Annotated in this window: 43 protein-coding genes and 1 pseudogene (1 of these 44 running past the window's edge); 5 read left to right on the plus strand and 39 right to left on the minus strand. The window is 48.1% G+C overall.

Annotation, left to right across the window (positions count from 1 at the left end):
- Window positions 1–69 precede the first annotated feature (69 nt).
- From ABE504_RS05825 to ABE504_RS05860, 8 genes are all read right to left on the minus strand, one after another.
- Window positions 70–702, minus strand: a complete 633-nt coding sequence (locus tag ABE504_RS05825) for an EcsC family protein (protein WP_430085760.1) — start codon at window positions 700–702, stop codon at window positions 70–72.
- A 258-nt stretch (window positions 703–960) separates the two neighbouring features.
- Window positions 961–1,551, minus strand: coding sequence for a recombinase family protein (locus ABE504_RS05830; protein WP_430085763.1), 591 nt, complete (start codon window positions 1,549–1,551; stop codon window positions 961–963).
- Between the two features lie 163 nt (window positions 1,552–1,714).
- Window positions 1,715–2,428, minus strand: a complete 714-nt coding sequence (locus tag ABE504_RS05835) for a hypothetical protein (protein WP_430085766.1) — start codon at window positions 2,426–2,428, stop codon at window positions 1,715–1,717.
- 170 nt (window positions 2,429–2,598) lie between these two features.
- Window positions 2,599–3,015: a Rha family transcriptional regulator gene (locus ABE504_RS05840; RefSeq protein WP_430085769.1), complete on the minus strand. Its 417-nt coding sequence runs from the start codon at window positions 3,013–3,015 to the stop codon at window positions 2,599–2,601.
- A gap of 721 nt (window positions 3,016–3,736) precedes the next feature.
- Window positions 3,737–5,632 (minus strand): hypothetical protein, encoded by a 1,896-nt coding sequence (locus ABE504_RS05845; RefSeq protein ID WP_430085771.1) that lies wholly within the window; start codon window positions 5,630–5,632, stop codon window positions 3,737–3,739.
- Window positions 5,633–5,647: 15 nt separating this feature from the next.
- Window positions 5,648–5,821 (minus strand): DUF5659 domain-containing protein, encoded by a 174-nt coding sequence (locus tag ABE504_RS05850; protein WP_430085774.1) that lies wholly within the window; start codon window positions 5,819–5,821, stop codon window positions 5,648–5,650.
- A gap of 523 nt (window positions 5,822–6,344) precedes the next feature.
- Window positions 6,345–7,496, minus strand: a complete 1,152-nt coding sequence (locus ABE504_RS05855) for a DUF262 domain-containing protein (protein ID WP_430085777.1) — start codon at window positions 7,494–7,496, stop codon at window positions 6,345–6,347.
- Between the two features lie 213 nt (window positions 7,497–7,709).
- Entirely contained in the window at window positions 7,710–8,408 is a 699-nt protein-coding gene (locus tag ABE504_RS05860) for a hypothetical protein (protein ID WP_430085780.1), read from the minus strand.
- Between the two features lie 659 nt (window positions 8,409–9,067).
- Between ABE504_RS05860 and ABE504_RS05865 the strand changes: the two genes are divergently transcribed.
- Window positions 9,068–10,897 (plus strand): recombinase family protein, encoded by a 1,830-nt coding sequence (locus ABE504_RS05865; protein WP_430085783.1) that lies wholly within the window; start codon window positions 9,068–9,070, stop codon window positions 10,895–10,897.
- Window positions 10,898–10,937: 40 nt separating this feature from the next.
- Here the strand turns inward: ABE504_RS05865 and ABE504_RS05870 are convergent.
- From ABE504_RS05870 to ABE504_RS05900, 7 genes and pseudogenes are all read right to left on the minus strand, one after another.
- A pseudogene (locus tag ABE504_RS05870) lies at window positions 10,938–11,798 on the minus strand (CpaF family protein); the annotation flags it as partial.
- Entirely contained in the window at window positions 11,798–12,892 is a 1,095-nt protein-coding gene (locus ABE504_RS05875; RefSeq protein ID WP_430085786.1) for an AAA family ATPase, read from the minus strand. The gene ABE504_RS05875 and the pseudogene ABE504_RS05870, both read right to left, overlap by 1 nt.
- Before the next feature lie 125 nt (window positions 12,893–13,017).
- Window positions 13,018–14,817 (minus strand): DUF4838 domain-containing protein, encoded by a 1,800-nt coding sequence (locus ABE504_RS05880; protein ID WP_430085789.1) that lies wholly within the window; start codon window positions 14,815–14,817, stop codon window positions 13,018–13,020.
- Between the two features lie 22 nt (window positions 14,818–14,839).
- The gene (locus ABE504_RS05885) at window positions 14,840–19,474 is read right to left on the minus strand and encodes a DUF7594 domain-containing protein (protein ID WP_430087396.1); all 4,635 of its coding nucleotides are present in this window, start codon (window positions 19,472–19,474) and stop codon (window positions 14,840–14,842) included.
- Window positions 19,475–19,602: 128 nt separating this feature from the next.
- Window positions 19,603–21,171, minus strand: a complete 1,569-nt coding sequence (locus ABE504_RS05890) for an extracellular solute-binding protein (protein ID WP_430085792.1) — start codon at window positions 21,169–21,171, stop codon at window positions 19,603–19,605.
- A 54-nt stretch (window positions 21,172–21,225) separates the two neighbouring features.
- Window positions 21,226–22,092 (minus strand): carbohydrate ABC transporter permease, encoded by an 867-nt coding sequence (locus ABE504_RS05895; RefSeq protein WP_430085794.1) that lies wholly within the window; start codon window positions 22,090–22,092, stop codon window positions 21,226–21,228.
- Window positions 22,093–22,108: 16 nt separating this feature from the next.
- Window positions 22,109–23,032 carry an ABC transporter permease gene (locus tag ABE504_RS05900; protein ID WP_430085797.1) on the minus strand — a complete coding sequence of 308 codons (924 nt, stop codon included), beginning with the start codon at window positions 23,030–23,032 and terminating at the stop codon, window positions 22,109–22,111.
- Between the two features lie 253 nt (window positions 23,033–23,285).
- Between ABE504_RS05900 and ABE504_RS05905 the strand changes: the two genes are divergently transcribed.
- Window positions 23,286–25,553: a helix-turn-helix domain-containing protein gene (locus ABE504_RS05905; protein ID WP_430085800.1), complete on the plus strand. Its 2,268-nt coding sequence runs from the start codon at window positions 23,286–23,288 to the stop codon at window positions 25,551–25,553.
- Window positions 25,554–25,587: 34 nt separating this feature from the next.
- Complete coding sequence (locus ABE504_RS05910) at window positions 25,588–26,226, plus strand: carbohydrate-binding family 9-like protein (RefSeq protein ID WP_430085802.1); 639 nt, start codon at window positions 25,588–25,590, stop codon at window positions 26,224–26,226.
- 91 nt (window positions 26,227–26,317) lie between these two features.
- On the opposite strand, the gene ABE504_RS05915 is transcribed toward ABE504_RS05910, so the two are convergent.
- The 10 genes from ABE504_RS05915 to ABE504_RS05960 form a co-directional block, all read right to left on the minus strand.
- Window positions 26,318–26,830, minus strand: a complete 513-nt coding sequence (locus ABE504_RS05915) for an acyl-CoA thioesterase (protein ID WP_430085805.1) — start codon at window positions 26,828–26,830, stop codon at window positions 26,318–26,320.
- Between the two features lie 114 nt (window positions 26,831–26,944).
- Entirely contained in the window at window positions 26,945–28,588 is a 1,644-nt protein-coding gene (locus ABE504_RS05920; protein WP_430085808.1) for a protein kinase domain-containing protein, read from the minus strand.
- A 94-nt stretch (window positions 28,589–28,682) separates the two neighbouring features.
- Complete coding sequence (locus ABE504_RS05925; RefSeq protein WP_430085810.1) at window positions 28,683–29,720, minus strand: SAM-dependent methyltransferase; 1,038 nt, start codon at window positions 29,718–29,720, stop codon at window positions 28,683–28,685.
- Between the two features lie 18 nt (window positions 29,721–29,738).
- Window positions 29,739–30,503, minus strand: a complete 765-nt coding sequence (locus ABE504_RS05930) for an ABC transporter ATP-binding protein (protein ID WP_430085813.1) — start codon at window positions 30,501–30,503, stop codon at window positions 29,739–29,741.
- Window positions 30,504–30,522: 19 nt separating this feature from the next.
- Window positions 30,523–30,873 (minus strand): cyclic-phosphate processing receiver domain-containing protein, encoded by a 351-nt coding sequence (locus ABE504_RS05935; protein WP_430085816.1) that lies wholly within the window; start codon window positions 30,871–30,873, stop codon window positions 30,523–30,525.
- Window positions 30,870–31,712, minus strand: a complete 843-nt coding sequence (locus ABE504_RS05940) for a deoxyribonuclease IV (protein ID WP_430085819.1) — start codon at window positions 31,710–31,712, stop codon at window positions 30,870–30,872. The genes ABE504_RS05935 and ABE504_RS05940 overlap by 4 nt, the downstream gene beginning before the upstream one ends.
- 15 nt (window positions 31,713–31,727) lie before the next feature.
- Window positions 31,728–32,531: an Fpg/Nei family DNA glycosylase gene (locus ABE504_RS05945; RefSeq protein ID WP_430085822.1), complete on the minus strand. Its 804-nt coding sequence runs from the start codon at window positions 32,529–32,531 to the stop codon at window positions 31,728–31,730.
- Between the two features lie 63 nt (window positions 32,532–32,594).
- Entirely contained in the window at window positions 32,595–33,989 is a 1,395-nt protein-coding gene (locus tag ABE504_RS05950; protein ID WP_430085824.1) for a ribonuclease H-like domain-containing protein, read from the minus strand.
- Entirely contained in the window at window positions 33,986–36,274 is a 2,289-nt protein-coding gene (locus ABE504_RS05955) for a DEAD/DEAH box helicase (RefSeq protein ID WP_430085827.1), read from the minus strand. The genes ABE504_RS05950 and ABE504_RS05955 overlap by 4 nt, the downstream gene beginning before the upstream one ends.
- A 62-nt stretch (window positions 36,275–36,336) precedes the next feature.
- Window positions 36,337–36,552, minus strand: coding sequence for a hypothetical protein (locus ABE504_RS05960; protein WP_430085830.1), 216 nt, complete (start codon window positions 36,550–36,552; stop codon window positions 36,337–36,339).
- 162 nt (window positions 36,553–36,714) lie between these two features.
- Between ABE504_RS05960 and ABE504_RS05965 the strand changes: the two genes are divergently transcribed.
- The gene (locus tag ABE504_RS05965) at window positions 36,715–37,308 is read left to right on the plus strand and encodes a nitroreductase family protein (protein ID WP_430085833.1); all 594 of its coding nucleotides are present in this window, start codon (window positions 36,715–36,717) and stop codon (window positions 37,306–37,308) included.
- 69 nt (window positions 37,309–37,377) lie between these two features.
- Here ABE504_RS05965 and pilO read toward each other — a convergent pair whose 3' ends face one another.
- The 7 genes from pilO to ABE504_RS06000 form a co-directional block, all read right to left on the minus strand.
- On the minus strand, window positions 37,378–37,989 hold the full coding sequence (gene pilO, locus ABE504_RS05970) for a type 4a pilus biogenesis protein PilO (protein WP_430085836.1): 612 nt from the start codon (window positions 37,987–37,989) through the stop codon (window positions 37,378–37,380).
- A complete protein-coding gene (pilM, locus tag ABE504_RS05975; protein ID WP_430085839.1) occupies window positions 37,973–39,553 on the minus strand; it encodes a pilus assembly protein PilM in 1,581 nt (526 codons plus the stop codon). The genes pilO and pilM overlap by 17 nt, the downstream gene beginning before the upstream one ends.
- 15 nt (window positions 39,554–39,568) lie before the next feature.
- The gene (locus ABE504_RS05980) at window positions 39,569–40,327 is read right to left on the minus strand and encodes a prepilin peptidase (RefSeq protein WP_430085842.1); all 759 of its coding nucleotides are present in this window, start codon (window positions 40,325–40,327) and stop codon (window positions 39,569–39,571) included.
- Window positions 40,328–40,419: 92 nt separating this feature from the next.
- Entirely contained in the window at window positions 40,420–40,884 is a 465-nt protein-coding gene (locus tag ABE504_RS05985; protein ID WP_430085845.1) for a type II secretion system protein, read from the minus strand.
- Window positions 40,885–40,906: 22 nt separating this feature from the next.
- Window positions 40,907–42,115 carry a type II secretion system F family protein gene (locus tag ABE504_RS05990; RefSeq protein ID WP_430085848.1) on the minus strand — a complete coding sequence of 403 codons (1,209 nt, stop codon included), beginning with the start codon at window positions 42,113–42,115 and terminating at the stop codon, window positions 40,907–40,909.
- Complete coding sequence (locus ABE504_RS05995) at window positions 42,115–43,146, minus strand: type IV pilus twitching motility protein PilT (protein ID WP_430087398.1); 1,032 nt, start codon at window positions 43,144–43,146, stop codon at window positions 42,115–42,117. Before ABE504_RS05995 ends, ABE504_RS05990 begins: the two co-directional genes overlap by 1 nt.
- A gap of 41 nt (window positions 43,147–43,187) precedes the next feature.
- Window positions 43,188–44,852, minus strand: coding sequence for a GspE/PulE family protein (locus ABE504_RS06000; RefSeq protein ID WP_430085850.1), 1,665 nt, complete (start codon window positions 44,850–44,852; stop codon window positions 43,188–43,190).
- A 273-nt stretch (window positions 44,853–45,125) separates the two neighbouring features.
- Between ABE504_RS06000 and ABE504_RS06005 the strand changes: the two genes are divergently transcribed.
- Window positions 45,126–49,583 (plus strand): DUF5057 domain-containing protein, encoded by a 4,458-nt coding sequence (locus ABE504_RS06005; protein ID WP_430085851.1) that lies wholly within the window; start codon window positions 45,126–45,128, stop codon window positions 49,581–49,583.
- 65 nt (window positions 49,584–49,648) lie between these two features.
- Here ABE504_RS06005 and ABE504_RS06010 read toward each other — a convergent pair whose 3' ends face one another.
- From ABE504_RS06010 to ABE504_RS06040, 7 genes are all read right to left on the minus strand, one after another.
- Window positions 49,649–51,541 carry a hypothetical protein gene (locus ABE504_RS06010; RefSeq protein WP_430085855.1) on the minus strand — a complete coding sequence of 631 codons (1,893 nt, stop codon included), beginning with the start codon at window positions 51,539–51,541 and terminating at the stop codon, window positions 49,649–49,651.
- 17 nt (window positions 51,542–51,558) lie between these two features.
- Window positions 51,559–52,113, minus strand: a complete 555-nt coding sequence (locus ABE504_RS06015; RefSeq protein WP_430085857.1) for a prepilin-type N-terminal cleavage/methylation domain-containing protein — start codon at window positions 52,111–52,113, stop codon at window positions 51,559–51,561.
- Window positions 52,097–52,639, minus strand: a complete 543-nt coding sequence (locus ABE504_RS06020) for a type IV pilus modification PilV family protein (RefSeq protein WP_430085860.1) — start codon at window positions 52,637–52,639, stop codon at window positions 52,097–52,099. The genes ABE504_RS06015 and ABE504_RS06020 overlap by 17 nt, the downstream gene beginning before the upstream one ends.
- 160 nt (window positions 52,640–52,799) lie before the next feature.
- Window positions 52,800–53,795: a metal-dependent hydrolase gene (locus ABE504_RS06025; RefSeq protein WP_430085862.1), complete on the minus strand. Its 996-nt coding sequence runs from the start codon at window positions 53,793–53,795 to the stop codon at window positions 52,800–52,802.
- A gap of 33 nt (window positions 53,796–53,828) precedes the next feature.
- Entirely contained in the window at window positions 53,829–54,791 is a 963-nt protein-coding gene (locus tag ABE504_RS06030; protein WP_430085865.1) for a lysophospholipid acyltransferase family protein, read from the minus strand.
- 21 nt (window positions 54,792–54,812) lie between these two features.
- Window positions 54,813–55,583: a GNAT family N-acetyltransferase gene (locus ABE504_RS06035; RefSeq protein WP_430085867.1), complete on the minus strand. Its 771-nt coding sequence runs from the start codon at window positions 55,581–55,583 to the stop codon at window positions 54,813–54,815.
- Window positions 55,584–55,727: 144 nt separating this feature from the next.
- Window positions 55,728–57,671, minus strand: the 3' portion of a protein-coding gene (locus ABE504_RS06040; protein ID WP_430085870.1) for an S-layer homology domain-containing protein. 1,302 nt of this gene lie beyond the right edge of the window; only the last 1,944 of its 3,246 coding nucleotides appear in the window; the start codon falls outside the window, past its right edge; the stop codon is at window positions 55,728–55,730.

A 57,671-nucleotide genomic window follows, 5' to 3' on the forward strand; every position in this document is an offset into this window, starting at 1 on the left:
GCGACTGTGAGGCGCACTGAAGAAAAGCTTCCATTTCTGGAAGCCCTGAGATTGAGTTGAAATTCATTTTCAGATGAATATTTTTTGTGCTGTTTTAGCAATTAAATGCGTACTTATGCCATCACTAGTACCACCAACAATACCACCTAAGACAGGCACAGCTTTAGTTAATATTATAGGTGCTTTAGTCCCGCCTTTAGCAATCAATCTAAATCCTACTTTTTGATTTATTTTCTTAATAATTTCATATGACAACTTATTATTAATATAATTTGTCATCATTTTTTGACCAATAAATATTCCAGAACTTTTTAGTATTTCCATTGCAGAATTACCTGTTAATGCAGCAAAAACAAAGGTCTTCACTTGATCACTCTTTAAATCGTAACCTTTCAGATGAGCAATCGCTGCAATCATTCTAAGTTGAACATAAAGAACACTTACCATATTTGCTGGCAGTGCTACTGGTAAAGTAATTAGCCCACCAAGACCAGTTATAAAACCAGAAGTTATCGCTTTAGCGTTCTGATAACGTACAAGTGATTTAATGGCATCTTCAACGGAACCATTATTTTTTGATAAGTAATCGTCAGCCATTTCCTGTGCTGAATCAAACTTTGGAATGCCATTAATAGCTTTTTCATAACAAAAATCTAAAACTTTTAACATTTTATTACTTTCTTGCTCTTGATTACTAGACATTCGTACAATCAACCCTCTCTATTTAGACATTTAGTAATTCAATTCGACAAAAGTAAAAGAATCCCTTTTTATATTGTAATATTTTCCATACATCAATGAGTAAACTTACAAAAAGCCATTCTAGCTAATTATCGTTCATTTTAAATTTAATGTCGCTGCCTGGGAGTGCAGGGGGTGTATAGCTAAAAACCCAATATCAATAAGATCATAAGTACCCCCGCCCTGTTGCCTTAAAAGAATAAGAAAAAGAGCATCCAATCATACGGATGCTCTAACTTGACCATTTTCAAATAATTGTTTTCTCTTCTCCAACTCACGATACAATGTAGGCTTCGACACACCAGTAAGATCAACGATTTCCTTTAACGTATATTCCTTGCTTTCATACAACTTCAATGCCTGTTTAACTTTCTTATCATCAAGCTTTGGTCTGCCACCTTTACGACCTCTGGCTCTCGCCGCTTGTAGCCCTGCAAGCGTTCTTTCGCTAATTATGTCTCTTTCTAACTCCGCAATGACCGCTAACATCTTGAACATTGCCCTACCAACTGCGGTGCTGGTGTCAATATTATCACGTATACTTATGAGTTCAATCTTACGCTGCTCTAACGTTTCACTTAGTTCGATTAGTTTTTTAGTTGATCTAGCCAAACGATCAAGCTTGTAGACAACAAGCTGATCTCCTTCACGTAAGTATTCAAGTGCTTTAGCCAGTTCAACACGATCATCATTCTTACCAGATGCTTTCTCTTCGAATATCTTGATACATCCTGCTTTTTGTAATGCGTCTGTTTGCATATCGAGATTTTGATCTTGGGTACTCACACGGGAATATCCTATTAATGCCATACTTTTAGCCCCTTTCAATGTACGTCCAGCCAGACTGTAGCATCAAAAACGGCGAAAAGCCAGTCATTTGTTCCTTTGATTTTGAGAAGGGTTTTGTACCGCACATTAAGCAAAATATATATGCTTTGACTTGTCGGTTTGAAAGTTCTCATAAACATTCGTTTTAGAGACAATGGGTTCGATAAATTGCGATAAACTCACTAATATTGTTGAGTAGAAATTGTATTTCATGTTTCTTTCTTATAAGCATCTTCTTCTCTTTTACATCCTTACTTTCATCTCGACCAACAAAGATACCATTATTATGCACTAAACAATTTCTAATTTTATTAATTTCTATGGCACTTGCATACCAATTCTTAAAAACGTTAATGTAATTATCCCTATAGTACGTAATTGCTCCACCAAAACCTGTATACTTAACCAAATCATTGTTATTCATACGAGCAATGTCGTACAAATACTTCTCATAAATTGATACTATGTAAACATATATCGAATAATTATGAATTGAAACCTCATCATCGACTTTACGCCCATTTAAAAATTTTGAAATTAAATCTCCAGTATTCTCAATTTCCGATTGCGACTCATTAGTTAAATTAATGAGGTGCTTCATACGCATGCTAAGAAGTTCTTCATCCTCAGAACTCAATTCTGCTTTCATTTTAGTGATTCTAACAAAATCATCTATCATTATATCCAATGCAGTTTTAATACTTATGAGACTGGGTACGTGTGCTGAAAACATTGCTTCTACTACACCAGTAACCCTATCTCTTTCTTCTAACATGCTATTTTTATACTTAAACATGTATTGCATTACCGAATCAAGATGTTCATTAAGTTTCTGGGTAATCTCTTCAAATTTGTCCATCAGGAACCCCCTTTTATAATTTGACGCAGTAACAAATTAATTGTTTCTGAAATATCATACAATTTCAGAGTCTTAATTGTTATCCAAACCATAATATAAAATCACACATTTATTGATGCAAAAAAGCCATATGGACATTCAATCCAATGTGGCTCATTTTCCTCAATTATTCATAGCTTACTTAGTCTTTGTTCCTTTTCTTCCTCAGCTTGATAAGCAGCAAATAATGCTTCCTTGTATGTTTGTGGCGTCCTTTGCTTTAATTCTTTTTCCATTTCCTCAAACTTCGTAACATAAGATGCTGTAAACCAAGTACCCTTTTCTCCAGTCATTTTATTAGCAACCATATTACAACCTAAACGTGTAAGTAGATAAAATCTTCTTACTTCTCCTTTGCTATCCTTGTACGTACTTGCAATAAAAAAATCTAACGCCCTCAAATTTGGGTTCATCCCATTTTTATTTAAAACTTCTACATATCTGTCAATATCACGCAACAAATTGTCATGGCGTTTACCAATCATTTCAGCAACCTGTCTACTGTCTACCAAACACTTGCCATCTTGTTGATTTAATAGAGATTCCATTATTTATTGACCTTCCTCATTCATATATTTTCATTTGCTTTTATATTGAAAATTTTAGCATTTCATATCACTTAAATTGCGGGTGACACATTTTAATCAAGCACGATCAAAACTTGTCAGTCGTATCGCCAAAACATAGATAACTTCTACGCTTCTACGGTTAATATTGACGCTCTGTTTGATATTTCCGCTTTATGATAATAATTGTGATTTTATTAGCACATTTCACGATAAGGCGTGAGTGTAAATTATTAAGTGGATAATAAACATGATCGTAAGTTGTAACAAGTCGAGCTGGTATGTAATGAACTTTTGACCACTAACGCTAACCAATTCGACAAGGAAAGCTTCGCTTGTCCTTGCAAATACAACAATGCTACGCATTATTGTTAATTACCACTCACTCGAACTTGTACGACTCAACTCACCATGAAACATAGTTAGGAGCATTTCAAGCCAAAAACACCTCAAACTTTTCTGATTTATACCCCATAAAAACTCTAATTTTATTTGAGAAAAAAGAGAACTCGTATGACCAGACCATTATAGATAGTACGAGTTAGTACGAGTTCTGGTTTTCTCCTTCTTTGTTCAACTTCCCTAAGTAGTTAGGGTTTTGAATTAGAGTTGCACCGTAGGTGCTACTCATCTGTTGGAAAGAGTGAGCTTAGCGAACTCTTTTCAATCAGATTGGTTAGCGTCGGGAGTAATTAGTTCAAAATCAAAGACGGAGTATCTTATGATGTTCAAATGCAATCTCACCTGTATCAATATATGATTTGACAAGCGCATTTTTTGGGCTGAAATATTTATTAAGATTGCTTCTGTCAATCCCAACGACTTCACACAATTCCCCCTTTGCGTATTCGCCTTTTGGCTTGGCAAGAATATTTTTAAGAAGTTTAAGAGTAATCTCCGCATCCTTATTTTGCGGCTTTGAAATCTCTTTCTTTTCCTTTTTCTTAATTTTTATTGATATTTTCTCACCAATTTTAATATTTTTAAGCAAGCCTACAACACCTTTAACCACAGAATCGTCATTACTTACTACAAAATACTTTGCCTTAGGTTCAGCATTTCTTTGGATGCGTTTGATTGCTTGATATATCTCACCAATCAAGTAACCCTTCCTAATTCCCTCATACACATCATTCTTAAATAAATACTTGTCTATGTCCCTTCTAATCATTTCTAACCCCAAACGCCAATCATACTTTTTTGAGTATTGAGACATATTGATTACGTGGGTCTCCATTGGAATGTTTGGAGTTCCTAGAATCCAACATTGATCAAAGTCTCTCCAGTCATTTTTGCCAATAACATTGCCAAACCAGTTAACAGCTACCTTCTTACTACCTAGAAAGTTATTTTCGTCTTCAGCGCCAATGAATATGTCATTAATACCCTGTTTTCTGAGAAAACGCACAAATGAACCTTCCTCATTCTTAGTGTCAATAATAAAACTCTTCCGCATAATAATAAGTAATCGCTGCCCTTTTTGATGTTCCTTCTTTATTAGAGAGACAATTTGTGAGTAGTATTCGTTACTCTCTTCCTTGTCTAATTCTTCAATTTTACTTTTACTAGCGTTAAAGTTGATATGTGTGAAGGTTGACTGTGAATGATCAACTATAAATGTTTGCCTGTCCACGATAAACTTAATCTTCCATTTATCTCCTGACTGATACAACTTTTCTATTGACCCATTCGCATCAAGGATAATATTATTTTCTACGCCCCATAAGTTGTGATTATGGTTACAAGCTGTAATTGTTCCATTGTTAAAGTAACCATTCGTAGAATAAAGAACCTCAAGCGAATCCGTGAACTCACGAACCTTGTTCGCAGCAGGAATACCTTTCTCAATTCGAATCATTTCCAGGTTCTCATCTATTAGTGATTGGAATTTACTCATTAATTGTATGTTCTTTGGTGATGGCTTGTTTGTTTTCATTATTTGATTATTGAACAACTTCTTTCCCTCAGAGTCCTTTAGTGACTTCACTCTTTCCATTTCATTTAAGAATGGGCGTGAAACTTCAACTACACTAACGTGAAGTCCAAATGGAAGCAAATTAAACATTTCCATATAAATTTTCATACTGAACGAATACTTTGTGAAATCAATTCGTTCGTCAATTATTAGTGTATGCCTACCTGCTGTAAATGCTTGCCTTTCTTCTTCTCTATTGCAAAGAAGGACATACCTGGCATGAGTGATTATAATTACATCAACATCAACTAATTCATCAAGCTTAAGTTGCCAGTCTCCTGACCAGTTTTCCCTTGTTATACCCAATATCTTCTTTCTGTTTTCAGAGTTAAGTCCTCTACCTATCTTATTCTCAGCATCTTCAACGTCTTTGCTAAAACGTTTAACGATTAAGAATTTCCTATGTTGTTCACCACGGTTTTTACCTGTGAACTCAAAGCTTTCTATGTATTCCCTGACAATTCTATTTGTCTCTACGCTTTTCCCAAGTCCAGCTTCGATGTTTATAACTCTGAACGTATCAATACCGCTTTCTTTTTCCGTAATTTGCTTTCTCAGGTTGTCAATCTTAACTGTGTATTTTTCTCCGTAAACTGATTCATACGATCTATCTGCTAATGTCATGTGCTTATTCCCCTTTTATTTGCGTATTGCCTTATATTCTTCAATTGCTTTTTCTAGTTCAATGCTATTAGTGAATATGAATACATGCTTACTTCCATCTTTCCTGTTTTGCTCTAATGAATGTAGCTTGAAACCCTTTGTCATAAGGAATCCTGCTAATTTTTGAGCCATAACTACATAAGTCCCCATTCGTAAAATCCTCCTAACCTGTGCGCCTTGTATTTAATCATTTGTTGAAAACGACAAATAAGCGTGATCTGAGATACCACGATTCCAGTGTTTCTATATGATTGTTATTTCACTTGCTGTCGATGTACTGCATGTAAAGTTCTACCTTCTCCTGTGACATGCTTGTACGATTATTTTCCCAGTTGCTCAATAGACCAAGTGTACAATTAAGGTGCTTTGAGATTTCCCTTAGTCTGATACGTTTAAGTAACCTCTTCAAGCGATATTCTTCATGTAACTCCATTCGACACACTCATTTCATATATTTGGACAGCAAAAACAAGAGAAGGTTACATACCTCCTCTTGGGCAGCATATTCCTCATTTAATTTCCAACTATATTATTATACCACAAAAACAGTAATTTGTAAAATGATGTAAAATACTTTGGATTCTTATGTACTTATTTGTAGTCGGAAATCAGCAAGTTATCCTCTATGCCAATCACTCGTATCACTACTTTCTTTCGATATAGGAACTTGTTATCAAGACAGGCTTTTATCTTCAACCTTTTGAATTTCTTCTTTCACTTGCTCAAGCTTTGCAATTTTGTCAATGTTACTAGAGAAGTCATTTTTCATAGAACCTATGCGTCCTTGAACATTGACCTTTCTAGCAGAACCTGCAACGCAATACGTGCCATAAGAGCCAGAGCCAGGTGTATAACGTTCAATGAGGAAGTCTTTAGCCCATTCTCCAAATGCAATTGGATGAACCTTTTTCTCTATAGCTTCAATAGCGGTCAGAAACAACATTGGGATATGAATCTTTTTAAGCACTTTGTTGAGAACTTTGTCGTCAGTTTGAGCATCATTGTCGATTTCGACGAATTGAGTAAAGGCATCGTACAAATACGTTGATGTTTCTTCGAATTTATTTTTATCATCTTTAGATATGCCGTTTCTCTTGAGCGTTTCAACGAAACCCTCAATTTCATTGGAAGAGATACCGCTATCGCTTCTTTTTTGAAGGAGCATCGCTTGAAGAATTAATTCTTGGTCAACGAAACGGTTACGTGCATTATTGCCAATGAAAGCATAGTTTGCAAAGAATGGGTAAGTCGAGACTTCGTTAAGGTACGCCCTGACATCCTCACCAATCTTGGCACGTATCAATTCCATTCGAGAGAGAGCAGATCCGCCATTCAAGCGTTGGAACAATTCTTCAATTTGAGAATCAGTTGCGTTGGATACTTTAATCATGCTAACTTCACGATTTAGATATTTTTCTTGCAAGCTTTTAGGAAGGTCTTTAAAAAATTTACCTTCAATTTCGACAAGTTCAGTCTCACCGCTGCCATCATTCTTGCGAATACGAACAGGCTTAGTGCCTTTTGCGAAAGGGAACTCATTTTCAATAAATTCAAGCCAACTACCAGTACGCTGCTTCCCATCAATCATCCAGTCTACTCCATCATTCGAATAATAAGCGAATATTGGAGGAATTGGAAAGTTGTGAACAACGGAATCTGCTAGAAGCTGCTTTTGCCTTTTCTTCCAAACGGAATTGCGTTGAATTGCATGATCAAAACGCAGACTTTTATCTTTTCGCAGATTGGATAGATAACTAATCGTATGCGTTTTAATATTTATCTCCATTTCCCCAACTTGCTTGTTTGCTTCCGCTGATGTTGACATTTGGGTTTCCACCTTTTCATTTTAATTGTCGCTTAAATAATTAGACCAGAATCACTACCAGAATTACTTTGTTTATCAACCATTATTTGAAGTGAGTGTAGAATTTTGGCGATAAGAAATACCCTTCACAAAAATTATCAAGGTTATCTCTTATTATTAAGTTGTTTCAGCCATTTAGAAATTTGAATTTTGCTAAAAATACAGAGCAGAGTCCTAGCTATTGATAATATTATGCTTCAATAGTAAATACTCTAGTTCTTTGTAAAATGCTAATAACTTCTCGTTAGGAAACGACTCTAACTTGCCCCATTTTTTTTGATCAATGTCATGATAGTGAGTTAAATATTTAATAAATACTTCAACAGCATTTATTTTTTTGACCTCAATTTCTCCTAAAAATTCAATATACGCATTCAACTTTTTTTCCAAAAAACTACCTACGTCAGCTTCATAATCATCAAATAATATTTCTAACTCTACTCTCCCTAATAAAGAAGCCTTTAAGAACATAGATTTAATGTTCTCTTGAATTGCTTCCATCTTTTCAGCACTTTTTAGTTGCTTCTTTAGTGATCTTAACTCAAGTTCTTCAGGTGGAGAAACATCATACAAAAGTTTTCCTTCATGATCGCCATCAAAAACTAAATCTTCTTCAAGATTCGTTCGATCTGAGGTTGTTGCTTCAATGTAGAAAATTTTAATTCTAAGTTCATCTAAAGGAGTTAATTCCTTCTGAAAGTATTCTGGTGAAATTCCATTAAAGATTTTAGATAACTCAGGTAACTGTTTCTTTGGAATTTCTCGTACTCCCTTTATCCAATTCGTAATATTACCTGATGTAATATTAAGCAATGATGCAAGGATTTTATATTCCATTCTATACACTTTGCAAATAAACTCCAATCCAATCATTTCATTTCCTCCTCTCTCACTTCTTTAGTCTTAATATAATCGCTAAAAAGTATATTGTCAATATTTTTTGATTTAAAATGCATCGAATATATTTAAAACACTACTTTTTCTCATGAAAGTAATAAAGAGAACACGAACCAATGATTAATCGTTTCGTGTTCTCGTTTTAATTTTACCTACATCTTTGCTTCCTTTTACTTACGTTCTAAAGTTATTTTATATTTTCAGCCACCCTTCTAAAAAATTAATTTTTAACCGCAAATGTAATAACTCCGTTTGAGCATTGGCTTCAATTGAATGTATCAGTACCAATACATCCTCTACCGTAAGTAAATGCAACGTCCTACCTTGTTGTTGAAGTGCATCCATAACGGCTTGTTGCATCGTTTGGCATATCATGATCTTGTTTAAAAGTTCTTTTTCTACCGCTAAAAGGTTGTAGTGATGTTCGATTGCTTAAGTCATTGATCATACGAAGAAACCTCTGCTTGAATCTGAGATCTGGATGCTCTGTTCAAGCCCCTCTAGTATTTCATTTGAAAGCAGCCGACTTATTTTAATTGTTAATGTGTAAAATCCAAGTTAGTACTGGAATGAATCGTAATTAATTGATATTATCCTATTATATTAATTTGGTTATACAATGAATGGAGGTAAAAATGAAGGCGACATTTTATGCACGTGTGAGTACGGATAGCGAAGAACAAAAAAGCTCCATTGAATCCCAAATCGAATTTTTTCAAGAATATATCAAGAGAAACAAACATCGAATGGCAGATTGTGGTATTTTTTGTAAGAGAGACGGAACTGCCGAAGCAACCAATGGTTATTATGTCGATGAAGGATTTTCAGGTGCAAAGTCGTTCAAGTACAGGAGAGCATTTCAACAAATGATTATTGATGCTAAAGCCAGGAAGTTTGATATGATATTTGTAAAAGACATTAAACGTTTTGGTAGAAATGCGCAAGAAACACTAAAGTATATTGGTGAATTGAAAGAAGTTGGTGTTGGTGTATACTTCGACACCATTAGTGCAAACACATTGAACAGGGATGATGATTTCCGCATTCAACTATTTGCTTCGTTAGCGGAAGAGGAATCCACTTCTAAAAGCAAAAGTGTTCAATGGGGTAAAAAGGTAAAATATAAGCAAGGAGTTTGGGGTGGACGTGAGCCATACGGATACAATTTGAAAGAAGGAAAATTGGTTAAAAACGATGATGAAGAAAAGATTGTTCGTGAAGTTTTCCGTCTGTTTCTTAATGAGAGTATGGGACAACGGAACATTGCAAATGAATTGAACGCTAAAAACGTACCTACTAAAAGCGGAAAAACAATATGGGATCAGAGTTTAATTTCAAAGATGCTAAAGAATGCGGTGTACACTGGCGAAATAAGGTTGCATCGAACTCAAAAAATTGATATAAACCGTAATATTGTTAAAGAAATACCAAAAGAAGAACAAGTGGTCACACATGATGAATCGTTAAGAATGATTGATGATGAAACGTTCAGATTAGTGCAACTTGAAAAGGAAAAACGGTTTGAGAAGTTTGGTGACTTCAAATATAATAACATTGTTGTTGAAGATGATGAAGGTAATGAAGTGATTAAAAAGCAAAGGAACATAGAAAGAGGTTTAGGCAGACATTCAAGCAAGCATCTATTCTCAAACCTTTTGAAGTGCGGTAATTGTGGTGGAAGTTTAAGGCGAAAAGTTCAAAAAAACAACAAAAACACTTTCCTCTATTGGTTTTGCAGGAATAACGATCAATTCGGAAAACATAAGTGCGGATACCGAAACCTTCAACACGAAGAAAAACTAATTGAATTTGTTAAGGAAGAAATTGTCGAGTACCGTAATAGACCAAACAAACGGAAGTATTACCTTCAAACGATCTTGAAAACTAGGTACAATGCTAAGGATATTGAGGATAGGAAACAACAACTTCAAAACGAGATTGAGGAACTGAAAATTGATAAAAAAGGTATCCTCAAACAAGTAACTAGGGAAAGTATCACCCAAGAGGAATTTGATGAATACAACAAAGAACTTAATACCCAACTATACGAAGCGGAATCAAAGTATAACCAACTCATTTATATAAATAATGAAATTGAGAAACTATTATCAAGGTTTAAGCAGTTCACTATTTTTCTTGATGAAGTTGATGTTGAAAGCCTCACAAACGGAGTCTTAAGAAAAATCATTCATAGTATTGTTGCAGAAACACATGAAGAAGTGATTTTTGATGCACCATTTGAAAAACACACATTAACAATTGAATGGAACTTCCTTGATACCACAGAAAGAGAGATTCTTCGAGAAAGCAGTAAGAAGCTAAGAAAACTTTTAATAATGAATACTGTTGATTACGAATCAACGGATGATATGATTGAAACGATTACAGAAAATTCCAATCGAAGACCAACCAAAGAAGAAATAGAATATCATTTTGAAAAGTTCGTAGAAGTGGATGAACCATGATAACTTTGTAGCTAAAAATTACCTATTTTATAGATATGTCTGACAGCATATCGAGCGCCTCCGCGCCTCTGACCTCTCCGACGATAATACGATTCGGCCGCATACGCAGTGAAGAACGGATCAGCTCGCGCATCGTAATCTCCCCTCGGCCTTCTGTATTGGCGTTGCGCGTCTCCAGTCGCACCAGATTCGGAATTGTACGAATTTGCAGCTCGGCAGAATCCTCGATCGTAATAATTCGCTCATGCGGAGGAATGCAAGCACTCAGCGCATTCAGGAACGTCGTTTTACCCGAGCCTGTGCCTCCGCCAATAAATAAATTAAAGCCCGCTTCCACCAAAATTTGCAGAAGCTCAGCCGCTTGTTCCGTCAAACTGCCGAAACGAATCAAATCCGCCATCTCCATCGGCTTCTCCGGGAACTTTCGGATCGTTAATGTGGCTCCGCCAAGCGATACCGGAGGCAGCACGATGTTGACACGCGAACCGTCTTCCAATCTCGCATCGACGACAGGAGAAGCCTGATTCACAATCCGGTTGACTTTGGCCACGATCATTTGTATCAAATCCTCCAGCTTCTCCGCGCTTTCCAACGTGTAGGGATAACGTTCCACCTGCCCCAACCGCTCGAAAAAAATGTCTTGATGCCCGTTCACCATGATCTCCGTCACAGAGGGATCGTCAATCAGCGGCTGCAAAATATCAAGCCCGCGGAAGCTGTCAAATATCCGCTTCACAACCGCCCCGATTTCGTTCGATGTCCAGCCTTCCGCAGCAGCAGCTTCAAAAACATGCTGTTCAATGCGCTCCCGCAGCTGCTCGTCGCTCATGGTCATTGAGAAATCCAAGCGATCTTTGATATGCTGCTTGAGCTGTACCACAGCGGCATTCCCTGTATGCATCAGGGCAGCGCCTCCTTTCCGGCCTTGATCTGCCTATCCGCTAGCCCATCAAGCTTCGCCGCAATCTCGTCAATCTGCTGCACATAGATGTCAGATGACCATAATTGCTCAGGCGACGCCAATGCGCGCCATTCCGGAATATATGGCAAATACGCCTCCACTTCTTGAGCTGGACCTCCCCGATGCTTGCTCATCACATAGCGGACATTGCCTGGAAGGTTCACCTCTTGAGACAACGCTTGCGTTTTGAATCGATCGTTCCAATCGTCCTGCACCAGCCAGATCACTTCATGGCTCAGTTCAAGCGCTGTAACTATCCTCGGATGCAGAGAGGAAGCCAGATCCAGAATGAGCACGTCGTATGCGTCCAGCTCGCTAATCGCTTCTACCAGCTTCTGCACGTGCTCAGGCTGCATTTGCTGCATTTCTCCCGCCTGCTCATCAGGCGTCAAATAATCGATTCGAAACCTGGCATCGTGCGATTTGAGCAGCTGGAGCTTGGGCCCTAATGACTTCGGAGCCTGCTTCAAGTAATACATCAACCTGGATAGCTGTCCGGTCTCTCCACTTAACCATCGGGATGCCGGACTCACATTCTCAAGGCTCAGATAAAAAACGCGCTTCCCCCGAAAAGCAAGCTGCTTCGCCAAATACACGGCCGCAATCGACTTGCCGCTGCCCCCGCTGCTGGCATAGACGGAAATCACCTGCGTCTTTCGCCCAAGAAAGAAGCCACTGCTCTCCTGCTTGACTGCATACAGTGCGAGCAAATGGGAAAATAACTGCTGCAGCGGCTGATACCGAAATAGAAACGGCAGTTTTTCCTCCGCCCTACTAGAATTGGCGATCGTCTGGCTCAATACCACCTTGGAGAGCCGCATGGTCCGTTGCGCCAATTCAGGGTAAAACGACTCGGAGAATAGCAAGATCCCTTCGGTCTTCGCCTCTTTGTCCAGTGCACGAAGCAGCAAGCTCAAATCGGTATACAGCTTTAATTGGATTCGGCCGGCAAATTCCGACGTGCGCAAATAAGCCGCAAGCCGGTGCGCATACACTGCATCGTCATCTACAAAAAACAAGGAAATTTTCCCCATGTTCGCCTCCTTTTTCCGGAACAACAAAAAACACCGCTGAAAGCGAAGATCTTATCTTCACAATCAGCGGTGCTTCCGCTTGTTCGTTTTCAATTACCCAAATTGTACCATATCCGCCTGATAAATCAAGTGTTATTTTCCTCCATCGTCAGCCCCATCTTGCGATATACGTGTTCCTCCAAGTAATCATGCAAGTAAAACCGCGACAGCACGAAATGGTCCGCCATTGCTTCGGGTTGAAAATGCCGCAAAATGGCGCTCATTTGTGGACGAACTTTAGTTCTTCCCCCTGTGTTTCTCCGGTAATAGCTGAGCAGGGATCGCCATTCCGCTTCATCGCCGGGGTACATCTCCCATCGGTACAAATATTTATGAATCGTCCGCATCCTGTCGGATGAATGCTCGAAAGCGTTCATAATGGCGATCAGCTCTGCTACGTCCTTGTTCATTTTGACGTCATCGAGAAGGGAGCCGATGATCAAATAATAATCTTCATTCAAATAGTTGCCCAGCTTGCTCTTGGCCGCATTCGGATCGACACCGTGAAACAGCTTCAAGAACTTGTCGATAAATCGGCTCGTTTCCGCCCCCCGGTTCCAGTGGACATCAGCAAACAGCGCCATCGTGTACCAAGTCGTTTCAAAAATGCCGTAAGGCAAGCCGAAGCTGAACGAAGTGGACCAGTTCGTCGCGACGACACAGTCGATGCCGAGCTTCCCCGACGTTCTGGACCATTGTAGTACGTTGTCGATTCGGCTGGTGACGACGGGATAATTTTGGTGCTCTTGGTCGTCGAAGCATCGGACCGCGGGAGCGCCCATGACTTCGAAGCCGGCGTTTCTGAACGTGGCCGTCAGCCGGGATACGTCTGAATCGATGTTTCTGCCGTTATAGATCCAGATCATAACCGCAGCCCGTTTGTCCAGCAGCTGCAGATCGGACTCGGCGCATTTTTTCAGCATATCGTGCCAAATGATCGGGATTTTCCCTCTGCCTGCTGCATAGTCGATTATCCGGTTGACGAAAGCAATGAAGGTTCGTTCTCTCGCTCCTGCGTACGTCCGGTTGCACGTCTCGCACTCGCAAAGGCTGTACACTTCGTCGCATCCGAGATGAATGTATCGGGAATCCGGGTGCATGGCGATCATCTCGTCCAGCAAGCCGGTGACGAGCTCAAACGACTCCGGCAGGGATGGGCAAAGCTCGCCCGTTGACGATTCTTTTTCCCGTAACCATTTGTATTCATCGTGGCGCAGCACGTAGTCCAGATGTCCGAACGATTGCTGCAGCGGAATGATGTCGATAAAGTTGTTTCTCGCTGCTTCCTTGATCATTTCCAACTGCTCACGGCTAAATGCAAACTCAGGATGGCACACCTGCTTGTAGCGCTCATACGGAAGCTTGTCTTCGTACTCAATCAGCAGCCCGTTGACCTTGAACTTGGCGAACTCGGCGATAGAGGCCAGCAGTTTCTCCGGCTTGGAGAACGTCTGCCGGAAATCAAAGTTCATGCAGCGCAAGCTCGTATCAGGCCAATCGACAATTTCCACAGCCGGAATCGTATCATGATTGTCAATGATTTGCCGCAGCGTTTGCAGACCGTAGAACAATCCGGCGGCTTGCGCAGCCGCGATTGTCACGGAGGATCCCTCCAATTCCAAAAGATATCCTTCGCTCTGCTGCTCCGGATGCAGCTTGTTCAAAGCCTCGCTCCCCAGCCGGCCATTGATACTGAACAGATAGCCTGCTACACCCTTATGCTCCTCGCAAACGACGGATTGCCCAGGAAACAGGCGGCTTACGGCAGCGACGATTCTGGGCTCCGACGCCTCCATACGCAGGTGGATCGCTGCACGATCATCGAGTTGAAAGACGGCTCCATCGAGATAACGAATTTGCTTTACTTGCGGTATCGTTTGAATCATGTCGTTCTCCTTCATCCTTGTTTTATCTTGAAGCGGCTTCGATATGACCATAGGCCCAATAGTCGGCTGGAACGTCCTTCCAGGTCGGCGTACCCGCCTCGCCTGCTGGGGCGCGGCCGGTCATCCGATTGATCATTACAACCGCTTCCGCGCGGGTAACTTCTCTATTCGGTTGAAATGTGCCGTCCGGATAACCGCTCAACCAGCCTTGCTCACTGCCTGCGGCGATCCATCCCGCCGCCCAATGCCCGGTGGCATCAACAAACGTCGCGGGTACAGACGAAACCTTAAGCCCGTTCCACCTGGCGGCGATTGCAGCCAACTCCGCACGGGTCACTTTCTCATCCGGCGCAAAGCGATCCGGGGCGCGTCCTTCAAAAATACCTGCCGCAGTTAAGCTGTTAATAGGTGCCGCCGCCCAGTACGTGTCGGGCACATCGGCGAAAGCTTGCTGCTTGCCTGAAAAAGCTTGTGGCGCGGTTTGCTTGCCATCGATCGCGTTCAGCATCGAAGCAAGCTCGGCGCGGCTAAGCTGCTGCTCGGGGCGGAAAGTACCATCGGCGTATCCGAAAACATAGCGCGGGAACGGCGCTGGCTTCACCTTAGGCAGCTGCACGATGGTAAACGTGCTGAATTTCTCCACTTCAATGTCTATCCCAACCGCCTTGCCGTTCGCGTCGGTATCGACGATCCCTTCCCGCAAAACGCGGTCGCCGTCGCTATGCTCGATATATACAGCCAGCGTATATTCGCCTAAATCGAGAGTAGCGCCTGTAAGCGAAAAATGAAGTTTCGTTTTGATTCCTGTATAATTGGCCTCGATTTGCAGTGGCTGACCAATCACTTTGGCCTCTTCCTTTGAGCTCCCGACAGCTTGCAGCACCGCTTCAGCGTGTAAGGCGCGCTCGCTTGCTCCCTGTCCGTTAACCGGTTCCATACGGAAGATGGCGTCCTTACCGGCCCCCTTCAGTCCGCGAAGTGCGTCTAAAGACAGTTCGATTCGTGTATACGCCGAAATCAATTCCAAACTGGTCTGCTTCTTCGTCAGTTCTTCCGTGAAAGAAAGATTCATCGTTATTTCAAAAGCGTCCGCCTTGTCAGCCGACTCTGTGTCCAAACGGATGCGTACGATGGGTTCTGCACCTGCTGAAGCGGCAGCCAACAATTGCTTGGCCAACGCCTGATTCAAGGTCACTGCATCCACTTTCTCACCGTTTTGTCCGGTGATGCGCTTGATTTCGACCGGAACGATCGTGTCTCCTGAGCTGGCTTGTGCGAGGCGCGCCCCCGGCGCAGGCGCCGATCCTGAAGAACCGTAGCTGCCTTCATCCGCAGGCGCTTGACGCATGACATGGATCACGTATTCCTCGTGATTAATCTCATTCTGAGCCGTGACTGCCACGGCAATCAGATTCTCCCCGACAATCAGCGGAATCGCAGACGAGCTTTCGCCACTGACAACAGGCGTGTCATTTACCTCGATTTGGGCATGCGGTTCATCGGCGACCGGACTGACTGTCACCGCATCGACGTCATAAGGAACCACAGCAGCATAGTTGCCGTCAAGCCCCGGCGATACGCCGTTCTCATTAAGCGAGAGCGAGCGCAGGCCGGCGTTAGGCGACGGGTTCACCACGATGTAAGGCTTATTAACAGCATTCTCTTTGCTGTTAATTTTCACGAGATTTTGCGAGAGAGGCAGGAAGCGGAACGTCGCCGTTTTATCCAGCAGCATCTGGCTGCTCACAAAGCCGGTCACATCGATGTTGTACCAGCCAACGTGGTTCATATTGACCGTGACAAGCTTCGCTGCTCCGGTACCGGTCAAACGATTGTTCCAGTTCATTGTGTTCTCGGCCCAATTATCGCTGTCGTACACGTAGATTTCCACATTATTCGTGCCGCTTGTCGTTTCACCTACGTAAAAATCAAGCTCGGCGGATTGGACCGGCTCTGCATACGCACCGAATTCGAATTTCATATACGAAATTCGATCCCCGCCGCCCGAAGCGCCGGGAATATCGACGACCTCCAGATGGTCGACGTCACCGTAATTCGCCGTCTTGTTATTTTCATATACATACGTATCCGCCGTTACCGTAAATACGTTATCGACATAGGCGGCACGCGATACTTTGACGAGATAGGTATCCGTCACACCGGTGCGGCCGGTCACAACGATTGTCAGCGTCGTCTCCCCTTCGTTCAAAGCGATGCTCTGCGAGGCACTGCCGCTAACGACGGCTTGCCCGTTCACCGCAATGACACTATCCCCGGTCAATGCCGTTGGCGTGACGCAAATCGAGCTTACACTGTTTGGCACCTTCACCGTATAGGAGGTTTGATTCGTCGAAAACGCCGTGGACAAGCTGCCCGAACTGAACGTCAAACCGCTTAGTCCGACTTGCGGGTAGAGCGCCGTCATATGCGGCTGGTCGTACGCCTGCGCCCAATAGTAGCCAGGCGCCGTCACCCGGCGGGGCTCAAATCCGACTTGCTGTCCATTTGGAATACTTTCCGAAGTGAAAGCGATCGTGCCGCTGCTGTCGGTAAAACCTGTTTTATACGAACCGCCTGCAAAATGGAACCGTCCTTCGATGCCGGCACCAACGATCGGCTGGAGTGTGGCTTGATCCATGACCTTCATCGTTGCCGCCGCCTTCCCCGAGCCGCTCGTTACGTTCAAGCCCGTCACGATCAACGGCCTAAGTATCGTATTGCCGGTCGTTGCAGTTGCTTCCGCGGAGGCTGGCCCGATATTGCCCTGCAGATCCATGGCTGCGACTCTATAATAGTAAGTTGTATTCGACAACAGCCCGATATCGAGGAACGATAAGCTTCTGGCCAGCCCGGCCACTGTCCCCGCGCCCGGCGTAAAGCCGCTCTCCCTGCTGCGGTATACAATGTATCGGTCAATTTCACTATTGTCTATCGCCATGCCGAAATTGATCTGGATTTGCTGGTAATCGAGCGCCTTCGCTGTAGGTATCCCGCTTATTGCACCAGGTGGCTCCATATCGGCCGGAGGCGTCCAGAATACGCCGCCTGCCCCCCAGTAAGACGGAAGCTTGCGGATGTCGTCGTAATGGTGCATCGCAATGCCGCCGAACGAGGCGTCGTCATTGAAGGCCGTATACACTTTGTCAAGCTCCGCTTCCATGACCGTGCGGCCTTCTTCCTGGAACGTAATCGTTTCCGGATCGCCGCTGTTCGCGATATCTTTCGTCTCCACGCCGATGACGACCGAGTTCGGCTTGCCAATCGCGTTCGCATAATCGATTTCTCCTTGCGCGCCCGCGATAATACCGGCCGAGCCGTCGGCTGTGTCGCGGTAGTCCATGATGGAGATATAGTCGCTGATGTCCTGAACGTGCTCGGACAACCACTTCGTGCTGCCATTCCACGTAATGTTCTTCGAATTGTCGTTCGAATCATACCATTTCGGTATAGCCGGACCAAAGGGCAGATTGATGCCCGCTGTTTGAATCCGGTTTTTCATCTTCTGCAGGCCATCCAAATATTGCAGTTGCAGCGATGGATACTTCGTTTTAAACTCTTCGGAGCTGTACGGCTCAATGTCGACGTTGACACCGTCGAACCGCTCATTGGCGCCAGCGGCCAAGTTGTAGTTGATGACGCGCTCGATTTCGCGAATCGCTCTATCATGGTAGGCCTCGTATGCACCCAAGAACGGCGGAGTCGTACCTCCCGCTATGCAAGCCTGCACGGCATAACCGCGCTGGTGCGCCCAATCGATGAAATTGTGCAGCTTGCCCGGGTCATCTTCCAGAATGTCCATCCCGGCAAAAGAGCCAACAGCCAAATAAAACGTCGTGATCGGATCGGAACCGAATGTCGCCGTGTCCCAGGCAAACGCATCAAGCAACGTGCGAGAATTCGGATTAAGCAGCAGTTTGTACGTTTCCGGCTCCCAGATCCACATTGCGCGATCCTGCTTCGGCATATAGAACGGCTCGTTCGTGTAAGCCCCAACTTTAACGTAAGTCGTCATACTGAAGCCCACATGGCCTCGCGCATCTGTCGCTTTCGCTTCGAGGCTCACCGACCGATTGCCGATGCCGTCAGCGTTCCAATTATATACATAGTCAGCCCCGTCCCGAACGGCATCCAACCATGCGCCATGACTTATCCGCACTTGAACGCTTGGGGTGGAGTCCTGGCTCGCCACAGCAATTCGGACCGGAACCGTGCCGCTTACCGTCTCTCCATCCGTTGGACTTACGATCGTCACTTCCGGGAGACGGGCCTCTGGGTTATTGACATTCACACGTATCGCAGGGCTCCACACCGCATACCGGGTAACGATATCGCTGGCTTTGGCAATGACCTGCACCTCGCCGTCGTAGGCATTCGCATCCAAATCGTAGTACCATGTACCCGAATCGTCACCCTCCGGATCGATCATGACGGTATCGACCTGGCTCTCTCCATTAATGAACAGCTTAACGTCATACGCCGCTGCATAAGTTCCGGAAAAGCGAGTAACTCCTGTGGAAATTGAAGCACCGTCGACGGGGGAATCAATCGTGACGCCCGGAGTAACGGCCGCATGGGCCGGAGATGACAAGCTTGCAGCCGATGCCAGCAAAAACAAACCTATAAATAAAAGTGTGAGGCCAAGCTTTTTCGCGAGCATAACCAATATGCATCACTTCCTTAATTAGCTTAATCGTTCATTGTAAAAAACGGATGCCGCTTCCTCGGCCTTATAGCTGAACAAAGCGGCACCCGTCCCTTCTCTTCAAACGAAGCTGCCTATTCCGATTACTTTTTCAAATCGATGGATTCGACCCGTTTGTAGGCCGTTTTATACGTATCGACCAGCTTTTGCACGCCTAATCCTTCGATTTCCTTGACATATTTATCCCACTCATTTAGGCTTCGTGTACCTGTAACAAATTTAGCGAAATTCTCGTCGCGGCCTTTCTTCACAGCTTGACCGGTCACAGCCAGCACCTCATTCTCCGATTCGGTAAAAGCCGGTTTCGGCTGCATTGCCGGCAGATCGTATTTCACTGCTTCTTGATAAGCACTGCGCAAATCTTTCGAGAACAAGGACAGGTGTGCCCCAAAATCGATCCAAGTGTAATCGCCGCTCGTTTGCAAGCCCGTTTTCTTGCGCATTTCCGTTACATCCGTAAATTCAGGCTTGAATTTCTTCTGGCCGTTCTCTACGCTGTACGTCTCGCCCTCTTTGCCCCAGCTCGCCAGTGTCCGGCCTTCTTCAGAATAGAAGAAATCCATAAACTTCATAATATCTTTCACATTTTTGGACGTGGACGCAACAGTCAGACCACCCTCCAGGTAATGGAAGAACGGATTCAACTGTTTGCCGCCTGCCATTCCCGCCGGAGGCGCCATGAATTGCATGTTGTAGTCGGGGTTTTCTTTGCGCATGGCATTGTTGAAAAAGTCGATACGGCTAATATAGTCGATGGTGATAAAGGAATTGCTGTTCGAGATCATGTCCTGCCACTGCTTCGTTTGTGTGGTCAAGAAATCGGGCGGGATGAGCCCTTCCTTGTAGAACTTGTTCCACGCGCCAAGCATTGCTTTATACGCATCTTCCGTCGGCCCGAAGCCCCAATCTTTTTTATCGAAATTGTAATAGACGTTTTCACCGGTGTTGAAGTTCGTCGCCAAATTGGCAAACATTTCGTCCGGAATTTGACCGAATCGCATGGAGAGCGGGTAGCTGTCCGGGTACAGCTCTTTCAACTTTTTCAGCACCGTGTACAGCTCGTCGTAGTTTTTCGGAGGCGTCAGGCCGTTCTTGCGGAAAATATCTTCTCGGTACAGCCAGATCATCCGGTTCGTTTCACCGAAGCCTTGGTTCGGGAACATGTACATTTTCCCATCTGTGGAGAGAACCGCTTTGCCGTCGTCCGGGTACTTCTTCAACCACGCCGCAAGGTTCGGCATCTCGTTCAAATAATCGAGAATATTGACAAGAGCGCCCTGTTGGCCGAATTTATTCGACGTCGCGTGAGTCGGAATGTACAGCAAATCCGGCATGTTATTCGAGGCGACGACCAGGTTGAGCGTATCCGCCAGTTTGCCGGACGGGGTCTGTACGTCAAGCGTCACGCCAGTTTTCTCCTCGATCCATTTCCAGATCGGCCAGTCTTTGTTGTATGGGAATGTGGGGTTGCTGTCCAGCAGTGCTTTAAATGTTTTCTTCGTTAGCACAGGCGCCGCTGAGTTCGTCGCATTACCCGACGGCGTATCGTTCGGCTGACTGCTTGCTTCCTCCGCGGATTGGCTGCCAGTGCAGCCCGCTAACATGGACAATACGAGCATTAGAATTACAAGCATCAGAGCATTTTTTTTCATATTGTTGCCCTCTCTTTTTATCGTTTTTGCTTACCCCATACAGCTTTGCTTCCATCAGCCTTTAACTGCGCCAATCATGACTCCCTTGACAAAATATTTCTGGATGAACGGATACACCAATAAAATCGGCAAAGTGGAGACCATGATCGTCGCAAATTTCAGCGAATCCTCCACGATCAGATTATCACCTCCAATTCGGGTTACATCTCCGGAAGCGACGTTCCCGGCCAGTACCAGATTGCGCAGCAGCACCTGAAGCGGAAACAGATTCGGATCCCTTAAATATAGCAACGGCAACAGGAAGTTGTTCCACAGCCCTACCGCGTAAAACAAAGAGACAGTTGCGATGACTGCTTGGGACAGCGGCAGCACAAGGCGAAAGAAAATGCCAATATCGGTCAATCCATCCATCCGTCCGGATTCTTCAACCTCCTTCGGCATATTGCTGAAGAAGGTTCTCATAATGATTAAATTCCATGTGCTAACCGCTCCCGGAAGCACCATACCCCAGACGGTATCGATCAAGCCAAGGGAACGAACGACGAGAAAGGTCGGAATCATGCCGCCGCTGAAAAACATTGTGAACACGATGAGCATCGTCAGCGAGCGATGAAATTTCATATCCTTGCGGGACAGCGCATAGCCTCCCATTGCTGTGATCATGACTGAAATAAACGTACCTAGGCAAACGTAAATCAGCGTGTTTTTATAGGAAATCCAAATTTTCGGATCCTGAAACACCAACTCATACATTTTCAGATTGATTCCTTTAGGCCAAAAGCTGATTTCGCCCTTCATCACATAGATGTCTTTGCTCAAGGAAACGGCGAGCATATAGATGAACGGGTAAAGCGTCACGACGATGACAAGCAGCATGATCAACAAATTCACGATGCCGAACAGGCTGATTTTCGATTTCATCCCGGCAGTCTCTCCTTTACCATAGACTGTTTTCTCCTACTTTTCTGGAGATATAATTGGCTGAGCAGATGAAGATTAAGCTAATGATGCCCATGAATAAGTCGATCGAAGCTCCATAACTGAAATTCCCCTGCTCCATACCAACCCTGTACACATAGGTGCTAATAATATCCGCTGTGTCATAGACAGCCGCATTGTACATGAGGAACACTTTTTCGAATCCGATTTCCAGCACTTTGCCAACATTCAAAATAAAGATAATGACGATCGTCGGCGCGATGCCTGGCAGCGTGACGTTCCAGAGCTTCCCCCAGCGTCCCGCGCCGTCAATGCTGGCCGCTTCATACAGCTGCGGGTCAACGGCCGTCAATGCCGCCAAATAAATGATCGATTCCCAGCCGATCTGCTGCCAAATGTCAGAGGCAACATAGATGGAGCGAAACCAGCCCGGTTCCATCATAAAATTGATCGGCGCAATACCGAGCTTTTGCAATAACTGATTGATCATCCCGCCGGATGGGGACAGGAACATGATGACCATGCTTGCCACAATAACATTTGAAATGAAGTGCGGCAAGTAACTGACCGTCTGGACGAACCTTTTTAACGCGATATGCTTCAGTTCATTCAGCAGAATAGCGAGAATGATCGGAGCGGGAAAACCAAATAGAAGCTTGTAAAAGCCCAGCAAAAATGTGTTGCGCATCAGGAGAAAGAAATCCGGGTTTTGAAAAAACATGAGATAATATTTGAACCCTACCCATTCGCTGGCCCAGATGCCTTTAAAGAGATTAAAATTTTTGAACGTAATCACCAGGCCAAACATCGGGATGTAGCGGAAAATGAGAAAATAAAGCAAACAAGGAAAAACGAGCAGCCATAAATATTTGTTATGATGCCAGGTCTTCCTTAATGTCGAACGTGTGCCCGTTAGAGCCATCCATCTGCCTCCTCTTCGCAAGTATGTATTGCCTCCACCCGTTGACGGCGCCTATGCCACCGGGCTTTATAAGCGTCATTATAAGCAGCCCGCTTCCGAAAAATAAATCTTCACTTTTGACAGGGGACGTGCAGTTTATTGGTTTAGCAAGTAAAGTGTGTATGAATAAGAAGAAATGAATATTGTTCCGTTATCCTGCGCTGCCGTAGTATAGTAATAAGAAATTGACATCAGAGAATGGGGAGTCTAATGAATGCGGGGATGGAAGCGATTCAGTTGGAGAACCAATTCCTTGTTCGCCAAGTTAATGATCAGTTTTCTCGTTGTCATTGCTGTGCTGGCCGTTTTCAATTTCGCATCGTTTCTTTTCTTGAAATCGAAAATCCACCAGGAGATTGTCAAGTACAACGAGTCCAATCTGAAGCATACGGTTGAACAATATGAGAATCATTTTAGGCTTGCTAGGGAATCGATTATCTCTTTGAATCAGGACGAGATGCTGATCGCAAATTTGAATCTGCTGCGGAATGTCAAAGCGTCCAACGGATACGATCGCATGAACAACGTTTTGTCCGTGCTCAAGGTGCTGATCGCCAACCCGTTTCTTTCTTTTGAGAACATCATGCTGAATTTCAAGAACGATGCTTATGTGCTCGAGAAGGAAGGGACTAGCAAATCTGGGGAAATGTTCGCCAAATATTATGCCAGCAGCGATTATTCACCGGAGTTTTGGCTGCGTCAGTTCGACGAACCGTATACGTTCCGGCTGCTCCCAGCGTCTGAATTTACGGAAGTATCGGCGAATATTCGGAAAAACAAGGGGTATCTGCTTCCGGCCGTCATCAAACTGATGCCGTATAAAGATGTGTATTTCATCATCATGCTTAATTCCAGCAAAATGTTCAGTGCCTATCATTACTCCGAGGATTCGGACTTCTACATCTTTAATGAAACGGGCAGCCTGATTTTCAGCTCAACCACCGACATGAACAAGCAGCCTAAGCATGCCTTCAATGGGGAAAGCGGGCGGTTTACCGAAAACAACCAGTATTATTTCTACCAAAAAGGCAGCCAGACCGGCTTGACCTATGTAAGCGTCGTTCCGATTACAAGCATCTCCAATCAGTTAATGCAGCTGAATATTTTGTTCATTTCCCTGCTCCTTGTCGTTATCGTACTGAGCATTATGACGTCGATCGGACTGACCATGCGTTTGGATCGGCCGATCAAAAAAATCATCGAAGCGGTGCAGCAGCGCCATTCGGTCATGCCAGCGAGCAGCCATGTGCGCGAATTCGATATGATCAGCGAGAAAATGAGCAGCATTCTCCGTACGAACGACCAGATGACGGAGGATTTGGACAAGAAGAAAGACCTGCTGCGCTATTACGCCTATACGAATAAGCTGCGAAATATCCACATGAGCTTGGCCGAGCTGCGGGAGCTGGTCGTGGCCGACACTCCTTTCGTGCTGGTGCTGTACCAATTGACCATGAAAGAAAAATTCGCCGAGCTGGATTCCGAGCTCGATAAAGCGGTCTATTTTATCCGGGAGTATATCAATATCTTTTTGTCCCAAGCTTATAGCGATACGATTACGTTCCAAATGGACAAAGATACCGTGCTTTCTCTCCTTTTCAGTCCGGATGACGCAGTGGGGTTGGAAGAAGTTCTGGAGCAACTGCTTCAGGTGCTTGACGTGGATCGGGATCTATTTTTCCTGACAGTGGCCGTTAGTCCGGTTTATCCGAATTCCGGCCATTTGATTGCAGCCTACGAATACGCGTCCTCCATGTTAATTCAGCGGAAGCTGGATGATGAGACGCAATTCATCCGTACGTATCGCTCAACCAAAGGCCCTGTCCACTTAACCGTGCTGGAGGAGGAGGAGTTCCACACCCGGTTTATGTCCGGCAGCGAACAGGCGGTGTTGGACTGGGTCAGCCGCCAACTGCATACCCTCCATAAGCGCGAAGCGTCTGTAGAGGAGTTCAAGCGGTTCGCCAAAGAAATCGCCAATCTCCTTAACAAATCGCTGATGAAGCTGAATCTGCACCGGGAACAGGGCGAGCTGCCTTTGTCCGCGTTGGAGAGGCTGAATACATTCTACAGCGTCGACCAGTACATTCAATGGTTCAAGCAGCAATTGTCCCCCGCTATGGAGCAGGTGAATCGTAAGCAATCGGATCATGATCCAATGACTCATTTTATATTGGAATATTTGGATCAGCATCTGGATCAGGACATTACGCTCGACATTATGGCCGATAAGTTGAATATTACACCCGGCTACTTATCCACCTATTTTAAGGAAAAAACGGGTCTGAACTTCAGCGATTATTTGAACGGCCTGCGCATCCAGCGTGCGAAAGAACTGCTGCACAACCTGGAGCTGAAAGTTCAGGAAATCTCCATCAAGATCGGCTACCAGAACGTCAATTCATTCATTCGCATGTTCAAACGCTACTCCGGCATTACGCCAGGAGAGTACCGCAAAAAGTATGGTGCACAGAAGTCATAATCATTTGCTAATGAAATGCCAAGGAGGAACCGTTATGTCCCGTTCTCATTATCGGGTTGCCCGTTTAGAGCCTGATTGTCCCGATCCCTGGGATCGCATCCAGGCATTATCTATCGCTCATTACCTATGGCTGGATAATGGCTGCACGCCAGAGGTGAGTGTCAAGCTTTATTACACGTCTGAGCGTCTGTATCTGCAGTATACGGTTTACGAAGATGACCCCAAGATTCAGTATCATGCAATGAACGATCCGGTCTGCAAAGACAGCTGTGTGGAATTTTTCTTCCAGCCGCTGCCTGAATCCGACCCTCGCTATTTGAACTTCGAGCTGAATGCAGCGGGCACTTTGATGTTAAAAATAGGACACGATCGACATGACCGGACGGCGCTGCCGAATGCAACGCCGGGCCTCTTTGACATCCACGCGGCCACTGGATGCTTCGATCCGACTTCTGCCTCTTCTTACTGGCAGTTGGCGTTTTCCATCCCGTTCGGTTGGCTGCAGACGATTTTTCCAGACTTTAGAATTGAATCCGGCCGCAAGTTTCGGGGCAACTTCTATAAATGCGGCGATACGACGCCCACTCCCCACTATGGAAGTTGGCATCGCGTGACCTCGCCTGTACCGGATTTTCACCGGAGCTGCGATTTCGGCGATTTGGAGCTTGGTTAGATCAGCTAGCATGCGGCTCGAAGCCGGCAACGAGAAAACGAAAACCGTCAAGGAGCGATCCCTTGACGGTTTTTTCACAGGCATTGATTATTTATTCCCACGGATATTTCATCGTAAAATGGCTCGCGAGCTTCCTACTTTCTTCCCGCCGAATGCGGCGCATTTCCGCACGGGCCGGCGCAGATTCATGCAGTTTGATCTCTTCTTCCGTTTCCGGCACAACCTCCGGCACCTCGACAGGCTTCTTGTTCTCATCCAGCGCAACGAACGTCAGGAAGGAGGTCGCCGCGATTTTTCTCGCTCCTGTTTTCAGATCCTCCGTCATAACCTTCACGAACACTTCCATTGAACTCTTGCCTGTCCACGTTACGAACGACTCCAAACTGACCGAATCAGTCGTATGAATGGGATACAGAAAGTCAACGGAGTCCGTGGAAGCGGTCACGACCGAGCGCCGGCAGTGCTTGTGCGCCGCGATCGACGCAATGTCATCGATATAAGACATCAATTTGCCGCCGAACAGCGTGTTGTGATTGTTCACATCCGTCGGAAAAACACGCGATGTTTTAAAGCATCTGGACTCGCGTGATAATCGTTTCTCCATATCTAAGCCCCCGATCTTATTTCAGATAAAAATATGGAATAGCATACCACATTTTAGGTCAAATGGGGTAATGCCGACAAGTCGAATCGGCGAGTTGTCCGTTCAAACCAGCGACTAAGCGCGCTTCCGAAACCAGGACAGCCAGCTTCTACCTTCTCGCTTATCGCCTAGATGCGCCACCTGCTCCGCAGAAAACAGCGATTGCAGCAGCGGTGATAATCGCAAATGCAGCAGCTTGCGCACCTCAGGCACATCCTGCACACAGTCACCCCGCCAAACAGCTCGACTGATCAGTTCGCGTGAAATTTGCGGCAATACGCTCACGGATGCCCAAGGGAGCGAGGCCAGCCAATCTTTTGCCCCTTGCCCCGTGACTTCGCCGTTTACCACAACATGCACTTGTTTCCCTTGCTTGGCATAGGCTTCGAATTGCGTCAACAACGTTCGCGAACTTGGCCGGTTGCACTTGCTCGGGGAGGCGTCTACCACAACAACCAGATGATCCGCGCTGTGGCACAGTTCCTGAACAGATGGATGCTGCCAAGACGTCGAAACGTCCCAGATGACGACTGGCTTTTTGATCATGTGGAGCAGTTTGTAGCTATCTGCCGCTTGCCAGTCGCCCTCCCCGCCATCGGGATGGCTTGGCACCCATGTCGTTTGCCCTTGCACCCACGGCGTATGTGCGGCTGTATTTGAGCTTTTCACCAGTCTGGCTGGAAATGCATACGGCTTCGGCGCTCGCTCATCCCCATACAACAGCATGTACAAATCGGACTCAAGCGTCGGCTGCTCCACATAGGCATTTCGCATGCCCAACGCATGGCAAAGACGAGCAAGCGAGATCGCGGTAAACGTCGAGCCGCTGCCTGCAAATAACCCACCAACGACGATCAGTTGATCAGATTGATTTTTGGTTTCTGTATAAAGAATTCGTGTAAACGAAGTCGTGTCCGGGAGCAGATGGCGAAGTCTTAGCTTCACTTCCATCGCAGATTGACAGCGAAGCTCAGGACGTTCCTGAAGCAAATCGTCAATCAAAGAGATGAGGGATTCAGGGAGGTCCGCTTGCAGCTGCCGAATTGATGTTTTGGTAAGCGCCGGATAGCAGCCGCCGGATAGCAAGTAATACATCATAGCGCCTAATGTATAAAGGTCTGTACGTACATCCGTTTGTTGGTTCATATACTGCTCCGGTGCCGCAAAACCAAGCGTGCCCATCTGGATCGTATCGGAAGATTGACCAGGTTTATATTGTCTCGCCACGCCGAAGTCAATGAGACGAACTTGGCCATGCGTGCCCAGCATCACATTGGAAGGTTTGAGATCGCGGTAAATAATGCCTTGAGGCTGGAACGTATGCAGATAGTGAAAAATGTCACAAAGTTGCAGCGCTATCTGCACAACCTGATTGAACGGGAGGCGCTGCCCCGCTTCATCAAATACGTGTTGAAGCGTCTGCCCCTGGATATAATCCATGACCAGACAGCCGTTGCCTTCTTCCGAGATAAAAAAGTCGACAAGCTGTGGGAGCTGGGCATGCTGCAGCTGCACCAGCATTGCGGCCTCTTCCATGAAAGCAGGCCCGTCCCGCTCAGACAGCGGCACTTCCTTCACCGCCCACATCTTTCCTTTCAGCTTCGTATCCTCCGCTAAAAACACCCGGCTCATTCCGCCTTGCCCCAGTAAGGAAATCAGACGGTAGCGCCCGCCAAGCACCTCGCCGAAACGCGGGTGACTTTCATTTGGCTTCGTCAAATGAACAAAACCTCCTTGCTGTATCAAGTTAAGTATCCCTTAAGCTTGATTATACGAGGAGGTTTTCTTTCTGTACATCATTTATTTCCAAAACTTATAACTTTTGCAAATATAGCGTCAGTTCTTCCCGATTGTGAAACAGCTGCTTCGCTTTGAGCAGGAACAACGAAGGCTCTAAAATGCGCAAAATATCCCGCACCGTCTGGAACGGCTTCTTGTGCATAAGTTTCACAGTAATAATCGCCGTGCCGCCGCTTTGCAGCGCATATAGCAGATCGGCCACCAAGCGCCCCATTTGGCGCGGGTCCCAACTCATGTCGCAGACAAGCAGATCGAACTCATCAGTGCGAAGCTTCACGTCGCCGGCATTTTTCTTCAAAATAGTCAGCTTCGGATGGCCTTGCAGCTTCGGACTCATGGCAGCCGGGTCAATCGCCGTTACTTTAAGCCCGCGTTCGAGCAGCAAAGATGTCCAGCCCCCGGGCGCAGCCCCAACGTCAAGCGCGGTTCTGGCGACGCTGAAATCAATGCCGAAGCGCTGCTCCGCTTCCAGCAGCTTGAATTTGGCCCGGGAAATCTGGTCTTCCTCTTTCATAAAACGGATGGCGCCGCCCGACCAGTCGGACAAATTGTCCGCAGGCCTAGATATGCCGATGTAGAGCGTTTTGGCGCCGATGTAAACCGATATGATCTTGTCGGCGTAACGCACGACGGGCTCAGCTCCAAGCTCACCGGCAATCACCTCGTCCAGCGCCGCTTTCATAGCGAAAGGGGCATACGGAAGCTGCGCGCGATCGTCCTTGCGGATCTGCACGGCAATTTTCTCGTGAGCGTGAGCTAGCCCCGCGGCATGAGCTTCGCGAAGCCAAGCCTGAACCTGTGTCAGATCCTCGACAGAGCTCGTATGCTCCCAGGACTGATGAACCGGCTGCAGATGCCTTAGAAAAATCGGCTCCTGATCAAGCAGCGTAGCAAGCGCATCTTCCGTTTCGGGCGGGACTTGGAAACAGAACACCTCTGTCGGCACGATCAGCGAAAATTTGGCCGCAGGAAACAATTTGCGAATCTCATCCTGCGCGTACTGCGCGAACCCGTGATTCGAGGTTCCGATAAACGTAGTCAATACAGTCATAAACGCATCCTTTGCAACTTAAAGTACTTTAATCCAGGGCCGATCCTGGAACCATTCGATAGAAACGGACACACCAAAAGCTTTCAGCAAGTTCTCCGGCGTGAGCACGTCTTCCTTCCGACCTGAGGCAATCAGCTCGCCTTGCTCAATAATGGCAACATGGGTGAATAAGGGCATAATTTCTTCGATATGATGGGTCACGTAGACGACCGTAATCTGCTGCTGGCTGAGCTCGTTCACATCGGTCAGGAACTTTTCTCTTTCGTACAAGTCCAGCCCTGCCGCAGGCTCGTCCAAAATCAGGATAGACGGCGTCATCATGAGCGAGCGCGCCAGCATCACTTTTTTACGCTCCCCTTGCGAAAGACTGCCCAGCGGCTGATCCGCCAAATGCGGGATACGCACGTGCTTGAGCATATCGAGCGCCTTATCCTTCACCTCTTGCGGAATATCCTGATAAAACCGCAAAAAGGCATATTCCCCCGTCGCCACCACTTCCTGCACAGGGTCGCTCAGGTTGAGCTTTTCGAACAGGGATTGGGAAATATAACCGATTTTTTTGCGGACTTCCCTCACATCGCATTGACCGAAGCGGTTGCCAAGCACCGTGACGCTTCCACGGCTCGGAAACTCGTAGCCGTTCATCAACTCGAGCAGCGTCGTTTTGCCCGAACCGTTGCGGCCGAGTATTACCCAGTGTTGACCGGATTCGATTTGTAAATTCACATCATTTAAAATATGTCGTTCACCACGAATATAATGAATGCCGGATAGTTGAATCATGGGTGCTTCCTTTCGAGTATCAGTTAGTCTTATAGCGGCCATGCGCAATTTCCAGCAGCAGCTCGTCGGGCATTTTGTGCGGGAAAATCGCCATACCTTCAGGCTTCGCCTCGTTCAGCAGGCGGAACATTTCCTTGCAGGCCCACGGACTGGACGTATGGATATAGACCGTTTGCGGAAATTTGCGCGTCTGCACGAGCCATTCCGCCACATCCATCCCGGTCTGCTTCGTCATCCAGCCCAAATCGTGATCGAGCGATAAAATATCGACCTCGCAGTCCTCCAGCAAAGCAATGCATTCAACCGCATCGCGCGCCAAAACAAAGCCCGAGGGGCAAGGCCGCGAATCATCCAGATAGACATGGATCATGGTCCGATTCTCCTTTCCGCAAGTTGGTGAACGAGCCTGATTTCCGCTTGATGCGTTCCGTCCGGATCGGGCTCCGTCTCCAGCACAATCGGAATATCGCGAACATAAGGCGAAGCCAGCAGTTCTTTAAAGTAAGACAGACCAATCTGACCTTGGCCGATTTTGGCATGACGATCCCGGCGCGAGCCCAGAGGATGCACCGAATCGTTCAAATGAATGGCTCCCAGATGCGGCCAATATTCCAGCTGCGCTCCCTTCGCCTCAAGCTCCGCCCAATCGGTCCCCGCCCACAATCGCGAAGCGAACGCATGGCACGTATCGAGGCAGAAGCCGATCATCTCCGGATGCTGGCAGTTGCGGCGAACCATCACCATTTCTTCCATCGTGAGCCCAAGCTGTGCGCCTTCGCCCGCCTGATTCTCCAGGAGGATCAGCGAAGAGCCGCTGTAATCTCGCGTCACGCTATTTAAACATTGTATTATATTTTTATACCCTTGTAACGGGTCTTTTCCGTGATATTTGCCAAAATGCACCACAAGGCCGTTGGAACCGCAGCCTGAAGCAATATCGAGAGCATTCAGCAGCAGCGCTGCCATCGCCTCCCGTTCCTGCTCATCGACGGCTGGATTCAGCCCGTAAGGGGCATGACCGATGGAAACCAACCCATGCTCGCGGGCATACGCTGCGCAGGCTTCCGTTTCTTTGGGAGAAACAGCTTTTAACGCTAGACTGCGCGGATTCATGGGAAAATATTGAAAGGCATTGGCCCCCTCGGCAAGCGCGGATTTAGCCGCATTGAGATAGCTGCCTTTCGTTCGGACGTGCGCTCCGATGTACATACGCCCCGCCTCCTCTCACGACTGGCAGTTCGCACAGTAGAAGCATTTGCGGCTGGAAAGCTCCGTGAACACGATCGGCTGGCTGCAGCGAACGCAGGGCTCGCCTTCTCTGTCATAGACGCGGCATTTCGGGTCAAATCCGCCCGTCAATCCGTCACCGACGAACAGCGGATTCGCCATATAACCGCCATATTGAATGGCTTCACGCAGCACCGAACCCATCGCTTCAAACAGACGAAGCTGTTCCTCATCCGAAAGCGAAGGCAGCGTTCGCGTTGGCAGCAGACCAGCGACAAAGCAGATTTCATCCGAATAACAATTCCCGATGCCCGACAAGAAACTTTGCTCCGTCAGCGCAACCTTCAGGTTCGATCGCTTGCTCCGCAGCACTTGCTGAAACTGGGCAAAGTCAAGTGTGAACGGCTCGGGGCCAAGCTTTTGCAGATCATCTTCGACTTCCGCCTGCGAATGCAGATGCAAATAACCCAGCCGCAGCCCGATAAAATACAAATGCTCCCCATTAAAGTGGAGCGTAACTTGAAACGTCCGATCCGGCTTCTCCGCATCCGTGCCGTAGAACATCCAACCGCCTAGCATCAGATGCAGCACCAGGATCTGCTCCGAGCTGAGGTGAAACAGCAAATGCTTCGCCCTCCGCTCCAGGCGCAGGACGCGCGTCCCCGTCACGGCGCGAATAAACGCCTCAGGCTCCACATTCAGCGTCTTCGGTCTCGTCACCTCTGCGCCAGTGATGGTCTTTCCCTGGATACACCTAGACAACTGCTGACGATACGTTTCCATTTCAGGTAGTTCAGGCATGTCAATCGATCGCTCCTGCCGTTTTTTCTACCTTGTATGTCCATTTCGCCCGGGAAGTAAACGCTAGATCAAGCCTTCACTTGCGTAAATCGGCTTAGGCGTCCGCTTCTTGCGAAGCGAATGAGTTGCGGGAGCTTCTTGCCCATACCGCGCCGCTGGCTTCGCCGACTTGGCAGGGGACGGACGCTTCATTTTCTCATTCAAGCGGTCAATACGCTTCTCCCACGCTCTCTCGCGGTCCTCCTCTTTGCGGTCCTGCCTGCGCAGCAGTTGACGGCGTCTCAGCCTGCTCCAGGCAGCTTCCGCATACTCCAGCGCAATCCCGATCTGCTTCTCGCGGTGCTCATAGTGCATAGCCAGCTCCACATACGCTTCCAGTTCTTCAGTCATACTGCCCTGCTGCAGCCGAATGGCGTGGTTCCACAACGCGACTGCGCGGGTATAGTCCCCGTGTTTCTTGAACGTCTGCGCGAGCTGCAGCAGCGTCGACATGTCACCTTCCGCCCAGCGCTCGTCCGTCCCCCTATGAAGCAATCTCTCGTGCAGCGAGTCAAAATAGTACGCCGCCCGTTCCCCTCGCTCCATCTTCTCGAGCCAGGAGCCTGTCCGGTAATGCTCCTCGAGATCCAGCCCCGCGCCTACCGCAGCACTATCCGACTCCGCTCCTTGCAGTAGTTTGCCAAAATGAATCGCCAAAGCGGCGAGCGTCACCAAATCATGCTCGTTGTGCACGAACACGCCCGACAGCACCCTCGGATCTTTCTCCGCCAAATATTGAAAATACAGCGTCGGCGCCAGCGATCCGGGCACGTCGTCTACACGGTCGAAGCCAAGGCGGCTCTCCTCTACCTTGCTCAGCCGGCAGGACGGCAGCGAATTGCGCCACAGGCTTCGCGAAGCATATAACAGATCCAGCTGCAGCAGCTGGTCATCGTTCAATTGCAACCGGTTCAGGACGTACCGGTTCTTCAAGATCGGCCAGTCAAACGTCCGGCCGTTATAAGAAACCACGTGCGTAAACCGGGGAAGCAGTTCCTGCACGTACACGAGCATCGCGTGTTCTTCCGCCGGGTTGCGGATGAGTAGCTGCTCCACCATGAGCTGCTCGCCGGTATAATAGCCGATGCCGACCATGAACGGCACGTTGCCTGCTCCGACGCCGAGTCCGGTCGTCTCCGTATCGAAGAAGAGCAGCGCTTCGTGCCGGACGACGGCGTCGCGGTCGTGAAAGGCGGACAGCTGTGGCGCCACATCGGCAAGCTCGCGCAGCCGATAATGGCCGTGCACGCTGTCCGTGCCGTACACCCGGCGCCGCATGACGAACGAGCCCGCAGGGCTCGTATGGATATGGGCGTCGAGCGGGGCCCATTCGCCGCCGGCCTCCGGCGCCGGCGGCGGTGCTGGCGGAGCCGCCGAGGTGCCCTTGAGGCGGCCCAGTCTTTCGCGGAGCCCGCTCATCGGGCGGCTCCTTCGAGCTGCGACAGCAGCTCCAGGGCGAGCTGCTTGCCCAGCAGGCCGACCTCTTCGATCGGCCCGACGCAGGCCGGGCAGCCGCTGAGGCAGCCGCAGCTCGTGATCAGGCTGCGCGCCTGGTCCATCAGCTTGCCGTGCACATCGTACAGCCGATCGCTCAGCCCTACGCCGCCCGGATAGCGGTCGTAGAAAAACACGGTCGGCAGCTTGTTATGCACGGCGCGCACTTGCGGCACGACCCGAATGTCCATCGGGTCGCACATCAAATAAAGCGGCGCGAGATGCGCCAGCACGTTCGCGATGCCGAGCAGCGCGTGCTGCACGTCGTTCGCGCTTTTGCCCTCGGTCATGGCTTCGTCGAACGTAAACCAATACGAGCTCGTATGCAGCTCCTCCTCTGGTAGTCGGATGGGCCCGGAGCCGATGTTCTCGTGCGTGCGCAAACGGATTTTCTTAAAAATCGTCGGCTGCGCATTCACTGTGACCTCGCCTAGCTGACGCAGCAAGCCGCCGGTGCGGCCTTCTTTGTTCACATGCAGCACTTTAAGCTGCACAGCCATCGACGCGTCGGTAAAATAATCAACCTCCACCTGGCGAACGTAAGCCTTTTTCTCTTCATAATCCAACTTTTCCACTTGGAATTGAACGCCTTCGTGGATGTAGATCGCTTCTTCATGAATCAGCGTCGGCGCGCTGAATCGGTCGCACTCGCCAATGACGCGCGCGCCGTTCGTCATATCAATAATGACAAAATTCTCCTGCGCCGCCGAGCGCAAGGAAATGTTATGCGCAGGGAACGACTGCTCCATCCAGTACCAGCGTTCGCCGACCTGATGCAGCACCTGCTCTTCCGTCAAATATTCCAGCACATCGGTGAGCGACTCCTCCCCGAACTTCTCATTCGCCTCGAACGGCAGCTCATACGCCGCACACTTCACATGATCCACGAGGATGATCAGGTTATCGGGATGAATGCGCGCCTGCTCCGGCGGGCGCTCGAAGAAATAGCGCGGATTCTGGATCAAATACTGATCCAGCGGATTCGAGCTCGCGACGAGAATCGTCAGCGAGGTCTCCTGCCGCCGTCCGGCACGCCCGGACTGCTGCCAGGTGCTGGCTATCGTGCCGGGATAGCCGTTGAGCACGCACGCTTGCAGCTGGCCGATGTCGATGCCCAGCTCCAGCGCGTTCGTGCTGACGACGCCGCGGATTTCCCCGCTGCGTAAACCCCGTTCAATCTCCCGGCGAAGCTTCGGGAGGTACCCGCCGCGGTAGCCGCGGATCGATTTGCTGCCCAGCTCGTGTGCCACGATCTCCTGGAGATAAGTCAGCAAAATCTCCACGCGCACGCGGCTGCGGGCAAACACAATCGTCTGAATGCCGCTGCGCAGCAGCTTTCCGGCGAGCTTCCGCGTCTCGAGCACGGAGCTTTTGCGAATGCCGAGCTGCTGATTCACGACCGGCGGATTATAGAATACGAAGTGCTTCTCACCGGCGGGAGAACCGTTGTTGTCGACGAGCGATACCCGCTCGCCGATCAAGCGCTCCGCGTGCTCCTTCGGGTTGTCGATCGTCGCCGACGCACAAATAAACTGCGGATTCGAGCCGTAGAATCGGCAAATTCTTTTTAACCGCCGGATGACATTCGCCACGTGGCTGCCAAAAACCCCGCGATACGAATGCACCTCGTCGATCACGATATATTTTAAATTCTCAAACAGCTTTACCCACTTCGTATGATGAGGCAGAATGGCGGAATGCAGCATATCCGGGTTCGTCACCACAATGTGCCCACTATTGCGGATCGCTTGGCGCACCGTCGGCGGCGTGTCGCCGTCATACGTATGCGTCTTGATGTCGACGCCCATGAAATCGACCATTTCTTGCAGCTCCGCCACTTGGTCCTGAGCCAAAGCCTTGGTTGGAAACATATAAAGCGCCCGCGCAGCATCGTTTTCCAAAACCTGTTGCAGCACCGGCAAATTGTAGCACAACGTCTTCCCCGAAGCCGTCGGCGTCACCGTGACTACATGGTTGCCCGCCGCTGCCTGCTGAAAAGACTCCGCTTGGTGCGTATATAACCTTTGAATACCTCTATTTTTAAGCGCAGCGCAAATACCCTCGTGCAATCCAGCCGGAAAATTCGCCAGCTTGGCTCCGCGCGGGGGTATCGTGTGCCAATACGTAACTTGCGCCATGATCTCCGAAGCTTTGCGAAGCTCATCGATCATCTCTGTCATTGAAGAAACTTTACCTGTAAAAGGATTCATCCACTCGAATCTCCTTACGAAAATGTCATTTCTTCTATTTTACAGAATATACGTTCGTACGTCTACATTAAATCGGAAGAATCGTCATAATCGTAGCGCAGGCCATCCATCACTTCACTGGTGATTTGACCATGAATCAATAAAGAGTGGTTCGCGCTTTCTCTCATTTTCGCCAGTACTTCTTGATAGTCGCGGATTCGGGGTTGCTCCCGTTCCACGTTCATCGCGGTTTTCAAAGCTCGTTCGATAATCATGACATCATGGCTGGTGATATCCATCGCTCTCGCACCCTTCCTGGTTTCATGCTCTCACGATGCTTAGTTTTTCCAGTTCACATCGCAGACATACGCCCGCACGCCGGCGGAAACTCGCCAAACTCGTATTTCTTTTTACATTCAGGTAATATTAGGAAGTAATGATTTCAAAGGAGGCTCTCCGTTATGTCCATTTCAAACGAAAACGATATTACCGCTTACCGCCAGCCGGAGCATGAAATTAACCCACAATTTCTCGAACGTTGGTCTCCCCGCTCCTTCACAAATGAAGAGATTCCCGAAGACACGCTGATGAGCCTGATCGAAGCTGCCAGATGGGCGCCATCCGGCAGCAATAATCAGCCATGGCGTTTCATTATCGCCCGGACGCCTGAACAGCGCGCCGCTTTCCATACTTTTATCGCCCCGGCCAACGTTGCCTGGTGTGAGAAGGCACCTGTTCTGCTGCTTCTGATTTCCAACACGATTACACCGCGCGGCACCCTGAATCCTAGCCACGCCTTTGATGCCGGAACCGCTTGGGGCTACTTGGCATTGGAAGCGAACAACCAAGGCTTGGTTACGCACGCGATGGGCGGCTTCGATCCGGATAAAGCCCGCGAGGTGCTGCAAATTCCGGCAGACTACGCGCTTCATGCCGTCATCGCGATCGGTCACCAGGGTCCGAAAGAAGCGCTCACCGAGCAGCTGCAGGAACGTGAAGTGCCTTCCGGCCGCCGACCGGTATCTGAATTAATTATACAGGGGAAGTTTGAGTAACCCCTCTTACGCACAAAAACACCTCGCACCTTCGGCACTGGGCCTTGGGCTCGCGAGGTGTTTCTCTTTTTAGAACGGTGAGTCCACCTTATCCACTTTGGCTTTATACGAAGGATCAAAAAACGCGGTAAAGCTGACATTCACCGAAATTTTTCGCGTCAAATCTTTCGGCAAATTGCCGTAATTCACAGTGTCCACCGTAACCAAGCGCGGAAGATTGTGCAGCTGCGTCAAAGCCGCTGTAACGTCTTGAAACGTGCCCAGCACCGACATCGTCACTTTAATTTCGCGAACATTCGGATACGCTGCTGCCTTTTTCGTACCGTCAGCCGCCTGTGCTGCCGGCGCTTTGTCGCTGACATTATAGGCAATCGAACTCATCGTCACATTCGTTTGACTTTTAATTTGGCTCAAATCCAGCGTCAACTGCTCCACATTATCCCATAAAGGCAGCGCCGCTTGCACTTCCTTCATCGAAGGGCCTGTCGTTTCCTTTTGCTTTTCAGCTACTTTCGCATTCAACAGTTGGACCTGCTTCTCCAAAGCTGTGATGTCGGCTGTCTGCTTGGTCACCTTATCGGTCGAAGGGAGCTGCACGAGAAAGTAAAAAGCGAACAATCCGAGAAAAAGCGTCACCGTTCCTGCCAGGACAGCCGTTTGCGTGTTATTTGATTTCGCCATTGGTTGTTGCCCCTTTCGCGTCCGTTGCGGTTTTCGCCGTTTCTTTGGCCGCCTCTTTCTTGAAAATCACGGAATAATTCACCATATACTGTTTCGTCCCTTGTGTGTTTGCAGTCGTTCCTGCGGCATCTGTCGCACCGCCACCCGCTGTATTAGCCCCTCCTGACGTCTCTGAGATCGATAGCAACTGCACCGACTCACCCAGGTTCAATTTCCGCAAATCAAACAAATAGCGCGCCGAATCTTCCATTCGTGCAAACAGTACCGATAGCATAATCTGCGAATCCGAGGCAAAAGCTAATGTGCTCACATGCGCATCCGCAGGCAGCGGCTTCATCAGCGTATCAACTGTCGCGACGACATCTTTGCGCGATGCTTTGGTTGCCGCAATAAATGCGGCCGGGTCCGAGGCGTTTTCGGGCTTTTTGGTCAACTTGGCTTCCGCTGCCGCACGCTGTGTGTTCAATTGAGCAATCTTCGTCGCATTCGAAGCTATTTCTTTTTTATTGGTCCAATAGGTGGTCCCGCTAAGTACCGTACAAGCCAGCCATGCAATCGCAAAAAGCATAAAAACAAAAGCTTTCACCTTCGTCTCTGTTTGACGATGTGGCAGCAGATTGATGAACGCTTGTCCTTTTTGTAGCATCGCGACCCCAATCGAGGTTCTAAAGGCATTTGCCTGATGAGCTTTCGATTTACTTGTCGTTAGCAGATCGAAGTTAATCGCCTCGACGCTGATTTCCGTAAGTGCTTGCTGCAGTTCATTCACCAGTTGGACGCGGCTTTCGTTCGCCCCTGTCACCAGAATTTGCGAAATACGGCTGTTGCCTTCCTGAATGCTGTACTGGTAAAAGCTCAACATTCTCGAAATTTCGGCGATAATTTCCCCGATCTGATCCGCAGACAGCTTCTCTTCCTGATTGTCCGCGTATTCCATCAGCGTAATCGTACGCATGAAAATCGGATTGCCTTTTTGCAGCATATACACTTCCAGCGAGCCCGGCTCCAAAGAAATCAGCATCGTTTCTTCGAACGAAGCCTCCTGCATCGATGCGATCGCCCTTGTGAGCGCCGTCGCCGAGATTTCAGCCGCTTTGACATGCACACCCGCCGCCTCAAAAAGACTCACATAACTCGCAATCAACTTCTTCGGCGCCGCAAATACGAGCACTTGCGTACTTTCCTGATCCTGCCCCACCTTCACGAAATCATAGATCGGATCCTCGAAAGGCAAATGCAGCGCGGTCTCCACCTCAAGATCCACCAATTGTCGCAGCTCTGTCGCTTTGATGCTCGGGATTTTCATTTTGCGGATAATGATCTGAGAGGTCGGGATCGCAATCGTCGCCGCCCATCCCCTCAACTTCTCAGCTTTCACCCAATCCTTCACTTGGAGACCCAGCACGTCGGCATTCATGATATGATCTTCAATAATGATTCCGGGGGCAATCGGCATAAAGCCGCTTTTTCCGATCTCCCACTGCTTTTTCTTTTTGACGGAGACGTATCGAACGCCCGTAGGATCAATGGTAATCCCGATTCGTTTTTTTCCAAAGCCGAGCATCATGATCACATCCCGCTATCCAAGTAAATTCAGGTATACCTGTATCAGATCCGATCCATAGCCATAGGCAATCAGTACCCCCACCGCCAAATAAGGCCCGAATGGAATCGGTTGTTTTCGTTTGATCATGCCGCTGAGCAGCAGAACGCCTCCTAGCAGACTCCCCAGCAAGCATGCCAGGACAAAAGCAATCAGAATATGTGACCACCCCAGCACGATTCCGCAGACAAATAGCAGCTTCGCATCGCCCATCCCCATGCCGCCGCGCGTCACGAGTGCGATGAGCACAATGATGCCGCAGCCGAGCACCGCTCCTAACGCATAACTCCACCACACTTGGTTACCAGGCACGAAGAAGCGCAGAAGGATCACGATTGGCAAAAAGAAGAGCAGCACTTGATTCGGAATTCGCATAAATTTTAAATCAGAGATAGTAATGATTACTAATAGACTGACGAGTGTAAGGCCTACGATCGTTTCTGAGCTTATGCTGTATGTTGCATACACCCATAGGAATAAAAGACCTGTCACCAGCTCCCCAATCGGGTAGAGAATGGAGACTTTGGACTGACAATGCCGACACTTTCCCCGGCTAAAAAGGTAAGAAAACACGGGGACGAGGTCCTTTGTTTTCAGTTGCGTTCCGCACGACGGGCATGCCGATGGCGGTTTGACGATGGATTGTTTGGCTGGCACGCGAAGCGCCACGACGTTGTAGAATGAACCGAGGACAAGGCCAAGGATGAAAACATAACAAGCGATGAGTGCATTCATGGTTTGGGGCCGCTTTCTGAGATTTTAAAAAAGGAATCGGAATGGACCGATTCCTTTTTGATGTAAGATTAATCGCTAGTACCTTTTCCTATTTATGGAGCAGTTACCTCAGTTGGAGCTGAACTGCTAGAACCAGCAACAACTGCAGTTGAAGGTAAAGAAAACGTTTTTGTACCAGCGGTAATTGTAACATTACCTGACAATTTACCATCAGTGTAATTCAATGTTCCCGCTGTGATCGTAGCTTTTGTGCTCGGATACACAATTCCAGTATCGAGGAATTTCTCAGATATTAATGTCGCAACACTTACTGATCCAGTCCCAGTACTTGGAACGTTGACAGTTGACGATCCGGCAGCTATATATAATTGAGCAGCATTATATATCTGATTGAACGCCGCTACATCCGCATCCTTCTTCGACTTATCAATTACCCCCAAAATATAAGGCACCGCAATCGCCGCAATAACCGCCAAGATCACGATAACCGCCAAGAGCTCAATCAACGTAAAGCCTTTCTCTTCCTTTTTCAAACGATTCATCATTTTTACCAGCATAATTCCATCCTCCTATGTAATCTTAACCTAAATTGCCATACATACTAAACATTGGCAGCATAATCGCTGCGACAATACCGCCAACCAGCCCCGAGAGGACTACGAGCAATAACGGCTCTAAGAGCGATTTCAACCGATCCACCGTATTCTCGACGTCCATTTCGTAGAAGTCGGCGATTTTTTCCAACATTTGATCCAATGCTCCCGTTTCCTCGCCAATTGCAATCATCTGAGTAACAAGAGGCGGAAATACCCAAGCGTGCTTCAACGGCTCGGATAACGGATTCCCCTGCCGAAGCGAATCGGCCGATTTGCGAATAAAGCTGCCGATGACTTTGTTGTTAACGACCTCTTCCACGATCGCGAGCGACTGCAGGACAGGCACTGCGCTTGAGTAGAGCGAGGACAACGTGCGTGTCATCAGCGCGACAGAGCCTTTCAGCTTCAGCTTGCCGAAAATCGGGATTTTCAGCTTCATGTAATCAATCGCGTAGGCGCCTTTCTCGTTCCTTTTGGCAACTTGATACACAAGAACGACGGCTGCGACTACGATCAACCAAGTCACCCATTGGTGCTGAATGCTGTTGCTGACGCCCAGAACAAATCGCGTAATCCACGGCAGCTCCGCGTGAAGCGATTCAAAGGTGCTGACGAACTGCGGTACGACGGATTTTAACAAATACACAACCGCCACAATGGAAAGTCCGCCAACCGTCGCCGGGTACGTCATCGCTGACTTGATCTTCTCTTTGGTCACATGCTCTTTCTCAAAAAACTTGGCAAGCCGCTCCAGCGTCCCTTCCAAATCCCCCGTTTCTTCACCTGCGCGCACCATGTTAATAAACATAGGCGGGAAAATACGCCGGTGTTCCGCGATCGATTGCGAAAAGGATACCCCCTTCGAGATGCTCGAAGCGACATCCGTCAGGGCAACTCTCAGCGCCTTACTTTCGGTCTGCGCCGCCAAAATCCTCGTCGCCTCCACGATATTCACGCCCGCGCGGATTAACGTGGCGAATTGCCGGCAGTAGACGATGAAATGAATCGTTTTGACAGGATTGCCGATGTAAATGTCCTTTTTTAACGCACGGAACTGCTCTTCCTTCACGGAAAGAACGACGTACCCTTTCTTGCGCAGCTCCTGCACAGCCGTTGGCTTGTCTGCAGCGGATATTTTTCCTCTTAACTGCTTACCGCCGCTTCCTCTGACCTCATAGATAAAATCCGACATTACAACGCACCGCCCTCAGCCAAATAGGCTCTTGCCGCAATCGGATCGATGAGTCCTTGCTGCATCTGCTCCTTTATGGCCATTTCAAGGGTGTGCATCCCTTGGCTGCGGCCTGTTTGCATGATGCTTTTAATCTGATGAATCTTCTCCGAACGGATCAAATTGCCGATCGCCGGCGTATTAATCATGATCTCCGTTGCGCAAGTTCGCCCTTGACCGCCCGGTTTCGGGAACAGCCGCTGCGAGATGACTGCCACAAGAACGGCGGCAAGCTGCACGCGAATCTGCCCTTGTTGGTGAGCCGGAAATGCATCGATAATCCGATCAATCGTTTGCGGCGCATCCGTCGTGTGTAATGTCGCAAAAACCAAGTGACCCGTCTCCGCCGCCGTAACCGCCGCTGAAATCGTCTCCAGATCGCGCATCTCGCCGACGAGAATGACATCCGGATCTTGGCGCAGCGCCGCCCTGAGGCCGTTCGAGAACGAACGCGTATCGCTGCCCACTTCCCGCTGGTCAATAATTGACGACGCATGCGCGTGAAGAAACTCGATCGGATCTTCCAACGTCACGATATGCTTTTTTTCCTTACGATTAATGTAGTCAATCATAGCTGCCAAGGTCGAAGACTTCCCGCTTCCCGTCGGTCCTGTGACCAGCACCAAACCTTGCGGCTTGAGCGCGAGTGTGGAGATAACATGCGGAAGTTGAAGCTGTTCCAGCGATGGAATCGTTCTAGGAATCGTCCGAATCGCCACACTTACACGCCCTCGCTGACGATACGCATTGATCCGATATCTCGAACAGCCTTCCAGCTCATAGGAAAAATCCAGTTCTCCCGCCTGCTGAAAACGCTCGATCTGCTCACCGCTAAGCAAAGCTTCCGCCATTCCTCGCGTCTCTTCGGGTTGAAGCGGTTCCGCCCCGATCGGCTGCAAGGTGCCGTGAACGCGCTGCACCGGAGGAGAACCAACTGACAAATGCAAATCCGATGCTTTCGACTCGTGCGCATGCTTCAATAAACTGATCATCCGATCTAATGAATCTGACACCTTATCCACCTCCCTTCACGTTAATAAGCAACGGTTTCCCGGATAACTTCCTGCAATGTGGTGTAGCCTTGGTTCACCTTCTGAATGCCGTCGTCCATCAATTGGATGAGACCGTTCGCCTGCGCTGCTGCCCGCATTTCTTGCACGGACGCTTTATTGCTGATCAATTTGCGAAGCTCTTCATTGACCACCAAAATCTCATGGATCGCAAAACGCCCTCGATAGCCCGTCCGGTTACAGTTGCCACAGCCCGTTCCTTTGTGAAGCCTGTCGACATGAATCCCTTTATTGCGCATAAAAAACTGCTCCTGCTCCGTAGGCGTATACGCGACCTTGCATTCCGGGCAAATCCGCCGCACCAACCGCTGTGCCACTACACCGATTAGGGAGGAAGCAATTAAGTAAGGCTCGACGCCCATATCGCGAAAACGAGTAATGGTGCTGACCGAATCGTTTGTATGCAAAGTGGATAAAACGAGATGCCCCGTGAGCGATGCCCGGATAGCAATTTCCGCCGTTTCGGAGTCCCGGATTTCCCCGACCATGACGATGTTAGGATCCTGCCGCAAAATCGAGCGCAGCCCCGCCGCAAACGTTAAGCCGATTGTCGGGTTAACATGCACCTGGTTAATCCCCTGCAGCTGATACTCGACCGGGTCTTCAATCGTGATGATGTTGGCATTTTCCTGATTCAGATGATTCAAAGCGGAGTACAACGTTGTCGTTTTCCCGCTTCCTGTCGGTCCCGTAATGAGCAAAATCCCGTAAGGCTGCTCAATCATATCCCGGAACACATGCAAGTTGTGCTCATTCAGGCCCAATTGCTCAATCGGCTTGACGCCTGTCGAAAGATCGAGCAGCCGGAGCACGATTTTCTCCCCGTGAATGGTTGGCAAGGAAGCTACCCGAATATCGACTTGCTTGAAGTCGACCTGCATTTTGATGCGTCCGTCCTGAGGAAGGCGACGCTCCGCGATGTTCAGCTTGGCCATAATTTTCAGCCTCGCTGTTATAAAGCCCTGCATCTGCTTCGGGATGACCCGCTCCGTCCGGAGATGTCCATCAACGCGATACCGTATCATCACATTCGACTCTCCAGGGTCGACGTGGATGTCGGATACTCGAAGTTGAACCGCCTGTTGAATCATTTGATTCACGAGCCGAACAATCGGCGAATCTTCATCGGTAATTTCCGTCTCTTTGATGTCTTCGGTCGTGGGCATATCCGTCATCATCTGGCTCATGGAATCTTGAAGTCCATAGTGACGTGCAATTGCGCGCTGCAGTTCATCACGGCTTGTAATCGCCGGCTCGATCCTATAGCCTGTGCTCATCCGCATTTCTTCAATGGCAAAATAGTCCAGCGGATCCGCCATAGCGACCATCAGCTTGCCGCCCTCTTTATGCAGCGGGATGGCTTGATAGCGTCTGGCCATGCTTTCCGGAATGATTTTGGTAATCTCCGGGTCGATCTGATATTTAAATAAGCTGACATGCGGAATCCCGAGTTGAAACTCCAGTACCTCAATTAACTGCTGTTCGGTAATATACCCTTGTGTAATAAGCAGATCGCCGAGCTTCTGTTTTGTTTTCCGCTGCTCCTGAAGCGCTTCTTGAAGTTGAGCCTCCGCAATAATTCCGCTTTCGACTAACAAATCCCCTAGTCTTTTTCTCACTAGCGCCATACGCGTTCAGCTCCGATAACATAATTAAAAGTAGGTATAAATACCCATATGTTCCATTGGAATTATACTACATAGGATACATTTCGTATATATTTTCTTGAAAACTTTTGAAAGTCCTCCTTTTTTCGCTCTATGACTGTGACAATTTATTTATTCCTTTTCCAAAAATATAAATATTTTTCGATTTTATGTGCATAAACTGTATGCTTTCACGACGAAAAAGTAGTAAAATAGTCTCATATAAATGTATATACAGAAAAGGGAGGAGAGATTATGTTGTCAAGTGCCTTTAGAAAAATCAGTATGGTTCTAATCGCCACGTTACTAGCCTCACTGTTCAGTCTAGCTGGTACCCCGTTAACGCCTCGCGCATTGGCAGCCAGTGGAGACAGCGTTACCGTTGCGCTTAAGGCATCGAATGGGAAGTACGTGTCAGCGGGGCAGGACGGCGACTCAAATTTGAGAGCAAATGCTGACGAGCTCTGGTTCGGAGAATTATTTGATCTTATTGAGCAAGGTGACGGGACTTATGCACTGAAGTCGAGGGCGAACGGAAAGTATGTTAGTGTTGGGAATAACCAGAATTCTTCCCTCCTTGCATCAGAATCAGCCGTATCCTCGAACAAACAAAAATTCAACAAAGTAGAAAATAATGACGGAACGATCTCCTTGGAATCTAAATCTTACGACTTCCTTAGAGTACAGGATAATTCAACACTTCAACCAAGCCGAGATACCAATGATGCATCCGCCAAATTTACACTGACCTATTTCGATCTCACGAAGCCGCTCAAGATTCTCGAGATTAAAGACTTGGATAAACCGTCCAGCGGCGACACAGATACCATCGTATCCGATCTGAAAAACCTGCTCGGCACGAACAATAGTCTCAAGCTTGAGACGATTTCAATCAAAACGTTCGCTGCTCTTCGCGATGAGCTCGACGGAAAATACGATGCCATTTATTTTGGCAAAAGCTTGTTCAATCCGACATCCGAGACTGGCAACAATCATAACACCCGTTACAAAGAGAACGATATTACACAATTGAAAGCGACCGAAATTAAGGACAAATACATAACCAAGGGTTTGCCGGTGATTTATTATAGTGACAGCTCCAAAAAACGTGGTCCGCTGTATCAAGGATATCTCGATAGCAGCAGCACATATCAGCCTAAAACGGGGAACTTATTCTCACTCTTCAATACGTCCAAGTCATTGAGTAATGTCATCTCCGTAAACCAGACACAGATTGATTCACTAAGTGCTTTTTTGGGGCAAACGCACTTACTGACCGCAGCCAATGTCCGGCCGCAGCTTAACCTGACAGGTCAACCGACCGATTACTCAGTCAGCGCGAATCGCAATTCTTCTTACTCGCCAGGCGACACGCTCACCTACACGTTCAACGTGTCCAACGTGCGTAACCTGGAGCAGCGAAATCTGGTAGCCAACCTTTACTTAGGTGTAGACAGTGTTTTGAAATTTCAGGCATCGAATCTGGTTCAATCCAAGGCTGTGACCTCGCTCAAAAACAACACCATCAGCTTCACCTTGCCTAAAGGCTACTCCGGCTTGTATTACTGGCGGCTGGAGCTTGTAGATACGACTAGCACCGGCAAGCTCAAGGATGCGGTATCGGGCGTGTTCCGGTTTAAGGATCAGCCACCAACAATCAATGTGTTACAGGTGCTTCCGAACTCAACAAACAGCAAGAGCTCGCTGAAAGATTCATCCAACATGAATCAAAGCTATCTAAGCACCAACGATTACAAAATTAACATCACGGTAATGGACTTCACTACGTTCAACTCCACAGAATACAGTCAGCTGAACAGTAAGTATGACATGGTCATTTTCGGGTTCAACGACTCGTATAACGGCACGGCCAATATATCGGAGACAGCGGCAGCTGCGGTACAATCGTACATCGGCACCGGACAAGGCGTCATGTTTACGCATGATACCGTGTATCAAGGCAATCAGACTTGGATCAAGTATTTTCAAACTGCAACCGGGCAACTCAGCCCGATGACCAATATGGGTCTCAATGCACCGAATACATCCACTTCGACGGTGAAAGTGAATGAAGGTTTGTTGACCCAGTTCCCTTTTTACATTAGCGAAATGACACCACAAGTCGCGACGACGCATGATCAGTATTTCCGACTTGATCTGAACGATCCGACGATTATTCCGTGGTACAACATCAACGGTTCCGCACGCGACATTCAAGATAGTTGGAACCATTACTACACATATTCCAAAGGCAATGTAACTTACTCCGGTACGGGACACAACTTCGTCGGAACAAGCCGAAACAGCGCTTTCCCGGATTGGGAGCAGCAGCTTTTCATCAACACGATGTATCGCGCGTTTATCGGTTCCAATCATAAGCCGACGCTGGACATCTTGTCACCTGCTCCGTTCGACAGCACGAGCAAAAACTATATTTCGGCGAACAGCCCGATTTCGGTTTCTTTTAAACCGGATGATCTGGATTTGAATGATAAAAAAGTCATTTCTAACGTCAAGTTCACTTATACAAACAGTGTTGGGCAATCCAAAACAGATACCATGCTTGCGGATACAGAAACGAACAAAGGTGAAACCATTACTCGTTCGTTCACCAATCCCCTAGCAACCAGTGGTGGTGACTTAACAATTACCGTTACGACGCGAGATGCATCGGGTGCCATGGAAACGAAATCCGTAGCTGTCAAAGTTATTACTTCGACAACGCTGACACCTGAGCGAACAATTTCGACAGAAAAAATTGAAGTCGGTCAGCCCGTGACGGTCAACTACACGATCAAACCACTTGCCAAGCCGTATAGCGCGGCTACAAATGTTGATGATCTGAAAATTACAGGGTTGCATTTCAAAGAAGTTCTGCCTGCGAATTTGGAAATTACATCGAAGCCTGATTGGCTTACCATTACAGGATCAACAGCCACAGGATTCACATTAGAAGGCAATATTACCAATATTCCCTATCGGATATCTGGCAATCAATTTATTGCCGACAATTCAACATTTAGCGTCGTCGTGAAACCGACCTCCAGCGGGGACTATTCGCTATCGAATGCGAATCTATCGTATATTGACTTCGCAACCAAAGAGAATAACAACGTCCTATTTTCCAATACAGTGTTTACAGCTTTTATTAAAGTGACAAGCTTAACCTTGAACAACATGACCATTGCAAAAGGCGATACGACCAAGTTAATCCCTATCATTGCACCGGCAAATGCAACCTATCGGAAGAACGAAGATTTAACTTGGACGACTAGCGATTCGACAACGGTATCCGTCGATGCCAGCGGTCAAATTACCGGTTTGAAGGCAGGAACCGCCACGATTACCGCGAGAACGACTGATGGCAGCGGATTGGTGGCAACTTCCCTTGTTTCCGTGATTGAGCAAGGCCTGAACATTACTGGTCCTTCTCTGGTAGCCGTTGGCACCACCATTGACCTGACTGCCGCTCTCGTATCTGACAATGTGAATGAAAAAATAACTTCCGTGAGTTGGTCATCATCAGACACATCCATTGCCGGCTTTACAGTGGATAATGCGATTAAAGGCACATTGTACGGCGTACGTAAAGGAACGGTTACCGTTACTGCGAACGTACTGACCGATAAAGGCCGCAGCTATGCTAAAACCTACACAGTCAGCGTATTCATTCCTGTAAGCTCTGTCTCAATTGCCGATCAGCAGATCCGCGTTGGGGAAACCGTTCAAGTGACCCCTTCCTATGCGCCCGCAGACGCAGATTTCCCGCATTTCGCTTGGGAATCGAGCCGGCAAGATATCGCATCCGTTGATATGAACGGAAAGGTAACCGGCAAAGCCGCTGGAGAGACGGATTTGATCGTACGCGCGACGGATGGCTCGAACGCCACTAACACAGCTCATGTGACGGTCATGCAGCCGTCACTCGTCATAGACACGCCGAGTTTTGTGTCCGTTGGCGGCAAAATTACGCTGAAAGCCATTCTGACCACGGTCAATGAATCCGTAGACAGTATCGACTGGACTCCTGACAACCGTGATAAAGCATACTGGGCGGAAGATGGCAGCATGCAGCGCATTGTGACCGGTCTCGCACCCGGAACCGTAAATGGTACAGTGACGGTTAAGACGACCGCAGGCAACGAGTACACAGCCAATTTCAGCTTTTTGGTCAGATTTGTGCCGATTGATTCTATCACGCTGAATGACAAGTCGATTCGCGTGGGCGAGACCTATACATTGTCACCTACCATTTTGCCCGACAGCGCCAGCAACAAAAGTCTCGCTTGGCAATCGCATAATGAAGCTATTGTCACCGTTAATGCTGATGGTGTCATCACTGGTAAATCTTCTGGAACGGCCACTATTTTCGGAACTGCAACGGACGGAAGTGGCAAATCAGCTTCATCGACCATTACCGTTTATCAGATTTATTTAGGACTTCCTGATAAAATTGACTTGACCAAAGGTGAAAGTAAAAATCTTCTCGATCGGTTAACGGTTACGCCTGAGAGCAGAGAAGATGAAGTACTCCCTTACTTAACTTGGCAAAGCTCTAATCCAGGCATTCTCAATCCGAATGATATCTCGAACGGTATTGCCACAGGCAATGAAATCGGCTCTACGACGGTCACCGTCAAAGACTCCAGATATCCTGAAACTTCCGCTAGCATTACAGTTACCGTCAAGTCCAAAGGCAAGAATTTGTATTAAAATTTCAGTCTTTTATATAACAAAAAAGATCAGAGCGAGGCTCTGATCCTTTTTGTGTTATGTGTTTACTTCACCATAATGCGTTTGCCGCGAGTTAACTGCGCTTTGGTGATCCGTGGCAGCGCTGACGCTTGATGGTTGATAATCTCGCTATTGTAAGAAATAATAAATCTGGATCTGCTTCCGTCAGACTCCCACTCTCCATCAATCATTTCGTCCCGTACCTCCGCGGTTCCTCTTATGGCATTAATCGTCATATTCTTCTTAGAGAAGAATCCGCCGCGAATCCAAAAGATTGAACCTACCCCATATAAGTCAGCGACGTCATCGGTATAGAAAAACGCATCCAGCACTTGAATATCGCCGCTGCTATTCGATGATTCCTGAAATCCAGCTTGAACGGGCTTAAAGGTCCCATCAGGATTCGTGTTAATGCGCGTGATCAGGATTTTCCCTTTACTCATGAGCACAAGCTCTCGCGGGTCTTCATCGCTATCCTCGATGCCATCTCCGTCTTTGTCTCGCCTAAGCCCCTGAATCGAAGCATCCTCAATCGTCGTCTCGCCCATCGTGAATATAGTAGCATCCATCTTGACAAACCCTCGAATATTCACGTTGCCGGTGACAAGCAAGTTCGCCCGTACTTCAATTGGCGTATCGGACGTGTTGACAATATTCAGATCACCGTCAACAATAAACCAGTTCGTTGCAAAATATCCCCGCTTATCCGGATCAAGTATTTCGTCGTGAACATCTTTGCCAGCTCCGCTAAACGTGAGTTTTGTAAAATCCGTACTCGAAAGCGTAAAATCGCCGCGAAACAAAATCGAGCCCGTCTCCGCTTTCCCTAATTGGTTTAAACCGTTCACATATTGCTTAAATGCCTGCATATTGGTTTCATAGTCCGTCATCGCATCCAAATCTTCTGGCGACGGCTTAACAGGACTTGTCTGAACCATCATCCCGGAAGCCACGAGATATTCGACAAGCTGCGACTTAGCCTTAGACTTATCCTTATCCTTGAGAATTTCATCAATCGTTCGCCATTCATCCGACCCGCCATGGACGGCTTCCGTTAATTTATCAACGAAAGACTCATCCATCTTAACACCGATGAAATCCTTGCTGCTCTTGATTTGCGCCTCGCTGGTGTCACCCAGAATTTCCTTTACGTTCTTCGCATCATCATCATCGTCTACACCCTGAACATGCTGGCTATAGCTGTTGCAGGTAGGCTGAGCATCACAGTACTGAATGTTTTTTAGCGATTGCACATAGGCAATGCCCTTTAAAAGTGGAAAATACTTGGTGTAACTTTTTTTGGGATCATCATCATCGAGGCTATTATTATAGAAATATTCCGCCTCATTTTTAATCAACAACTGCTTACCCGCGTATAAATTCCCGCCATTGCCTCCGGTAAAATAAGGAGCTCCATTGATAATGAGATTCCCATCTTCGGACCCCGCCGCATATTTCAGCACATCCGGATAATAATTGATTTCAATAACCTGCTGCAAATCCCGTTCTACACCTTGGATAGTTGCATGGGCCGTAATGGTAATCTTTGGCGGTGGATGATCCGTGTCAAGAACTGCCGTCGTGCGCACCTCGGATTGATCCTTACCGTATTGATCCTTACCGTATTGCGCATCATATTCCGAGCCGACTTCATCGGAGCCGTTAATTTGTCCCATCAACACTTTCAACTCATCGGACAGTTGATCCATATTAATCGTTGGCATCCCGTCCAGCAGCCCCTGCACTCTCGCTACCGCCTCATTCAACGCTTTCTCTGCCAGATGCACGCTCTGAACATCCTTCTGCTTCGTTTCCGTTCGGATAGCCCCTCCGAGAGAAGCACTCACAACCGCCATGCCAATCATCGTAAATACAACGATAATGAATAATACTAGCAGTAAGGCCGCGCCCCGCTCCTCTTTCCACCACACCCGCATTCGGCAGCGTCTCCTCTCTAAAATCCGAATCTGCTTTTCAAGTTCAATGCATGAAGAACACCTTTATTGTCCGACTGCTGCAAATGCAGATCAACAACGATTAAGCCGCTGTTGCAATTTACAATGCCGTTACATTCAAGTTGAATCCGCGATCCGTTCAAATCCGATTTGATCTCCACAACCTGTTTCTCTGGATCAGGATGAGCTAAGGTCGAATTAACCATGATGACTTGGGTTTTACCTTCTGCCGAGCTTTCAATGTAGATTTCACTATTCGAAGTGTCTCTCACATCGATTAAGTCATTTCGTATTAGTTTAATGCCGTTCACGTTAGGAATCAATGTAATCGTCGTTGGCCCGACCGTGTACATCTCTGTCATGATCGCCGACATCACAGTGTCCGCCTCATCTCTAAGCGAATTTTCGACCGTAATCTTGTTATACGCCGTAAACCCGTAGGAAATCACGGCGTAGATCGTCCCCATAACCATCGACAGAACCGTGAGCACGGCAATTAACTCTACCAACGATAGCCCCTTTTCTTCCTTCCACAGCTTAACGAATGGATTCATGGACGATATACCCCTCTACATTTGCTTGATACCGTCTGCTCTTCGTTGTATCCGAAATGTCCCTTACCGCAACGGAAATCGGCAAAAGGTATTTGAACTTTCCTGCGCCGTCGTTAGCCAAATCCTTCTGATAGGTAACGACTACTTGATACCTCTTGCCGTTGACCTCTGGATAAAATACATCCCACAATCCTTCCAGCTTACTTAAAATCGGTTGAACCGACGGATCCTGTCCGCACATAAGATTTCCTGCGGTCATTTCACATCCTGAGGATAACAGGTCTATTCGGTCATGACCCTCCCCCCTAAAATAAATCTCCAAATCCGAAAACGACTGCTTCTCCATATAAAAAAGCGCATTTCTCGCCAGATTGATCATCACCGTTTTATTTTGATTGCCCTTGTTATACGACATCGCATGCAGGAAAAACGCCATCATCCCCAGCGAAGCAATCGATAAAATGACCGTCGCCGCTAATACTTCGATGAGCGTAAAGCCTTCGTCGCGCGATTTTCTTACTTTCATATGGTGCCACCTTCCATCGGAACAGAACTCCTATATTATCCATTTTGTATCTAGGACTATTGTACCATAAATTCGCCAGGAACGGCCGAATCTCCTCTGTAAAAGGGGATAGCCTCCTGCAAATAAAAAGCCCTACTCCCATCGGAGTAAGGCTTCTTCGTTATACATACGGTGGGTCCCAAGCTTTCTTGTTCCACCCCAAGCTATCGCTGACAACATTTAGATTCTCATCGAGCTGCACATCCACGCCAAACGGCAGCTTCCGCTTATGCCAGAACCGAACATCGCGCCATTCGACGACATAGCCGTCGCTTTTCGGCTTCCAGGTTACATGCACCCGTTGAGCAAAATGGAGAAACGCACGCACACCTTTAGCCGACATCGTCGCCTGCACGACCGGATGAGAACCACCATTGTTATACGGCTGCTTGCCGTATTGCTCTTCGATCCGAATGCGGCCATTTCTAATTTCTCCTAGATAAAAATCGCTCTCGCTTTCCACCACAAACTGCCATTTAAACCAGCTAAGTGTCGGTATGAGATGACAGACGGCGTCCGCCAGTCCAAGCTCTCTTCTCACCCCTGCGATGTACCTGCTCCGCTGTCTGAAGCGAACCCAAATGTAGAAGAAGCTTGCGGCATAAATCAACGCAAACATCTCGCCAACATACGCTCCCTCAGCGCCATGCCAGAGGGCAAACCAAATCACAGCGCCAAACGCATGCAAGCCGAACAGAAACGGCTCATACAAGCACAGTGTATCCAGATGCAGCCACCTGCGCGTAAACGGTCGCAAACACTGAACACCATACACATTAAATAGATCCAACCCGACATGAAACACCACCGCGGCCAAAATCCAGACATACAGGCTCAGCAGATGCTCCCATACGCCAAAAATTCCCGCTAACGGCAAGCTAATCACAAGCGGCCAAATCAATAACGCAGGCAGCGAGTGGGTAATACCGCGATGAACTTTAACATAATTCGCATACCCGCGCAGCCGGGCAACGGCATCCAAGTCCGGCGCATGCGACCCGATCAACGTGCCGGCAAGAATCGCGTGCCCAAGAGACGGATCCTGCACGACGGCAGGTTCCAAGCAAGCTAAACCGGCCAACGTGACGCCAAATAACAGATGACTTGCCGTATCCATAGGTCCATCACCCATCCTCTTCTGTATTCGGAATTAACCTACCGCTCTTTCCACAAGCTTGGAGTCGCCTACATCTCGGGCATCTGCTTCCCGCTCCCACCGTTCGTGGGCATTGAACCAATAGAACCAGCTTGCAGGATGCTCTCGAATCACGTTTTCCATAAAACGATTCAGCTCCACATTCACTTCGGCTCTTGCTTGCCGGCCATTAAGCGCATTGCTGTGACTGTAGACCAGCGGCGCATGGAAGACCAGGCGATGTTTCCCATCCCACCCTCGGTAACCGTGCATCGGCACAATGGGCACCTGATGCTCCAACGCAAGCATCGCAGCGCCTTCCGGCGTTCGAGTCGGCCGGCCAAAAAACCGGGAAACCGGAAACGAAGGCCGCCAGAAATCCCCCAATAAAAACACCACACCGCCGCGGTTGACATGTTTTTTCAATGTACGGTACAGTTCCAACGGCGGCATGCTATCGTAATCCAGCCCTTGGCAGCCCATCGCTTGAAACTGCAAGTACATCGGCCTAAGCTCCGGACTTCCCGCGGAAGCGACTGTCAGGCAATCATATTTTCGCGTCAAATACCAGTAATAGTAGAAAAAGTTGCCCACATGCGGCGTATATACGATAATGCCTTTTCCGTTCGCCAGCTTGAGCGCTTCCTCCAGGTGCGCCTCGCCATCCACTTGAAACAGCTTAGCCGCAAGCTGAGGAAGACGTGTCGACAGAAAAATAATCTCATACAGCGTAAACAAAGCGTTACGCACATACTGTCTGGTTAGCGATTGAAGCTGCGCAGTGGACATCGGCCCCAATAGATCCGTCATATTAGAGCTAATTCGAGACATTATGCCCTTCCGAGCTGCCAGAAAGGCGACGAACGCCAACATCGAACAAAGCCCGAAAATTACGCGGACCGGCAGCCGCACGAGCGCCTTTTGCCATAACCAGCCTCTACCCTCTCCTGCCGTCAGCTTTGCAATCCATTCATACAAGCCGGTCCCCTCCTCTGAAGATCAGGGTGCTAAGAAATGACGTTTGTATCTCCGCGTCACTTTATCCTTTTGCAGGATGATGAAGAAATCAACGGTGCCGAACAACTCGTCATAGGCTGGATCTCCGCCAATCTCCGCGCCCAGCCATTGGTAGCCTTTCATCAAAGGCGGCAAACTGCGGAACAGTTCTTTTTCGCTGGATCCGATGTCAACCCGTTCGAGTCCCGCAATGCGATGCGTCGTAAGCGGCTTAATGCCGAAACGGTCGGTCAGCACTTGTTTGTGACATAGCAAGGAATAAATTAAGTTCAATTCAGTAAGCTCTTGAAAATGTACGCTGGCGCATCCAACCAAATACGTGATGTCGCGTTCTGCAATATAGCCGGCGATACCTTCCCATAGCAGTTGTATTGCCCTGCCGCCGCGGTATTCAGGCGCAATGCAGCTGCGGCCGAGCTCCAGGGTATGTCTTTTATTGGTTTCAAAAGATGTAAGATCAAACTCGGTTTCCGAATAGAAACCGATACCGTCGAGCGCGCGATCTCCCGGCAGCAGCCGATACGTGCCGACGATTTGCTCCGTGTCCAGATCTTGAACAATTAAATGATCGCAAAAGGCGTCATACACATCAGCCTCAAGCTGCCCTTCATTGCGAAGACGAAGATTTTTTTCCTCTTCCACAAAAACTTGATAACGAAGTCGCATCGCCTGCTCAATATCGCGGTCGCAATTAGCCAGTCGAACCGTCAGCCTAGCCGGCTGCGGCGCCGTATTCAGAAGTACTCCGCTCATCTTCCTCACGCCTCTCGAGTAATGTCTTACACATTCAGATTAGCAGAGGATTATTAAGCTCTTATTTTCGTGTTGTGAAGAATTTGTAATCAACAAAAAAACCGCAACCGCCTTCAATAGGCGAATTGCGGTCCTTTCAACGATTCAGTTCATAAAATTCAAATAAACCAGAAGCCGGCTCAAGGTGACGGCAGCTTGCGCGCGTGTAGCGTTGGCATGCGGGTTCAGACTCGTTTCCGTGACCCCCTGCATCAGCCCCCGCTCCAGCGTGCCCGCAATTGCTTCACGCGCCCAGCTATCGATCGCGCTTTGATCGGAAAAAGGCGCAAGCACCGCCTCCTGATTACTTGGCTCCGCCGCATGCCTGGCTATCTGCATAGACCGATGAATCATAACGGCCATCTGCTCGCGCGTCACTTGGTCCAGCGGCCGGAAGGTGCCGTCATCATAGCCGTCAATCAAACCTGCCGTCGAAGCGAGCGCAACCGGACCTGCAAACCAATCCCCAGTATGGATATCGGAAAAAGCAGCCACAGCCTCACCGACAGTTGCTCGCAGTCCCATTGCGCGGGCTAGCAGCGCGGCAAATTCGGCGCGGGACACTTCTTTTTCCGGCGCAAAATGCTGCTCATCCACACCCGATACAATGTCTTTCGCGGCAAGCTTTTCGACGTCGGTTTTGGCCCAATGCGTCTGCATGTCTTGGAAGACTTTATCCGCTTGAATAATGGTATATAGCCCGCCGAATTGGTCTTTAATGACGATCATCGTCTGACCATTCTCGTTCGTCAGCACCGATGGCACAAAAGTCAGCTTGCCGGTATCCCCTTCCGCGCGAGCGGCCGTCGTATTGCCGGAATAGGAGGAGCCTGGCAGTACGATGCTTCGCTCAACATAGGAGCCGTAGTTTGCAATGTCGCTGCCTCCCGCACGGAGCTGAAACTCAACTGGATTGGACAAAAGCAGCGTCCCTCCCGTCTCCGAGACATAGCTGGCGATGGCGGCCCCAATCTCCCCGGCTTCATGCCGGATATATACCTGAAACAGCCCGTCACTGTCTGTGGCTTGGCTTATATGGTTTTTAAACACTTGCAGCGGAATCGTGAATGCAACATCATTCAAATTGACTTGAAGATTGGCCCTGCCTCCTGTCTCCTGTAAGCTGTACAGCCATGACGAGGGCAGCGTCACCACCGAGGTATCCTGATAGTCCTGCATCTGCACGGACAGCGTCGTCGTTCGCCCGCTATTGAGCGCGCTCAACGCCCCGGAAAGCTCCGCTTCACTTAGCATGACACTTGAACTCATATGTCCATCCGGGCCGCTGACCCGCTCCACCTGAGCTGTCAGATTTAGTGTAGGACTGCCCGTTTGCAGCAGCATATTGCCCGCAACCGTATACTCTGAAGTCGGCCCGTTCTGGGACCAATTGTCCGCCAAGTCTCCCGCCTCAACGTGAAAATGCATCGTGCTGCCTGCAGTCAGCTCGGATAGCTGCGTGGAAAGCTCACTGCCGCTAACCGTCGTCAGCAGCTCAGTATCTCGGTAAATGCGATAGGAGGTTACACCGACGTTATCCGATGCGGCCGTCCAACTTAGCGCGACGGCATCCGCCGTATCCGCTGTCACCGTTAACGTCGAGCCGTAATTCCACGTTGGCGCTTGAATATCCACCATTTGCACCGTGACGTAGATCGTTGTGGAAGCCCCGCTGTAAGAAGCCGTAAGCGTCGCCGTGCCCGCCGCGACTGCCGTAATATACCCGCTGCTGCCTATACTCACAACGGAAGTGTTCGAGCTGGTAAGCGTCGCGCTGTAGGTGACATCCGTCATGTTATCTTGATTGTCGTAGGCATGGATATACAGACTGTGTGACGTACCTGTGCTCATCATAACACTGCTTTCGCTGGCCTCTAACCAAGATACCTGCGAAGTTATTGTGACCGTAGCCGAAGCTGTGAAATTGCCATAGGAAACCGTAATCGTGGTCACACCAACACTGTTGCCCGTAATAGTACCATTCGTGCTGATCGCAGCGATCGACGTGTTCGAACTGCCGAACGACAAGCCTGTTGTGAGCGTCTGCGT

The organism is Paenibacillus oryzisoli (assembly GCF_050467285.1).
In the GTDB taxonomy this organism is placed as follows: Bacteria; Bacillota; Bacilli; order Paenibacillales; family NBRC-103111; genus Paenibacillus_E; species Paenibacillus_E oryzisoli_A.

Bases quoted from the DNA above. Each gene is read 5' to 3' on its own strand.
- ABE504_RS05825 (WP_430085760.1), bottom strand. From the start codon at position 702: ATGTCTAGTAATCAAGAGCAAGAAAGTAATAAAATGTTAAAAGTTTTA.
- ABE504_RS05830 (WP_430085763.1), bottom strand. From the start codon at position 1,551: ATGGCATTAATAGGATATTCCCGTGTGAGTACCCAAGATCAAAATCTC.
- ABE504_RS05835 (WP_430085766.1), bottom strand. From the start codon at position 2,428: ATGGACAAATTTGAAGAGATTACCCAGAAACTTAATGAACATCTTGAT.
- ABE504_RS05840 (WP_430085769.1), bottom strand. From the start codon at position 3,015: ATGGAATCTCTATTAAATCAACAAGATGGCAAGTGTTTGGTAGACAGT.
- ABE504_RS05845 (WP_430085771.1), bottom strand. From the start codon at position 5,632: ATGACATTAGCAGATAGATCGTATGAATCAGTTTACGGAGAAAAATAC.
- ABE504_RS05850 (WP_430085774.1), bottom strand. From the start codon at position 5,821: ATGGGGACTTATGTAGTTATGGCTCAAAAATTAGCAGGATTCCTTATG.
- ABE504_RS05855 (WP_430085777.1), bottom strand. From the start codon at position 7,496: ATGTCAACATCAGCGGAAGCAAACAAGCAAGTTGGGGAAATGGAGATA.
- ABE504_RS05860 (WP_430085780.1), bottom strand. From the start codon at position 8,408: ATGATTGGATTGGAGTTTATTTGCAAAGTGTATAGAATGGAATATAAA.
- ABE504_RS05865 (WP_430085783.1), top strand. From the start codon at position 9,068: ATGAAGGCGACATTTTATGCACGTGTGAGTACGGATAGCGAAGAACAA.
- ABE504_RS05875 (WP_430085786.1), bottom strand. From the start codon at position 12,892: ATGGGGAAAATTTCCTTGTTTTTTGTAGATGACGATGCAGTGTATGCG.
- ABE504_RS05880 (WP_430085789.1), bottom strand. From the start codon at position 14,817: ATGATTCAAACGATACCGCAAGTAAAGCAAATTCGTTATCTCGATGGA.
- ABE504_RS05885 (WP_430087396.1), bottom strand. From the start codon at position 19,474: ATGCTCGCGAAAAAGCTTGGCCTCACACTTTTATTTATAGGTTTGTTT.
- ABE504_RS05890 (WP_430085792.1), bottom strand. From the start codon at position 21,171: ATGAAAAAAAATGCTCTGATGCTTGTAATTCTAATGCTCGTATTGTCC.
- ABE504_RS05895 (WP_430085794.1), bottom strand. From the start codon at position 22,092: ATGAAATCGAAAATCAGCCTGTTCGGCATCGTGAATTTGTTGATCATG.
- ABE504_RS05900 (WP_430085797.1), bottom strand. From the start codon at position 23,032: ATGGCTCTAACGGGCACACGTTCGACATTAAGGAAGACCTGGCATCAT.
- ABE504_RS05905 (WP_430085800.1), top strand. From the start codon at position 23,286: ATGCGGGGATGGAAGCGATTCAGTTGGAGAACCAATTCCTTGTTCGCC.
- ABE504_RS05910 (WP_430085802.1), top strand. From the start codon at position 25,588: ATGTCCCGTTCTCATTATCGGGTTGCCCGTTTAGAGCCTGATTGTCCC.
- ABE504_RS05915 (WP_430085805.1), bottom strand. From the start codon at position 26,830: ATGGAGAAACGATTATCACGCGAGTCCAGATGCTTTAAAACATCGCGT.
- ABE504_RS05925 (WP_430085810.1), bottom strand. From the start codon at position 29,720: ATGACTGTATTGACTACGTTTATCGGAACCTCGAATCACGGGTTCGCG.
- ABE504_RS05930 (WP_430085813.1), bottom strand. From the start codon at position 30,503: ATGATTCAACTATCCGGCATTCATTATATTCGTGGTGAACGACATATT.
- ABE504_RS05935 (WP_430085816.1), bottom strand. From the start codon at position 30,873: ATGATCCATGTCTATCTGGATGATTCGCGGCCTTGCCCCTCGGGCTTT.
- ABE504_RS05940 (WP_430085819.1), bottom strand. From the start codon at position 31,712: ATGTACATCGGAGCGCACGTCCGAACGAAAGGCAGCTATCTCAATGCG.
- ABE504_RS05945 (WP_430085822.1), bottom strand. From the start codon at position 32,531: ATGCCTGAACTACCTGAAATGGAAACGTATCGTCAGCAGTTGTCTAGG.
- ABE504_RS05950 (WP_430085824.1), bottom strand. From the start codon at position 33,989: ATGAGCGGGCTCCGCGAAAGACTGGGCCGCCTCAAGGGCACCTCGGCG.
- ABE504_RS05955 (WP_430085827.1), bottom strand. From the start codon at position 36,274: ATGAATCCTTTTACAGGTAAAGTTTCTTCAATGACAGAGATGATCGAT.
- ABE504_RS05960 (WP_430085830.1), bottom strand. From the start codon at position 36,552: ATGGATATCACCAGCCATGATGTCATGATTATCGAACGAGCTTTGAAA.
- ABE504_RS05965 (WP_430085833.1), top strand. From the start codon at position 36,715: ATGTCCATTTCAAACGAAAACGATATTACCGCTTACCGCCAGCCGGAG.
- pilO (WP_430085836.1), bottom strand. From the start codon at position 37,989: ATGGCGAAATCAAATAACACGCAAACGGCTGTCCTGGCAGGAACGGTG.
- pilM (WP_430085839.1), bottom strand. From the start codon at position 39,553: ATGCTCGGCTTTGGAAAAAAACGAATCGGGATTACCATTGATCCTACG.
- ABE504_RS05980 (WP_430085842.1), bottom strand. From the start codon at position 40,327: ATGAATGCACTCATCGCTTGTTATGTTTTCATCCTTGGCCTTGTCCTC.
- ABE504_RS05985 (WP_430085845.1), bottom strand. From the start codon at position 40,884: ATGCTGGTAAAAATGATGAATCGTTTGAAAAAGGAAGAGAAAGGCTTT.
- ABE504_RS05990 (WP_430085848.1), bottom strand. From the start codon at position 42,115: ATGTCGGATTTTATCTATGAGGTCAGAGGAAGCGGCGGTAAGCAGTTA.
- ABE504_RS05995 (WP_430087398.1), bottom strand. From the start codon at position 43,146: ATGATCAGTTTATTGAAGCATGCGCACGAGTCGAAAGCATCGGATTTG.
- ABE504_RS06000 (WP_430085850.1), bottom strand. From the start codon at position 44,852: ATGGCGCTAGTGAGAAAAAGACTAGGGGATTTGTTAGTCGAAAGCGGA.
- ABE504_RS06005 (WP_430085851.1), top strand. From the start codon at position 45,126: ATGTTGTCAAGTGCCTTTAGAAAAATCAGTATGGTTCTAATCGCCACG.
- ABE504_RS06010 (WP_430085855.1), bottom strand. From the start codon at position 51,541: ATGCGGGTGTGGTGGAAAGAGGAGCGGGGCGCGGCCTTACTGCTAGTA.
- ABE504_RS06015 (WP_430085857.1), bottom strand. From the start codon at position 52,113: ATGAATCCATTCGTTAAGCTGTGGAAGGAAGAAAAGGGGCTATCGTTG.
- ABE504_RS06020 (WP_430085860.1), bottom strand. From the start codon at position 52,639: ATGAAAGTAAGAAAATCGCGCGACGAAGGCTTTACGCTCATCGAAGTA.
- ABE504_RS06025 (WP_430085862.1), bottom strand. From the start codon at position 53,795: ATGGATACGGCAAGTCATCTGTTATTTGGCGTCACGTTGGCCGGTTTA.
- ABE504_RS06035 (WP_430085867.1), bottom strand. From the start codon at position 55,583: ATGAGCGGAGTACTTCTGAATACGGCGCCGCAGCCGGCTAGGCTGACG.